This window comes from Chitinophaga sp. ARDCPP14 (genome assembly GCF_051362515.1).
Lineage (GTDB): Bacteria > Bacteroidota > Bacteroidia > Chitinophagales > Chitinophagaceae > Chitinophaga.
Window position 1 is genome coordinate 1 of the sequence record NZ_JBKIXB010000001.1, and the last position, 57,671, is coordinate 57,671.

Here is a 57,671-nt window from a genome sequence, read left to right on the forward strand (position 1 = left end):
TTGCTAAAGCAAGCTGACATTAACTATTTATTCTCTTAAAAAACACCTGATCATCATAATGATTATTAGGCCATCTTTTGGCTAAAACAAAGAAGCTGTCTCAATTAATTATGAGACAGCTTCTTTTAATATAAAGTCAATATTATGCTAACCAGTTATTTTTTCTGCTGCGCAAGATAGCTAACGAGCGATGCAAGTTCCTCGTATGATAATGCGTTGGCAAGGCCGGTTGGCATCATCGATGTTTTCATTTCCTTACGGGTCAGGATATCGGCCGTTTTAACGGTGAATACCTGGCCGGTGATATCTCTCATGACTACCCTGGCGGAAGTTTCTTCCGTAACAAATCCCATATAAGACTTGTTGCCTTTCGCCGTGATCATCACCGTGGCAAATCCCTGTGAAATAGATGCGTTAGGTTTGAGAATGGATTCCGTGATCTGCTCCCGGTTCATGATGGATCCGATCTGTCCCATAAAAGGACCTTTCATTGTTTCTCCTTTATTGATACTGTGGCAGGCCACACAACCCTGGATGGTAAACAATTGCTTTCCCCTGGCCGGATCTCCTTTTAATTTATTGATGGCCAGCAACACATCTTCGATAGATGACTTACCTACCTGACCTTTTTTACTTTTTATCTTTTCCAGGTCTACTTTAGGTTCTTTCACCGGAGCCGCTATCACTTTTTTCTCTGCTGCGAAAGCAGGAATATCCATCCTGTTGCGCGCATCGAGATCCCTGAAAAACGCTTTGCCGGTGGGGCTTGTTTTCAGCGATTCTTTTTTAAGGAATTTTTCGATAGCCGGTGATGCTTCCCAGGTTACTGCTTTGTAGTAGGGGCCATGCGAGTCGGGCCTGGTTCCCCACCACCATGATGCATCATAGGTATCTTCTTTTTTGTAGAGGCGTGCTAAGGTGGTGATGATCTGCCGTTTTAGTTTCGCATCTTTCGACAGCTCGTAAGCATTTATCAGGCCGTCCACTGCCTTCGGATCATGCATGTATCGTAGCGCCCACAAGGCAAGCGTGGCATTTTCGGTGTTGATGGCTGCTACGGTGGCATCTACGGCGTGCAGATTTACAAGGGCCCGAACTGCCAGGTGAGGCAGTACGATAGCTGCATTAGGCGTAGCATGCGGTCCTTCGATATCTTTAACAGGTGCAACAAATGAGGCAGGCACTTTGGTTTGCAGCAAAGCGCTGGCAGTTTCAATGCGACCTAAACGTCCAAGTCCTATTATTGCAGCAGCCTGTACGCGCGGAGACGGATCTTTAAGTCCTTCCAGGAAAGGTTCAGTGGCAACATCTTTCAGGAGACCTTTCCGGTCGGCCAAAGCGCGCAATGCATGTTCCCTCATGGTGGCATCTTTTGTTAAGGCTGTTAAAGCGGGGATGCCTTCTGCGCCGGCAATTTGTGCGTATGTATAAAGACCGGCCACACGTGCAAATAACGGCAACTGCACATCTGAAGCGATTCCCAGCGCTGCGGCAATGGCGTCTTTACCGGCGCGTGCGATTAATTCCTGGGAGGCATTCAAACGGGCTACCGCGCTGGCCGATTTAAGCAACCGGGCCAATTCTTCAACAGAGGCTTTGGCCACGTCAGGGAATGGCTGGTAAGTCCAGTTGTTTGGTACCGCGCGGATTACATAACCTTTCTCCGGACTGCCGGAATAGCCTGCGCCATCCCATGCGGAAAGGTAAAGCCGGCCGGAGCCGTCAACATCCAGATCTGTAATCTGAGGCAATCCTATAAACTCCTCTTCTTTTTGGGTGAAGGTCGGGCCATCGGGCGTTACGCGGTGAATATACAGCATGCTCCGGCCCCAATCTGCCATCATGGGAACGTTATTGTATTTCTCCGGCCAGCTTGGTTCCGCCATGTATAAAGCGCCTGTGCCTGAGCCACCGCCAAGGTCTGCAAGCGCTGGTAATATTTCGTCTGTAAAATGCTGAAACAATACCGGGTATCCATATTCCCCGGATTGGATATGGTGGGAAAACCGCACATTCCATCCACCGCCGTCATTGGTATTTTCTCTTGTAAAAATATTCATGTAGGGGTCAATGGCCACGTCATACACATTGCGTGTACCATGGGTAAATATCTCCATTTCCGTACCGTCGGGGCGTACCCGTACGATACCACCACCAAGCATGGTCAGTTTCTTACCGGAACGGTCTGTTGCATCATGAAATCCAAAATCACCTACCGCAATATAGATCCAGCCATCAATACCCATCCGGATACCGTTAGTGGCATGATCCGTTCCCCGCTCCTGGATGTATTTGGTATTACTGAGGTTTTCGATCAGTGGCTGGGGAGGTCCGTCTGCTTTTCCGTCCCCGTCTTTATCTTCAAAAACAACCAGCGCCATTCCTGACGCTTTACCGGTTTCTTTGGAAAATGTGGTATGCAATACAAAAACCCGGCTGCCCTGCACAATGATGCCACGCGGGTTATCCACCGTTGCAAATTCAATATGCTGGTCCATTTTACCGTCGTTGTCCTTATCAATAAGCTTAAGAATCCGGCCTTTGCCCGGGTCCTTTCCTAATGAACCGATCATATCCACTCCTACAAACACTTCGCCTGTTGGCGCCACTGCAAGGCAGGCGGGGCTGGGCGTTATATCCGGACCGGAAAATCTTGTAATAGTTAATTCAGGTGGATTGGGAGCAGTGGTTTGAGCGTCTCCAATAAATTGATTTGAGCCAATAAATACTGCAAGAGAATAGATCAGGCCGAGAGAAATTTTCGTCATTTGTGTTCGCTGTATTAATAAGATAGTATTGTTCAGTGCTTTGCCAAAAGCAAAGGTCAATATAGAAAAAATAAACTTTCAGGCCGGAATTATTTGGCGAACGGCACCAGGTGCTGTTGAATGCGATGCTATTTCCCCTCTGTCAGCTTCAATACATATTCCATCTGTGTATCGCGGTTTTGCATAAAATCGCTGAAGGAAGGCCACACGGTATAATCGGGAATAATCCCTCTACCTTCCGGCTGATCCGGTTTTACAGGTGCGTCCTGCTCCACATAAACAATAGAGAATTTCGTTTTTATTTTTGAGTGCGGCAGTTCGTATATCATGGATGCATGGCCGTTGTGGACATAATAACCACCAACAGTTTCCACCCCCACAATGGTCACATTGCGGGCATAGGCTTTTACGAGAGAAGCCAGGTGGGAGGCCGCCGATGCCACGTTTTCATCAATCAGTAAATATAACTTTCCTTTGAAACCAGGACTCTTAGGGTGGTATACCGGGTTGTACTTCGGGTTTTGCATATTCCTGCCGTTGTGCAGTGCCGGGAAATAATCTTTCAGAAACGCTTTTCCGGCAACTTTGCCCGCCGAATCCAGTCTTTCCGCGGTGGACACGCCCCAAAAGTATTCTTCATACGGAATTCCATTATCAAAGATGGTATATGCCAATGTATTCTCTTTGAAGCTTGTATCCGTGAGGTACATCATCGGTTGTTCAAAAGTAGGATCACTGCCGCCGGGATTACCGCGGATATCCAGGATGAGGTGCGGGATACTGTTGTGGCTAAGCGCCTGGAATACGCTGTCGAGAAACGCCACATATACCGGGAAAGCCGGATCAGCCGCGTCGCTGGCCATGGAGAATATCCGCAGGCTCAGTAAACCTGTTGAAGGGTTTACCATCTTAAAACTATATTTGGGCTGCACATTATAATCGATCAGGCTGTCGACCGGCGCGCTATGACGCCGTATTAAGTTTGCTTTTTGTTCTTCCAGCGATACCGCCGGTACTGTAACGGTTTGCTGCCGGGTAGTGCCCGGAGCTGTAAACCGGATGGCGAAGCTATCATTAATGCCATACTCATACAGGTAACGCAAACCATAGCTCCTGTTCACGCTGCCCGATTGCTTTTGTGTCTGGATAAATCCATCGGAGGTCATGTACTTGTAAAAGGATTGCATCAGGTCTTTGTCTGCAACGCCGTTGATACTCATTATCCTTGATCCTACCGGAATATCGGGCGTTTCGCTATTGAAGATCATATTGCCGTCAATATACTTCAGGGCAAAAGGAAAGAAGCCACGCTGCCGGTTGAAATACCCGACCAGGGCGGCATCCGGCTCTGTATAATTATGACAGCTTCCTTCAAAATCGGTGAGCTGCAAAATGATCTTATAAAAAGCCACAGTGGACATAGGTTGACGCACCTGGCGGAAGGCCCATTGGTAGATGCTGTCGACTTGCTTCGGGGTGCGGTAGCGATACAAACCAGAGTTGGCTTTTTTACGGATATCGAGAAACACCTGCAGGTCCTGCTTCATTTCACCGGGATTGAGCTGCCGGTTGTAGATGGAGAGGCTGTCGATAGATTGGTTGGCCCTGGATAGATGTTTGGTTGATTGTGCCCATCCCTGGTGCACCAGCAGTAGCAAAAACAGTACTTTTCTCATTTGGTTTTTAAGATATCAGGGGCGAATCTACAAAAACCTGTTCCATTTCGCGCGGACAGCCTGGCCTATTACTGGAAAAATCCACTGTACAAAAACAACCGTGATCCAAGGCTGACAGCCAGCGTTCTTTTCCCGGGGCAAACATTTGTAAACCGTTTGCTGGACCCATTCACGGCGGGATCGGCAGACCAGATCGGGGCTGCGCAATCCACGCAAACCGGCTTCTGGGTGAGGAAATATCTCGATGCCAAAGATGTGTCCCGCAATATGCCGGCACCTTAAATTTTATGATCATCCGTTACGCAGAGATCTTACTGAGTTATGTAGAAGCCTTAGTAGAATCGGGCGACTGGCAAAACCCGGATGTATTGCTGTATCTCAACAAGATCCGCAACCGCGCAGGAATGCCAAATGTAAATACGGCGGTGTATAACACCGCTGAAAAAATGCGTGAATTATACCGCCGGGAAAGAAAAGTGGAGCTGGCATTTGAAGGTACCCGCCTGTTTGACATACGCCGCTGGAAGATAGGAGAAGAAAGTTCTGAAAGGGCCCGCGATGGGTGCTATCAATCCTAATACAAGTCAGCCGGTAATTGTAGAGAACAGGATATTTGACCGGGAGCGTGATTACCTGTGGCCGATTCCCCTGGTGGAGATTAATGGGAATCCGGCGATGAAGCAGAATCCGAAGTGGTAATTTGATTAGACCGACCTTTCTACCAGGTTGTTTTTTATCCCGATGCCAAAGGCGCTCTACTAACTGAGCGCCTTTCTTATAATAATTATAGTCAAAATTCGAATTTTTCTCATTTTTATGCTATACAATGAATTTATTTTACTATATTTGAGATAATTTCTCATAAATAGACAATTCTATGTTATTAGAGTTTTCCGTTACTAATTATCTTTCCTTTAAAGAAAAGACTACATTAAACCTTTCAGCTACAGCTATTAAGGAACATGTTGCGTCAAATATTTTCACCTCCGGACGCCATAACTTGCTTAAAGGGGCTGTTATCTATGGTGCTAATGCCAGTGGCAAAAGTAATTTTGTAAAAGCCATGTCTACTATGAGGCGACTTGTATTACAATCATTTGAACAATCTTCTACAGATGAGTTGGATATTACGCCTTTCCTGTTAAACACTGAAACAGAAAATGCTCCCTCCTCTTTTGAAGTTGTATTTCTTATTGGCGAAAGTAAATATCGTTATGGCTTTGAGGTGGATAACCGCAGTGTATTATCTGAATGGCTTTTTGATGCCCCGAAACAAGCCGAAAGGCCTTTGTTTATCAGGGAAAAAGATGGTATTGAAGTAATGCCAAGGGTTTTCCCGGAAGGGAGAGATCTGGAAGAAAGAACAAGGGACAATGCACTATTCCTATCAGTGGTAGATCAGTTTAATGGCAAGATTGCCAAGCAAATAATGCGTTGGTTTCATGATTTTATCACCATTTCCGGATTAAGTCATGAGCGATATAAAGGCGTAACATTTGATTTGCTTGAAAACAAACACACCCAGCATCTTTTACTTGATTTCTATAAAAAAGTTGACCTGGGATTTGATGACATTACCATTTCCAAAGCCCCTTTTGATCCGAGAGAACTGCCCAATGACCTGCCTGAAAACCTTCTGAAACAGTTAATTACCGATCTTGAAGAGTCTTACAGAATAGATATTAAAACCGTTCACAAAAAATACAATGCAAAAAATAAGGTGGTCGGCAATGTTGAATTTGATATGCGTAGCCAGGAGTCTTCTGGTAGCAATAAACTGTTCAATATCTCAGGCCCCATCTTTGATGTACTAAATGATGGTGGAACACTTGTAGTGGACGAGTTAGATGCCAGCTTGCACCCTTTATTAACGCTGGCAATTACCAGACTTTTTAACTCCGCCGAATTTAACAAGAACAACGCACAGCTGATATTTGCTACACATGATACCAATCTGCTGAATTATGGTAACTACCGTAGAGATCAGATTTATTTTGTAGAAAAAAATAAATACGGAGCTTCTGAAATGTATTCACTCGTGGAATATAAAGAAGAAGGAAAAACCATTCGTAAAGACCGCTCTTTTGAGAAGGATTATATAGAGGGCCGGTATGGTGCTATTCCGTTTATTGGCAACCTTTCAAATGTAATTACGGAATGGCAAGAAAAATAAAGATTCCAAATGAACATTTAAAGCGTTTCAAAAGAGAGGAACAAAAGCGCAAAATTAATGTAAGAAATAAACGCAGATATTACCTGATAGTTTGCGAAGGTGAAAAAACTGAACCTAATTATTTTCAGGGCCTTAAAGAGGATTTGCCTAAAGGTGTACTAACCTGGTGTCAAATAGATATTGAAGGTACTGGCAGAAATACCCAGTCGCTCGTTGATGAAGCACTGCGCCTAAAAAAGTGGTATGAGCAGGAGTATAACAGACCTATTGATAAACTTTGGGTTGTTTTTGACAGGGACAGCTTTTCTGCAAATGATTTCAATAATGCTGTTCAACGATGTCAGAACACAAAACCTGTAATAGGATGTGCCTGGACTAACGAGGCTTTTGAACTATGGTATCTGCTGCATTTTCATTACTATAATCACAGTATGAGCAGAAAAGACTACCAGAATGCTATTGAAGATAATTTAAAACCTATACTGGGAGGAGGATATAGTTATCAAAAGAATAGCAGGGATATGTATGATCTCTTGAAAGAACATGGAAGTTTAGAAGCCGCAACAAGGAACGCTAAACGGTTGACAGAAAGTTATGCAAAACGAGAAGATTATGCGAATCATAATCCTTGTACAATGGTATGGCAGCTGGTAGAGGAATTATTGAATCTGTAGCCGACCTGCGAATCCTGTATCCTATACCTGACTTTGCTCTCAAATACAGCGCATTCCCTCTGAAACCGGATAGAACTGCAATAGCAACAGGCGTTTACCTACAGAAGCCGTGCAGGAAAGGTGGACTTGATCAGGAGATGTGATTGGGATGAATTTGATCTTCGCGAAAGGTATTTTAGGAAAGAGGATGATGTGATTTTTACTGATACGATGACCTTCTTACTCCCCCAAAGCGGCCGGACGCACACTTACGGGCATAACAACGCACAGAAAGGCAGTTTCCTTTGCAGGGAAATATATGCTGATGGAAGTGGTGATGATAATTACCGCGCTGCGTAGTCTACAGCATAGTTAATGCCATGACTATGGCGTAACTCATTCCCGTTGCCGCGCAGATACCGGCAACGTTGTTTTTTTTGTGGCAGGCAGCGGGTGATAAGGCAGCACTCTTTTTACATGAGGTATCTTGTTTACTTTAACGGGTTGCTTCTTTCTGGCAGCAGGCGCCATTACCGCAATGATGTCAGCGGCCTTGCTCCGGCGGTTTTCAATAGCAGCGCCATGTTCATATGCTTTTACCTGTAAAGTGACCAGCAATGTACCTTTCCCGGGAACGGTGGCGGCCAGTTCAGCGCCGTTGAAAGGCCGGCTCAAATCAATTATGATGGCCGAATCAATACACCCTGTTACCTGCCGTTGCGCGAAGTTAATACGAACAGCCACCACCGTAATTTCCAGGTGCGTTGCTTTGGCGGGCGGCCACAACTGCTGTGCTGGTATATGCAGCATTCCGCCGGATGTGATAACTGGTTGGTGCGAAAAGAACTGGTCCACGCCGGTATACGGGTTAAACCGGAAGCCTTTCAGCTCCGTGAGGCAATCCTTTGTTGCGGTGATCAGCGCTTTGTTTAAGCGGTTCACCAGCGTGCCGCAGGGATTTATTTCCAGGCGAGGAACGATGGCCTGCCGGATCAGTTTCCCTTTCCTGCTGGCAACACCAAAGTCACGTGATGCTCTCCGTGTAGCGGTAGTTTGCCGTACTGCATCCGGCATGCTGCGGAGGAAGTAGGTTCCATTTCTCCGGTATCCTATGACGTTGCCCAATTTACCGGTGAATTGGAGCAACCCTGTTTGTTTTGCCATAAGGGGTTAACATTTTTACTGAAAATACGAAATTATTTTCAATGAAATCAGCAGCAAAATCATCACTTTTTTAACTTCTCAATGGTCAATCCCATTTCAGCCAGCCTGTGGCCAAGGTTGGACAGGATATGGTCTTGCTCCGTTGGAAATCTCTCTGCTATCTTTTTATACACTGGCAATAATCTTTTATCCTTCACTCCGGATAGTGCCTGCAATGCAGCATGCACCACATTATTTGAAGGATCATTTAACCCATTGATAAAAACATCCAGGTAGGCAGCCTTCTTTTTAACTTTCCCTAAAGTATAAAAAGCTGTTTTCCGGATATCTTCATTGCTGTGGGTTGTCATCGGAACAATTAAATGCGCGTAGTCCACTTTCATTTCTTCCAACAGGTAGGTGCAAAACCGGAATATTTCCTCATCATGGATGTTCAGGATATTTTTTTCGATGACTTCCTGCCATTCCCTACTTTTATCTTTTGCGTACCACCAGATAAATTTAGCAACGGATAAGAGATCAATATCGCTGTAGGCCACCAGGTGAGGCTTTGCCAGCGGGTAGCTGAACTTTGTGAGCGCCTGCAGCCAGTCGCGTTTGTACTCTTCTTCTGCCTCCCGGTATTCCTTTTCCAGTATTGCAGCAACCGCCGGTTCAACGCTTCGTTTGCACACTATGCCGGTGATGCAGTTCAGCCGGGTTGTTTTATCTGAAGCAGCATGGTATTTTTCCAGCAGAGAAGTTACACTTCCTCCCATGGCATAGCCAAACCACGAAACACCATCTGCCAGCAGGTCTTCAGAAATTATTTCATCCAGCCAGCGTTCATACCAATCGAGGAAATTATTTTCAAAAGTGAATCTTGGTTTTTGCCTGTCTATATCAATGTTTACTACCTTACCGGCATGTTCCCCGTTTAACACCAGGCCATGAATAAAGGCGCATCCCTGTGATCCGATGGGTAGAATACCAGTGTAAATATTTTGTATGGCGGCATCGTATGCTTCATCTGAAAGATCCTCCCTTTCGGTTTCCTTTATGAGATTATTCCATTCGTCGTCTGATATACCGGGGTAAATTTTTACGGGTTCACTTAAATATTCTTCAGGATTACTTGTCAGGTCATCCGCACCTTTCTTCAGCGGGTAAATGCCATAGTACGGACCTGCAGCTGAGCCGGCCTGGGATACTCCTCCATGTCCCACATAAAGCAGGAATGCCCTGAAACTTCCGGGTAAAGAAATGTTGTGTTCTTTTTCAAAACCCGAAAGTTGAGCTTCCTCCAGCGGTGGATGGATGGTGTATTTATGGTAGCTGGCGCCGAATACTTTCAGCTGTTTATCTTTTTGCTTTGCTGCTTTTAATTTGGTGCTGATCCGTTCTATTTGTTCCTTAAACTGATGCATGGGGGTTATTTTAAATTAATTAAAATTAATTTTTTTTCCCCACAAACTTTTACTTCTTCTCCCGCTGATAAGTAAGCACTACTACCCCGCCATCCAGTATTTTTGTATCAGAAAGATGCAGGCCACCGGGAAGTTTTCCGTCTTTAAAGAAACGTTTCCCACTTCCCATGATGACGGGATGTACAAAGAATTTGTATTCATCAATCAGATCGGCTTTGATAAGCGCGTCTACCAGGATGGCGCTTCCTTCTACCTGGATTTCCTTGCCGGGTTGTTGTTTCAGCCGGGTGATTTCTTCTATGACATTGTTTTTTATGATCGTGGTATTTTCCCACGCGGCTGTTTCCAGCGTTTCAGATACTACGTATTTGGCTACACTGTTTAGTTTTGCGGAGATGCCCATTTCGTTGTTTTTCATCTGCGACCAATAAGGCGCCAGCATTTCATATGTTTTACGGCCAAAGAGGATGGCATCGCAGGCGTGAATACCTTCGCTGATCAGCTCCTGCCGGGCGGGGCTGTCGTAGGGCATAAACCATTCTCCCATTGTTTCTGCATCGAAGATACCGTCGAGTGTGATCCATTCGGAAATGACTAACTTTCTCATGTTATTTTGTTTTTGTTTTTTGATGATGATTGTTTACAGGTACAAAATAACAGCACCTTTCCCCCTTATGATAGAAGAAACCCGACAAAATGAAAAAGATGGATTAACCGGGGAAGTTGTTCGCCTGTTTTACATACTCCAGGGGAGAGTAATGGGTAAAGTCTTTAAACGCGCGGATCAGGTGACTTTGATCTGCATAGCCGTTTTCCAGTGCCACGTCGATCATGTCTGAAAAGTTATTCTGACTAAGCTGGCGGAAGGCGGCGTTGAACTGGCAGATCCTGCTGTACATTTTTGGCGTAAGACCAATATGTTGTTCAAACAACCGTTGCAGTGTGCGTTCTGTGGTATATACTTCTTTCTGAAGATCGTTCATTAACAGGGTACCCTTATTTTTCTGAATAAGGCGGGTGGCAAAAGAAATGGTTTCATTTACCCGGATCTTTTTTGACCGCACCAATGTGAGTACATAATTATTCATCAGTTCCAGGCGGCCGTTTAAAGAGGGCGTATTGAGCAGCTGTTCTTTCAGGCTCATTTCCCTGGCGGGATCATCATAGCTCAGGTCTATACCCTGATCTGTGAGTTCTTTGGCATTGTATCCAAAAAGGGAGGGCAACATAAAGGGATACAGGAAATAGGCAATCACGGTTATTTCACCTGCCGTGTAAAGCCGGATGGGGCGGGTATTCTGACCGTACAATACCAGGTGATGACTTTTTTTTGTGGTGCTCAGCATCCTTGCCGGGTCTGTTAACTGGAAAGTAATACTGGGATACCCGTTGGCGATGAGGGGAAGAACCGCTTCATAGAACATACTGTTATTTTCAAGCACCACGATGTTGCTTACATAATCAGCTATAGCAGGAGGAGGCGTAAGTGTTTGTACTTTCATTCCCGGGAAAGATATAGGCTAATTTAGGAAAAAACAATGGTTGTTATTCGACCTTTTCTCTCCGGAGCCTGAATTCCAGTCCGTCTACCACGTCTCCTTCCATGCGCAGCCTGATGGTAAGCGGCAGCTTCGCAGGAGTGGCGGTCATGCCGAGTTTTTGCAACTGCAGCGGGTCTATTCTTACCGTATAGGTTCCGGGCGGCAATCCCATATAATTGAAATAGCCATCTGCTTCCGTTTGGGTACGGGCCACCAGTGTGGAATCATTTCTGTAAAAACCGATGGACAGGCGGCCTATTCCCTTTGTTACATTTTGTTCTTCCAGGATCACTTTACCGGATACTTCGCCCATAATCACCACCGGCACTTCCACCAGTTTCATCTGGTTGGGATCTATTGCTACACTGATAGCGGGTTTCTTTATCTGCCAGGCAACATTCTCAAAACTGTTCTTTCCCAGTTCGATAAAATAGTATTCGTAGGGCTCCATATTTACGATGCGGATGGTGGTGTCGTGTTGATTCTGGAGAATCCGGCCGCCGTTACAATTTGTTTTGAGGCCGTAGGCTTTGGGCTCACCGGGATCGCGGCGGTCATTGGCGTTGAGATCCAGGAAGGGCAGCAGTACTACGCCTCCTGTTCCCACGCTGGTGCGGTTGCTGAATCCTGCGAATTTGGCTTTATCATCGTATACCAGGCTGCCGCGTGCAGATTCTACCAGGGTAGTCATGTTAGTTCCTTTCCAGGCAGAAAACCCGATTTGTGAGAAAGCGAAATCATAACGCAAACCGATGCCCACATTTGTGATATTACTTTTATAGTTACGTTCATAGGATACGTTCATGTAACCATGTCTGAAAAGATATTTACCCAGCTCGCATCTTACCGCCATCAGGCTGTTGCTGTTGTATTCATATTGTACCTGGGGAGTAATTAAAATTTCTCCCGGCAACCGGTAGGTGAGCGCGAGGTTGGTATATACAAACGGCGGTTCAGGTTTTATAAAGATGGCATAGGTATTCACGTTAACGCCTACACGGAAAACTGCCCCGGACACCAGCCATTCAGCGGTCGTATATTTTGTTTCCGGTAAGATGATCTGGTTGAGTGTGACGCGGTTGAAGAAAGAGAATTTTTTTGCCAGGAAGGGCTTTGAGATAATCAGCTTTCTTTCTTCCACAAAATTATAAATAATGGCCTGCTGACCTTTCTTATACCTCGTATAAAACAGTTCGAACTGTAAGTTGGAGGGCATTCGATACGTGAGTATACCGCGTCCCCGTACTCCGTAGGTATAATCGCCCGCCAGCAAAAGATTGGACGCCACACGGGCAGAAGCCATCACAAAAGGCATGGCCTTTCCGGTGGGTATAGACGACAGGTACTCCATGCCTCCGCCCACTGTTACATTCCGGCTGAGGCCATAGTTCATTTGCACCCTTGAAAAGATACTCCGGTGTCCATCTTCCACCATACCGGCGCTGGCAGTATATTCAAATTCATGCAATGGCAGGAAGTTAAAAGGGATGCTGATATTTTCCTCTCTCGACCGTTCCTCTCCCCAGGGGCCATAAAAGCGGAGCCGCACCACAGAGTTACCATATACAAGTGGCACCTGGAAAGTAAAGAAGCCGGCTGCATCTGCAGTTGTATAATCCACCAGGGCGTTGTTCACATATAACTCCACGGTCCATCCGGGATCTGTAAAATCGCTCAGGGTATAGGAACCATAAGAGCGCCTGTAGGAAGTGGGGGTATTTGTAAACTGCACGCCTACCACCGGATCAAAGATAGATGCCGTGGATGGCGTGAATATTTTACCTGCAATGATCTGCCGAAGGGCGCTGTGATCATTATTCACATAGCGCCACCGGTAGTATTGCTGCCGTTGATCAAACGGCTTGATCAGGGCGCTGTCGTGGCTATAAGGCAGCTGCTGCTCTGCGTAGTTATTGTAATTAAGTGATACGCTGGTTTCACCGCCCAGAACAACGCCCCCCATAGCAAGGTTTAACCAGGTATTACCGGCGCCGCCTTCAGGGCGTTGTGTAGCTACCACCGACCAATCGGCCATCCCGATACTGAACATCTGCCTGCGGGGGCCGATGATGGTATCTGCTTTCAGTTCTCCTTTTAACCGGCTGATATTCCGGCGCATCATTTCCTGCCGCATTTCCCTGATAGCAGGCAGCTCCTGCCTGGTTTCCAGTTTAACAGAGAGCGAGCGGAAACTAAATTTACACTGTAGTCCGAACACGCTTGCAAACATACCGGTTTTCAGGTAAAGCGCGGTTTCTGTGCTCACCATATCATCTTTATTCAACGGCACGATTTTATCCTGGTAGTGAATCACATTGTTTTTTTTATCTACCAGGAACGGGGCGTTTTCATTGATAAAGAAACCATATATAGAATCCATATGGGGTGAGGCCGTGTTTCTTATCTTCAGAAAATTAAAAATATCGGTGATAGATAAGTAGGCAGAATCATTGTTGATAACGGCGGGAATTTCGGCCCCTCCTATTCCCTGCACTACCACGAAAACAGAAGTTTCATAAAAAACAGGTTCCGGCTCTATGGCTATGGCTTTCAACGGAGCTGCAAACAGTATAGCGCAAAAGATCATCCACACCGGCGTTACCCGGAATATGCTGCGCAGGCAGCGGAGGATGATATTTTTGCTTCCTGTTGTCATATCCGTTATTCCTGGATAAACGTGACGTTAAATACGCCGCTGTACGAGCCCGATGGATTGGATGGCGGGCTGCCCACGGTGAGCGTTCCGCCGATCCTCACCAGGTTTCTTGCCGGTGGTGTAGCAGTTGTAATAAATGAGCTTCCTGTGCTGGCGGCGCCCACATGTAAAGTGATGGTACCACCGTTGCTCCCGGTGAGGATGACATCGGGTCCGTTTAATATGGAAATGAGTGTACCCCTGTTTGCTTCTATTTCAAAAATGGCGGGTGAAAACGGATACCCCAGGTTGGCCTGCACTACGCTGCCAGTTACGGCGCGCGAGCCATCGGGATAGATGATCACTGTTCCGCCGGATAATCCCTGGAAGAAGGCGCCGAAGATGAGACCCTGCGCGGGGTTTACATATACCGCAATAGGGCGCGGAGGCGGCTCCTGCGCAGATGCGGCCGCATATCCCAACAGCACCAGGATACCTGCTACTAATAACCGGTAGCCGAACTGCCTGAGAAGATCCATATCTTTTATCATCCTGGTGAAAAACATCTCAAAAAAATTATTACTGATTACTTATAAATACTTTTTTAGACACTACTTTATCATCTGTATAAAATGAAACAATGTACATTCCGCTGCTATACTGCTTCCCTATTACATGTTGCCCGTTGCCAGTAACATCCTGCCGCCACAATACCTGCCCGAGCAGATTAGAGATGGTGATGCGGCATTTTTCACCGGGTACTTTATCGAAGTAGCCATACAGTACCCTGCCAATGCTATAAGCCCTGAACACGGGTTCTGATGAAGGCGAGGTGGTAGTTCCGTTGTGCCGGAATACGAGCGAAAAGCGGTTTTCATAAGTACCTGCATCCAGGTATACCCTGTACTTTGCGTACTGCTGCAATTCCTCGGTTTTGCCGGTTACGGCATCCTGCAGGTAAATATGCAAGCGCTGCGGCATGCGTGCAATTTCCGCTGTATTGAATGTTATCCATCCTGCCCTTTCTGTTTTGAGGCCCAGTGGTATTACATCGGTACTGTCGGGGAACTGCGGCCATGCGTTAATAGAGAGCCGGGCGCTGTCGGCCGACAATGCGTAAATGTTAGGCACTGCCGGATCGGTATTCATCAGTTTTAATGCATCCATTGTTTTTTCGAAAGATGCAGATGCATCGGCATCAAAATAAACCACTACGGGATCAGCTGTCAGCCCATCGTCGGCGAAGGCTGCGCCCAACCTGAGTATTGGTGTTGTAAGTGAAACCCGGTGATACACCGGTGAGAGGTTATTGGTTCTTGCATTATTGTTTACCGACAAGGTACCTGTTACCGGAAAAGCCCCATTGGTCACATGCACAAAAAATCCCTGCATGGAAGCGATCATGTTGGTGGCGATGCCATCGCTGGATACGCCGTTGATGTAAGAGCTGTAGGTACCGGTATACTGATCGGCTGTACCTCCGTTAAAATAGTACACGGCATTGTCAATATTGGTGCGGCTCCATCCCGCGGCAATGTCCCAATCGACCGGAGAAGGATACGGATTTCCTACCAGGTTGAACCCCTGCGTATAGGGTTGATTGTTATTGGTCAGCATGGGCGCGGTAACGGTTTGGTTATTCACTACGCCGGTGATATCCAGGGTTGCCGGCGTATTGGAAGTCCCCATTTGCGCGGTATATCCCTGCATAGGTGTAAGCACACCGGCGGGGCTGGTATACGCCACCCATCCGGAGGAGGTACGGTTTTCCACATAGCGGTAAAACGATGGGAAGGCAGCGTTAAGATTAATATCATCTGCCAGTTCATTTACGGTGGCCGCCTGGAAAGGAGAGCTGATGTATTTATATCCGAATGCGGTGGGCAGGTATCTTTGGATGGTAACATTACCGGTTACCTGTCCGGCGCCGCTGCCATCGATCAGCGCTGTTTGCGTGGCGGTAGACAGCAGTGTAAGAAAGCCGCCGGTGTTCAGTTGTCCGCTGGTTACTTTGAGGATGCCGCTGATATTCAGTGTACCATTCAGCGTTACACCGGGTGTGTTATTGATGGTCAGGTGCAGCAATGTATTCGAAGTAAAGGCAGCTGCAGGAATTACCTGTGCAGCGGCCCCATTTAATTCTATGGTACCGGCAGTAGCCGTGAAGGCGCCGCTGTTAGAAATAACACCTCCTATCTGGAGTGTGGCGCCGCTTACGGTTACCGAGGCGCCCGTTTGTATCGTTACATTATTGGCCACGGCTACACCGGAGTTGATAAGCGGATAGTTCACCAGGCCGGTTGGAATAGTAACATTAGTAGTGCTCACCGGTATGGCGGCGGAGGACCAGTTGCCGGTAATATACCAGTTGGTGCTCACTGCGCCGGTCCATATAGCGCCGGTGGCCAGCTCTCCTACTACCAGGTCGCCCAATGCGGTTAACCCGGTTGCCTGTATGGAAGCCGGTTGCGGGGAACTCACGGCGGCCAGCGACCAGGAAGTTCCGTTATACCTTGCTACTTTAAAATTGGTGGTAACAGCACCTGCGTCTACATCCGCCGCTACCCAGTTGAGTGTTACAGAAACGGTGGTAAAGGTGGCGCCGCTGTTGGTAAAAGCCCAGTACCTGTTTACTTTCCGGCTTACATTTAAGCCGGAGGTCAGCAGGTTTGGATGGCTGGCAGCGAATACACCCGCCAGTACATCGCCGGCGGCGCTTACGTTGGCGTATAACGTTGTTGCCGGTGTATAGTTAAGGCTGTCGCCCAGTTCATAAGTGCGGGTAATATTGGTACCGGCAGCAACATTTTTTTGCAGGCGGCCGTATACCCATCCGGTATTTTGTGCGGCGCCGCTGACCGTTCCGGTAGCGGTAACAATTACGGCGTTGGTGGCGCCGGTACGGATCTTTCCTGCCATAAATGTAAGCGCACCGTTTATGGTAGCATTTGTGGACAGGGTCACCAGCCCGGTGGCTTTATTTACTTTAACATGATTAAAAGCACCGGTAGAAGAAATGTTCTGGTTAGCGGCGCCATTAAAATAAATAGTAGAACCGGTGTTGGTAAATGTTCCGCCGGTCATGCTCCAGTTTCCCCTGAGTGTATCCGTAAAACTTCCCGGCACAAACGTGCCGTTGCTGAGTGTAAAATCATTCAGGATGGTTAATGGTGCAGTAGCGGTTTTGGTACCTGTGGCCGAGATGGTGAGGTTACCATATGGTGTAACCGCAGCAACAGTTTGCGTGCTGCCTGCATATTCCACGGTGCTGAGTGTATCCAGCTGGTAAATATCAAAAGCCGGGAGGCTGTAAATGCCTCTTACGATGAGGCGTGCGCTGTCATCGATCGACATTTTGCCGCCGTTGGTGGCATCCTGGGTAATGGTGGAGTCGCCGGTATCGAGGGTGCCGCCGGTGATGTCCAGTGTGGTCATATTCCTGAGACTTCTGGCAAGTGTGGTGGTGGCGGCAGCATCTTTATGTACCTGCAACTGTGCGAGGTCAAAGGGGCTGCCGGTACCGCCGATAACAGATGGTCCAGTGCCGGTCATGGCGGGCATGCCTGTGGATGCATCCAGCGATCCGTTGATGGTAAAGTTGTGCTCTATATTAAAATCGGCATCCGAGGTAACGGCGCCATTGATCACGAGGTTATAAAAGGTAGTTCCTTCGCTGCCGGTTAATACGCCGGCGGGGGAAGTCATGGTAAAAGTAGAAGTGCCACCGTTCAGGGTGCCATTACTTTCGAGATCGCCTGCAACCGTGAAGTTGTTACTGCCCGCATTAAAAATGGCGTTGCCATTAATGTGAAGGTCCCCGCTGATATTCCAGCTGGTAGCAGGCGTAACACCGGCTGTATTGGCGATGGTCACATCTGTAAGTGTGGTGGGCGAGCCTGAAACGGTGAGCGCTGCGCTGCCGCCGAATATTACGGAGCCGGTACTGGAAAATGCAGTACCTCTGAGGGTAATGTTCTGTGCTGCAAAAGGATTAAAATAAAGCGTACCGGTGCTGGTTACCGTACCGTTGTTGGTAAAGCTGCCACGGATAGTATGCGTGGAAATTCCGCCGTTGAAAGTGGCGCCGTTGCTGATATTAAAGGCCACCAGTACGGTCCATCCCACGCTTGGATTGATGCCGGCGGTGTTGTTCACATTCAGGGTGGCGAAGGTAGGGGCACTGGTAGAATTTAATACCGGTGAAACGTTACCATTAAAGTTGATCACGCCGCTTGAATTGGAAACAATGGCATTTAAGAAGCGGATGGTTTGCAGGGAGGTGCCGGTAAAGGTGGTCACGCCGTTGCTGATCAGTGATCCGCTGTTGGTGAGGTCGCCGTTTATGGTGGCAGAGCCACTGCCACCGTCGTACGAACCGCCGGCAACTATCTGCAATAAATCATTGTAAGTGATATCGCTGCCGGCTACTGCGTAGCTGCCATAAACGGTAAGCCTGCTGAACGTAGTATTTCCGGTAATTGTTTTGCCGCTGCCGTTAAGTGTTACGGTCCCTGTACCGCCATTAAAAGTGCCGCTGTTGGTCCAGTTGCCATAGAGGTTGACAGTAAATGTGCCGGCGCTGAAGGTGGCGCCGCTGCCGATCAGCAAATCGCCGTTTATGGTGGTATTGGCGGCGAGGGTTTTAGTGCCGCTGCCGCTGAGGGTAAGATGTCCGTAGGCAATATTTCCTGCCACAGTTTGCGCTCCTGCCCTGTAGTAGTTAACGGTGCTGGTGATGCCGGGCAGGTACTGAGAGTAGTTTGCCGGAAAATTACCTGCGCCGCCGACATTCACGGTGGCGCCGTTTGCGATGGTTAACGATCCTCCCGGAGAACTACGGTTAGCCGTAAACGTTGCCAGATCCAGTGTACCGCCGGTCACCGACAGGTTGCCGTTGGTAGTTACATTACCGGTGAGCGTGGCAGTTCCTCCTGATTTATTAATCACAAAGTTATTAAAGGCCGTAGCAGAAATATTTTGTGCGTTGCCACCGGTGAAATTAACGGTGCCGGTTCCGGGAGTAAACGTGCCGCTGTTACTCCAGTTGCCGTTTAAGGTGACTGTGGCAGCTCCTCCGTTCATAGTAGCGCCGGCACTGATGGCCACATTTCCTGTGATGGTGGTGGCTGCGTTGATGCTCAGGTCACCGCTGGTAACGGTGAGGTTGCCGTTTACCGTGGCGGCGCTGTTGATTTGCGCACTACCGGCCGTTTTTGCTATACTGAGATGATTATAGGTTAGTCCGGCTACCGACTGAATGGAGGAGCCATTATAAACTACAGTACCGCTGCCGGCAGTAAACGTACCACTGCTGTAGTTAAAGCTGTTGCCTATATTCAATGCGCCGGTACCGGAGAAGGCAATGCCCGCACCACCCGACTGGGTAACAGACCCGGTAGTGGTAACGTTACCATTTCCGATGTTTAATTGTATGTTATGACCGGCAGTGCCATCGCTCAGGATAATGTTCCCATTTACCGTGAGATTTTGATCATTCACATTAATAGTGTGGGTAGCATTAGCCGACCATAAGCCAGTGATATTACCCTGTGTTACCAGCGATCCACCGGCGGCCAATGTAATCGTGGCTGCCTGTGCGCTGCCGAAGGAAATGCTTTTCACACTGGCGCTGTTGCTGATGACTGGTTGGTTAGTGAAAGCGATGGTGCCTATTTCAGCGATATCATTCACGCCGGGTGGCCGGGAAGGGCTGCCCTGTGCTATAGTCCAGTTGGCGGCAGTGTTCCAGTCGCTGCTCACCGAGCCGTTCCATCTCACCACATTAGATGCCGCCGCCAACGTGTATCGGCCCGTAAATGCAGCCAGCAGGCCTGTTTGCTCCACATAATTGCTGGTGGTGTTGCTGCCTGAATTTCCGTATAAAGACCAGCCCGAGCCAGTGTTGCGCCAGATGCTGAGACTGGCTTCCGCGTTACCGTTCAGTTCTGCATCTTCATAGTGAAAACGCAGGAGCGTAGCTGCCAGCGTGATGCCGCTGGCGGTAACGTTATACTCCCGGTTTATGGCCGCGCCGGAAGGGAAATCGGCTACTCCCTGCGGGGTGACGGTCATCGTAACAGACGCGGATGTAGTAACACCCGTAAGTGTGAATGTATTATTAGGGCTTTCAAAAGCATAGGCGGTACCCAATACAAAAGTGTGGGAATGCTGGATGCTGCCCAGTATGATACCGTTGCCTGTTCTGTTGCCTGTAATGGTAACTGTATTGGCGCCGGTGATCATTGTTCCGCTGGTCATGTTCAGCGTGGTTACTGAAATATTATTTAACAGGGTTACCTGGTTAACGGCGCTGGTTTTATTGAGGGTAAGGATATTAAAAGTAGTGGCGCCGCTCACGGAAGTATTGGCAGCGCCGCTCAGTGTTACGGTACTGGTGGCAGGCGTGAAAGTACCGTTGTTGATCCAGTTTCCCAGGACAGTGATGGATTGACTGGAGGCATTGAAGGTTGTAGCCGATGCGATGGTAAAATCGCTGTTGACCACCACAGCGCCACCCAGTGTTTTGGTGTTGCCATTACTTACGATGAGCTTATTATAAGTACCGGCAGCCAGTGTTTGGGCGCCGGTTCCATTAAAGTTTACCGTATTGGGAACAGTGGAGGTTACGTTGAGCGTTCCTGCCGTAATGGTGTATACATTGGCTATTCCCAGCACCGCGTTGGCCGATAGCTGCAATGCTGTTCCGTTGAGGGTAACGTTGAACAGGTTGGCGGTACCATTCAGGGAGCTGCTGCCTGTAAAAGTAGCGGTGCCGGCACTGGCGGTGAAAGTGCCGGAAACATCCAGGACGTTGCCGATGGAAAAACTGGAGGAGGAGGTGATACTTCCTGTTATTGCCAATGTTCCCAAAGTGATGGTACCTGCGCCTGACAATGTTTTCCCTGCACCACTCATGGCTACGCTGCCGGTAGTGTTATTCAGGCTGCCGCTTACAGACAGGTTACCGGTGATAGTGATCGCATCTGCTGAGCTTACGGAACCGGAGACGGTAAGGTTTTCAAACGTAAGGCCCGTACCACTGATTGTTTTGGTTGCGCCGGTCATTGTAACGGTACCACCTGTAAGATGCGTGAAGGTGCCCGGGGCTGTGCTGCTAAAATTTCCGGAGACTGTAATGGCAGTACCGGCAGCCGCGGTAATATTGGTGGCAGCGACGGTGAGGTTATTGAAATTATGTGTGCCTGTTCCGCTGATAGAAGCACCTCCTCCCGCCAATACCACTGTTCCTGTACCGCCGCTGAAAACACCATTATTTACCCAATTGGAAGAGGTGGCGGTGGTGAAGCTTCCTCCGTTGAAGGTAGTAGCTGCGCCAATATTTACATTACCGCTCACCGTGATGTTGGAAGCAGCGGTAAAGCTCACGGAGGTACCGCTGCCAATGGTCGAGGTAAGGTTTCCTGATATGGGAAGTGCCGTAGCAGGCATGGTTTTAATAGCTGCCCCGCTGCCGGCAGACAGGGTAAGATTTCCATAGGGCTGTACCGCTACCGACTGATTGGTACCATTGTATTCCACCGTACTGGTAAGGCCAAGTGAAACGGTAGCATAGTTAACCGGGAAGGTGTTCACACCACCGATCTTCAGGATAGCATTGTTGACTACGGTTAAACCGCCACCGGCCACTGTAGTGCCCCTGTTGGCGGTAAAGGTGGACAGGTCGAGTGTGCCGGCAAGCACTTCTATTTTCCCGGCTGTTGCAGTAGTCGCATTCAGTGCGTTTAGATTTCCTCCCAGTGTTTTTATGCCGGTGCCGCTGATGCGGAGGGTGGAATAGGTAAGGGTGTTCCTGACGGTTTGATTTACCAGCGTACCGCTATAATCCACAATACTGCCGGCGGCAAGGGTTACTGTACCTGTGAGGCCATAGTTCCCTCCGATAGCTGCCGCTTTTACGTGTAAGATGCCACCGGCGGCTACGGAGGTGGTGGCGGCCCCGGAAATAAGCACGGGAGTGGCCACATCTGCCGGAACGAATGTGCCGTTCACCGCAAAGGTACCGGAGACGGTCATGTTCACATTTTGCGTAGTGGTACTACCCACGCCGATGGTGAGTTTCCTGAAAGTGGTAACCGAGGCGCCGCCTATAGACTGTGTGGTTCCTGCAAAGGTTACTTTGGCATTGGTACTCGAAGTGCTGTAAGTGCCTGAGTTGGTCCAGTTACCTTTTAAAGTAAGGGTAACGCCGCGCTGGGAAATAGTGCTGCCGGAACCAATTACCAGGTCGCCCGCCACGGTGAGGCTTTGGGAAATGGTTAATACCGCATTAGTGCCTGCGCCTACGGTAAGTGATTTACAACTGGCGCTGTAGCTGATCACGGGGTAAAATATCCCGGTAAACGCGGCATCGCCAATGATAGCGTCCACATTGGCATTGGGTACACCGGCGGTCCAGTTGGCGCTGTTAGACCAGGAGCTGCTGAATGTTCCTTTCCATCTTGTTTGCGCCGATAACATAACCGGGAAGAGCAGTAACAGTATCAGCAGGCCTCTGCCGCAGGCGGACATGGGTATACGGGGGACGCCGGAAAGAAGAGCCCTGATTATCCTGATGTAAAACTGATGAACGAACCAATGTACAATCACTTCCATAGGAGCGTTATTTGATGGAGACTTTCTCCCGGCTACCGTAACTGCAACTCGGCCTGGGCCAGTTGTTCTGTTGAAGCTTTTGATTTGGTGATATATGCTACCCGTAATTTGCCGGTATGGTAATTAATACCGGGTTTGTTTTCAAGTGGAAGATGAAGATAACGCTGTGTGTTTGGTGTGTATACAGCCAGCCCCCTGGCGACTCCTACCTGTGTTATTTTTCCCTGTGGCGACACATAATCCACTGTGAGATCACCGTACACGGAAGAGTTACCCAGCCGGTTGAATAATACATTCAGGCCCGGGTCTTTTGCGAGGTCAACAGAGAGGTCTGACAACTGCACGCTGGCGGCGGTTTCCCCCACCCGTATAATTACCGGGATGGTGATACCAAAAACGGGGGTGAGCTTTACATTGATGCCGGTGCTGTCTTTAGGCGGATCATCTTCACCGATGGGTTTTTCATCCGGTACCGCCCGGAAATAAAGATGCGAACGGTATTCACCGGGTTCCAGCTGACTGGCCCCGGTTAACTGCAGTTTTATTGCCTGTGCTTCATTGGGGCCTAGTACCACGCTCCGGGGAAAGAAGCGCAGGTATTTACTGGCGAACTGTTGCCCTGAATCAGGTTCGTTGATCTGTTGAAAGGTGCCGTTCTTATTCATCCTGATTTCAACAAATGAAATAAGATACCTGGCGGTATCTTTTCCTGAGTTCGCAAGATTCAGTTCTTCTGCACGTTTCGTGCCTTCAAAAACGACCCGTACAGGGGTTACGAGCAGGTTGCCCTGTGCGCATGTTTCCTGTATTGCCATGCAAAAACATATCATACATATGATTACAAAATAGTAAGGATATCTAACGACGGAATTATTCGGTGGCACCGATACATTCATGGGTTCATGCTTTGGAATAAGCGTGTAGCTGCGCGCTTCGCAGCTACACAGGATATGATTAAGGTTGTTGTAAAGCGTGGGCGGTTATGTGTTATAACCGGTTGATCAGTTGTAATTAACAGTTACATCAAAGGGGGTAGCTGAAACATATGTTCCGGCAGCCTGTGCGGCACTTACATTCAGGGTAGCGCCCACATTAAGTGTTTGTGTACCGGCAGTAAGTGTACCAACTCCTGAAGGGTCACTGGTGAAATTTGTAACCGTCATCGTATTGGATCCACTGGTGATAGTAAGCGCAGTAGAAGGCAATGTAATGCTGTAGGAATAACTGCCGGTACCTGTTACAGTAAAGGAAGCGGCTGTAATAGTTCCTGTAGCAGTGGTGGGCAGTGTAACACCGCCCGTAGCGCTGCGAACGCCTGCGGGAGTAAGCACAACCGTTCCTCCAGTGGTTGACTGTACTGCAACGTTACCAAAATTCATATCCACATCTTTCACAATGCTGATGGGGGTCACAATAGTAGCGGTAGCAGTAGCGGAAGCGGTTTCCTGCGCGAATGCGTTGGTTGTAAGGGCTGCAAATACGAGCGTAACGGCGGAAATAAGACTAGTTCTTTTCATTCTCGGCTGTTTTAATGATGAGGGAATGTATTTGAAGATTGTTTTAGGATACAGAACAGTAAAATGACTAACGTACCGATCACAAGCTACAGATGTCAAACAGGGCTAAGGCTTTCATAATCCAGTCATTATAATCACGACAATTTCTACTATGAAGATAATACAAAATATTTAGAACCGTTTACTCCGAGCTGATTCTTTATCCAATATTTACGTATTAATTTTTCATGTGGTTTGCTCAGTCCGTCATTCAGCGGCTTCCTTATTACGATTTTCATATAACGCCGATCTGTATCTCTTCGCCAGCAAACCTGTGGCCAGCGCCGGATCGATTGCAGCTACTATTACGCCCGGTTTACCATATTCCCCGTGTGCTATGCAGGTACCATCGGGGCCAATAATGGAGCTGGCCGAGTCGGGGTATGTAAATGCATAATTAGCGCTGGCGAAGTAGATGGTATTTTCCAATGCGCGCATCATCATGGCTTTCTCGTAGTAGGGGTTATTGATATGGCCCCATTCGGTGAGTAGTTCACCGGTAGTATTGCTGCCGGTGCAATGCGGGTGAAATACTATTTTAGCATCTTGCCGCGCTGCCCACCGGACGGATTCGGGATAACGGAATCCTTCATGACAGATCGTGATACCAAACTTTACACCATTCACTTCAAAGATACTGCGTGCGGTACCGGGTATCCAGATATTATCTTCTGTGGGATCTAACTGGTTTTTGGTCTGGTATCCCAATACTTCACCGGTGGCTGCAATCACAAAGGCCACATTCAGCAATGCTTCTCCCTGATGCCAGTCCATGGGCATAATAACGGCGATGGAATTTTCAGCGGCGAGTTTACCCACTTTTTCCAGCGCCTCCTGCAGGTTCCGGGGAGAACGTTCTTCTTCCGGAAAACCCATACCCGGATAGCCGGGAATATAGGACTCCGGGAAACAGATAATTTCCGCCTGTTGTTTTGCTGCCTCTCCTATCAGTTTTTCAGCCCATAACAAACCGTCGCTGATAGATGTTGGAGGTGGTGGAGCAGCCAATGCTATTTTCATAAGATGCAGATTATGACAACAAAGTTATTCAGAATTATTAAAGAAGAGGCTGACTTTAAATGACCGGTACCCGATAAAATTCCGGATTTGTAAAAAGTAATTCCGGATTCCGTAAACGAAAATTAAGGGAAGCGATCAATCTTTGGGGTTGAATTATACCTGTTAAATAATGAATATAAGAACCGCAAAGCGTTGGTTTCTGTGGCATAAATGGACCAGCCTCGTTTGCACTGTTTTTTTACTGATGCTGTGTTTAACTGGTCTCCCGCTGATCTTTCATGAGGAGCTGGATGGACTGCTGGAGAAACAGGTAGCAGCTGAAATACCGGAGGGCACGCGTAAACTAAGCCTGGACTCCCTTGCCGTACTTGCCGGCCAGCAATACCCCGCAGAAAAAATACGGTATATTTTCTGGGACGAGAAAGATGAAAACAAGATCTTATTTGACCTCGCTGCCAAACCCGATGCTCCTCCTGAAGGAAGCAGGTATGTAGCGCTCAACATGTATACCGGCGCCGTGCTGGGCAAGCCAACTACTGATGGATTAATGGACGTTATATTGAAGATCCACATCAATATGTTTCTTGGTATTGGCGGGAAATTATTTCTGGGACTGATGGGCATCTTATTCATTATTGCCATTGTTTCCGGCGTAGTACTTTATGGGCGTATCATGAAAAAGTACGACTTCGGGATGGTGCGGAAATATAAATCGAACCGCCTGAAATGGCTGGATACCCATAACCTGATTGGAATTGTTACGCTCACCTGGGCCAGCGTGGTAGGGCTTACCGGTGTGATCAACACGTTGTCGGATGTAATCCTTGGCCTGTGGCAACAGGGGCAGTTAAAAGAGATGGTGGCGCCCTACGCCCAACAGCAACCGCTTACCGGCAAGCTGAGTTCACTGGACGGTGCAATGGCGGTAGCGCGAAAAGCAGCGCCGCATATGGAGCCGCGCATCGTCACTTATCCCGGTACCTTGTTTTCCAGCAAACATCACTACGCTGTATTTATGCGGGGCAATACCGCCCTCACCTCAAGGTTACTGATGCCTGCACTGATAGATGCCAAAACCGGCGCGCTTACCGATGCCCGGCGCATGCCCTGGTTTGTAAACACCCTGTTTTTATCGGAGCCCCTGCATTTCGGCGATTATGGCGGGATGCCTTTAAAGGTCATCTGGGCATTATTTGACCTGGCTACCATCATTGTATTAATTACCGGCCTTTACCTGTGGTTTGCACGCAGAAAGGCTGCCAACCTGCAATGGAGCAGGCTAACCGAAAAAACTGTATACCAGGATGAAGAATAGCGCTTTTTTCAGATTATGGGGAAAACCGCTGCTGATGGCATTGCTGTCGATAGCCGGATTAATTACAGCGCTGATGGGCGACGGTTACTGGGATGTATTTTCCTGGATAGCGCTGGCCATACCTGTTATCATCATTGTGCGCAACTATTATTTTACGGGGAAGCAGGGTTAAGCACCTGATACCTTCGTTATTACGATAAAAAAAAATCGGCCAACCAGATTGACTGGTTGGCCGATTTTTTCAATGCTATTTTGATGATTACTTCAATGTGATCGTGCTTACGGTAGATACTTCCCCTGTTTTTACTGCTACGGCAGCAACGGTAGTATCTTTTAAGATACCATTACCGGCAATAGCCACATTATAGGTACCTGCGCTTAAGCCTGAAATTACATAGGCGCCGGTTAATGCGTCCGGTAATGCGGAAGCCACGGTATCAGTGTTCTGAATAGCATATACGCCTTTCACCTGCAGTAATGGTAACGCAATTCCTTTGATAGTACCGCTGGTTGCTGCTGTATAAGTACGGATCACTGGTTTCAGGATGTACTTATTGCTTCCGGTGGTAACGATAGAGCGACCGGCATCAAAATCGATCCAGAGGCGGTATTCGATGTCGGCTACCAGGTCGGCATGCACATTCAGTTTTAAACCTGATTGCTGAGCAGAAGGCGTTTCCAGCGGGTGGGATACCCCATTCAATACCACGCTGTTGTTGGCGCCCAATATCAACCGGATCTGTGAAATTTTACCGGCGGGTAATTCTTTTGATGCCAGTAAGGTGTCTAATCCATTTCTGAAATCAAGCAGGTTATACACGCCGGGACGTGCCAGGGGAACAGATACCCAACCTGCACCCGTTTCTGCTGCATCAGCTGATGCATTTACCTGGATATCCTGGATATCGATGTTCACTTCATCGTAAATAGCCGGATCATCTGTCAGGTACACTGTGAGCTTCGACTTTCCGCTGTTGGAAGTAGATTCGTCTTTGCTGCACGCACTAAAGAATAGCATGGATGCGGAAACCACCATTAACGTGGCGAAGAATTGGTTTTTCATGATTCAAGAATTGAATAACAGTTTTCGGTTAAAATTTGAATTTGAGTTGATAAAGTTGACAACAGATAGTGACAGATTTCGCGTTTGAGTTGTAAGTATAATCCCGGGAAGACAAAAACTGTACCGGAAACAGCCATACCGGTGGATGAGCGTTTTCCTGTCAACAGAACGGCCAGGCAAATTGCCTGGCCGTTCTGTTGATATATGCATAAACAGTATTTCTTATCCCTTCTTTCTCACCAGCTTTGCTTCTTTGGTGTCCATTCCATAGAGGTCATTGAACAACAATTTGAAGGTGCCTAACGACTGGGCGCGGAAAGTAATTTCAGGGCCAAAGGCATAGAGCATGCCGGCGCCCACGGGGGCAGAAAATGCGGCCACGCCATCTTTCAGGTATGTTTGTCCCCATGCCCAGCCGCTATGCAGCGGTTTATCTGTGGAAAACCAGGCAATGGGTTTAATTCCTTTATCAGCGGCATCTGTATCCAGGCGGAACACGGGACTGTTATCGAAGTTCACATCTCCAACAGCGGGAAGGCCCCATGCGGCGGGGTGTGTGCTATCGAAAGACACCTGCAGGATGCTTCCGGGTACAAAATACTTTGTACCGGGTAATGGTTTTTCCTTGCCGGCTTTATCTGTTTCGACCAAGGCATTGTGCACCGGCAGGCCGAGATGATAGGCCAGGTTGGTGCTGCTGCCGATCGTGATCACGGTTCCGCCTTCTTCCAGGAATGTTTTTATCTGCGGAATAGATTTCTCTTTCGTGATCTTCCCTAACAAATGCCGGTATTGTTCCGGGATATCTGCGGGCGAAGGATCTTTGGGGGCATAGCCATACCTGTTGGGCTCTGCTCCTGATACCGGTGGAATAGCACGGGTAGCGAAGATGATGGCATCGTATTTACTGCGGAGATTACCGGTATCGATATCCTGCGGGTATATTACCTCGAAAGGGAAATGATACTGCTCCATGATCCACCGCATCCAGCCGGAGGGCATAGAGCCGCCGTAAGTGTCCCATAATGCAATGCGCATGGGCGCCATACTCACTGTTCCGGCCGGGCGTTTGCTGATACCGGTGGTTTTAAGTCCGAGGGTATTGGCGGATTGTTGCAGGATCTCTTTTGCTTTGCCATCTGCAGGCACATAAAAGCTACCCGCAACGGCTTTATCGTTGCCGGCTACTCCTTTGGTAAGACGGTATACTTTCACGCCTGCTTTCATAAGGTCATTTACCGCGATGAAGGCGTTGTTTTCCCGCGCACTCAGGAGGTAGCCGCCGGCAGTAGCCAGCGCTGCTTTGGGAGGTGATTGTAAAGCGCCATAGGGCAACTTTATAAAGGGTCCGTCGAAGCTATCCAGGATCCTGTCGAACTGCACGCCCATTTGAAACGCCAGTGTCCATCCGGCAGCATCATAAGGCCGGATGGGAGGACCACCAGGATACTGAAAATCGTTTGGGTGGTCCTGTGGTTCAAACATATCCAATACATGCGGGCGGAAGGCCTGGTTTGTTTTTACGATGTAGGAGCCGGCAGGGTATTGTTTACCGGCTACTGTGAACGGTGCATCTGCCTTCTGTACCTGTATGCCGGCTTTAATGAGGGCATTGATAAATTTCACAGCGGTGGGGAAATCGGCCTGGTCGGCGGGGAGGATGTATCCGCGGGGATCCCTTCCGGCAGGATCTTTAAACACCGCATCATAATACTTCATCGGGATATTGCTTCCCCTGCGCATCCATCCATACGGATCGCTGCCATCGTTTTTGTCGGTGGAGTCCACGTTATCCTTTTTAAAAGCAGCGGTAATGGCTTCGGAGCGTTTGGGTGATAATGTCCACGAATCCTGGTTGCCTTTATCGATAGCATTCTTCCCCATTTTGTAAATATTGAAAAGCACTTCATCACGTTGTCTTGCTGCGTAATCGAGCACCGCGTAGTTGAGCGATACCGAGTAATCAATCGAGCGTTTGAAGCGCCAGTCGTTTTGCGGTGTTACCGGGTTCGGGGTAGCGCCGTTAGGGATCAGTCGTTGCGGCACTACCGGAATTTTTTCCGGTGTAGGGTTGCCGATAATTTCCGTAAGCAGCCCGATCATGTTATGATACTGCGTGGTTGTGCGTAAGCCGCCATTGTACCAGGTAGAGAAGCTGGAGCCATTGAGGCGGGTGTAGCCGGGTTTATCTTCCGCATTGAGGCGGTTATACATCGCTGCGCCGAGTGCATCGATGCCAGTGATCATCAGCGGGTCAAAGAAATAATTGAAAGGGTCGCGGTAAGGAGGGCCTGCGAGTACGGATCCTTCCGGCCCGCGTTGGTGGTGATTGTACATAATTTGCGGCATCCATTCCAGGAACAACTGGCGTCCCATGTTCACGCTTTCCTTCATATTCATGATGTAGAAATCGCGGTTATTATCGTGCCCGATGTACTTCTGGTATAGTACGGGCAGTTGATCAACCGTACGTTTCAGTGTATCGGGATTCCGCATGTACCAGTTGGACACCAGCTCCTGGCCGTCGGGGTTGGCGTGTGTCATGAGGATGATCACATTGTCGAGAATGCGCATGGTTTCCGGGTCTTTCCGGCTACTCAGTTCCCAGGTGGTTTCAATGAGCTGGTGAGTGCCTACTACTTCCGTGGCGTGCAAGCCGCCATCTATCCATACCACTGCTTTTCCTTCCGCGGCCAGTTCCCGTGCCTGTTCAGTGGAGATGCCTTCTGCGCGTGCGAGCTGTTGTGATATCTTTTTATATTTTTCCAGCAGTTTAAGGTTTGCGGGAGAAGAGATGATCAGCATGTACTGATCGCGGCCTTCTTCTGTTTTACCGATGTCCACCAGCTGTACGCGGTTCGACGTGGCAGCCAGTTTCTTAAAATACGCGGCTGTTTGCGTGTAGTTAGCCAGCTGATAATCGTCCCCGATGTTAAAACCAAAATGATCTTTCGGGGAAGGAATATTTTGTGCCATCGCGGTTGTGCAATACAATCCAACAGCGGTGAGCGTGACAAGCAGTTTATTTCTCATAACATTTACTGATTGAGTTATTTACGATAATCCAGTGCGGGTTTTCTGTCGCCCAGCATTGCTTCATATTTGAACCCGGTTCCCTGTCTTTTATCCAGTTCTTCTTTTGCCACTTTCAGGGTTTCCGGGCTTTTGAATAAATCGTATGCGGTGAGCGCCATGGTTTTGGCGGCCACCATCATGCCTTTTATGCCGATGCTGCTGCCGGCGGCGGCTACGTTCTGCCAGCTGTGACCAGAAGATCCGGGCACAAAGGTGGCCGTTACAATGCCGGCTGTAGGAGCTACCCAGCTTACATCCGCCACATCGGAAGAGGCGCTGCCGCCTTCGCGGATCATTGCAAAAGGACTCACGCGGGAAGTGACCGTATCAGGATTGGGAGTGTTATCTTTTTCCACGAAGCTGGCCTGAATCTTTTTTGCAAACTCCTTTTCTTCCGGGGTATAGCTGAAACCGCCCACCTGGTGGAGATTTTTATCCATTATTTGCGACAGGGTAATATTGGGCAACATGTTATACACCCCTCCTATTACCTCATAATCCATGCGGGTACCGGTTCCCAGCGCAGCGCCTTCCGCGCACTTTACCAGCCGTTCCCACACGCTTTTCACCACTTTCATTTCCGGGTGCCTTACATAGTAATATACTTCTGCAAATGCAGGTACTACGTTGGGAGCGTCGCCACCTTTGGTGATCACATAGTGAATGCGGGTGGTAGAAGGAATATGCTCCCGCATCATGTTCACCATATAATCCATTGCTTCCACGCCATCGAGGGCGGAACGGCCTTTTTCAGGAGAGGCCGCCGCATGAGCCGCCGTGCCATAAAACCTGAACTTTGCGTTCTTATTGGCCAGCCAGGGCGACACTGCAGCAGAATTCTGGTTACCAGGATGCCAATGCAGCACTGCATTTACATCTTTAAATAACCCCTCCCTTACCATGTACACTTTCCCGGAGCCGCCTTCTTCCGCAGGACAACCATATAACCGGATCGTTCCTTTTGCACCGCTGGATTGCAGCCAGTTTTTCACACTGATGGCCGCCGCCACGGAGGCGGTTCCAAAAAGATTATGACCGCAACCATGTCCGGGGCCGCCGTCTTTCACCGGGTGTTTTTCAGGAACGGCTTCCTGTGACAGACCGGGTAACGCGTCGTATTCCGCCAGTATGGCGATTATTGGTTCGCCGCTGCCATAGCTGGCTTCAAAAGCGGTGGGAATACCGGCGATACCCGCTTTTACGGTGAAGCCCTGTTGCTGTAAAGTTGTTTGCAGCAGTGCCGCACTTTTTTCTTCCAGGTAACCCGGTTCCGCATAGCTCCAGATCTTTTTTGCAATGGAATCGTAACTGGCGGTATGCTGATCAAGATACGTGATCATGGCTGCTTTATCTTTCTGTTGTTGCGCTGCCGCGGAAAAAGCGAAACCGCACATTATGCTGCTCAAAATGATTTGCTGCCTCATAAAATTATTTATACAATTGGTTAAACAGTAATTTGAAGGTACTGTGAGATTGGCCCCGGAACGTGATTTCCGGACCAAAGGCATACAGTTTGCCTTTGCCTACCGGCGCCACAAATGCTGCAATGCCATTTTTGAGGTACTGCTGACCCCAGGCCCATCCGCTGTGTAATGGTTTATCGTCTGAAAACCACATCAGTTTTTTAATGCTGGCGGTATCCCCGGTGGCACTCAGTTTAAAAACGGGGCTGCGCTCAAAATACACATCATTTCTTGCCGCCATGCCGAAGGTTTCCGCAACGGTAGTATCTATATCCGCCAGCAGGAGACTGCCCGGAATATAGTATTTGGTACCGCTGAGTGGTTTCCATTCATTTTTGCTGTTCTTTTCCACCAGTGCATTCTGTACCGGCAGTTGCAGGTGATAGGCCAGGTTGGTACTGCTGCCAATGGTAACAATACGGCCGCCGTCTTCCAGGAATTTCTTCAGCCGGGGAATGGAGGTATCCGCGGTAATTTTCCCCAGCCAGCCGCGGTATTGCGTTGGCAGTTCAGCTGGTTTAGGTGGTTTGGTTTCAAATCCGTTGCGTGTCTTTTTAGGTTTGCCGGTATCGGGTATGGCGCCGGTAGCAAAAATGATCATGTCGTATTTGCTGCGGAGCTTTCCACTGTCAATAGCGGAGGTATAAACGGATTCATAAGAGAAGTGATACTGTTCCATCAGCCAGCTGATCCAGCCGGCGGGAATAGATCCGCCGTAGTTGTTCCAGATGCCGATGCGCATGGGCGCTACTGCTTTCAAGCCGGCAGGTTTGCTTTCACTAACGGTAACGGGTATACCAAATGAGGCCGCATCTCTTGCGAGCAGTTCATGCGCTTTAGCAGAGGAAGGGATGTAGAAGCTACCTGCCTCTTTAACGCCAACGGGCACACGAAATACTTTCACGCCTGCTTTCAGCAGATCGTTCACTACGATGAAAGCATTGTTGATGCGGGCATCAATGAGGTAACCTTTGCCCATGGCCACTTCCTGCTTTGGCGGGGATTGCAGGCTGCCGTATGGCAGTTTTTCAAACGGACCACTGAAGGCTTCGGGAATACGATCAAACTGTACACCCATCTGGAAGGCCAGCGTCCATCCGGCGGCATCGTAGGGCCGGATAGGCGGACCACCTTCATATTGAAAATCGTTCGGATGGTCCTGTGGTTCGAACATGTCTATTACATGCGGGCGAAAAGCCTGGCTGGTTTTTACAATGTATGAGCCGGCAGGATATTGTTTTCCTGCCACTGTAAAACCAGCCGTGGCTTTCTGCACCGCTATGCCTGATTGAATGAGGGCATTGATAAACTTCACGGCGGTGGGGAAATCCGGCTGATCTGCCGGGATGATGTAGCCGCGGGCATCCCGGCGTCCGGGGTCTTTCAGCACAGCATCGTAGTATTTCACCGCCACGGTATCCTCCCGGCCGAAGGAGAATTCGCCACCACCTTCTCCTTCTGTACCGGGTTCGGATTTTTTATTGTTCTTATTGGCAATTTTTATGCTGTCGATATAGCTCGGGTAGAACGTCCAGTTGTCACGGTTTCCTCTCGCAATAGCGTTGGCGCCCATGCGGTAGATATTGAACAGCAGTTCGCTGCGATAGCGGGAGGCGTAGTCGAGTACGGCATAGTTGAGCGATACGGAATAATCGATCGATTGCCGGAAGTGCCACCGCTGCGGTGTTACCGGGTTGGGGGTAGCACCATTGGGGATGAGCCGTTCCGGTACCAGGGGTACATTTTCCGGTGTGGGGCTGCCTATTATTTCCGTCAGGATTCCTACGATATTATGAAAGTAGGGCGTAGTGCGCAAGCCGCCGTTCCACCAGGTGGAGAACTGTGAGCCGGCGCGCTGGGTATAGCCGGGTTTTCCTTCCACGTTGAGCCGGTTGTTCATAGCAGCGCCTACAGCGTCTATACTCGTTACGATCAGCGGATCGAACACATGGTTGAAGGGATCGCGGTATGGCGGGCCGGCCAGCACGGAGCCCGCGGGGCCGCGCTGGTGGTGATTGTACATGATTTGCGGGAGCCACTCTACAAACAGCTGGCGGCTGATGTTCTGGCTCTCTTTTATGTTCATCATGTAGAAGTCGCGGTTATTATCGTGTCCTACATACTTTTCGTATAGCCGTGGTATGTTAGTAGCTCTTTTGCTGGTATCGGGTTCGCGCATGTACCAGTCAGACACCAGTTCCTGCCCGTCGGGGTTGGCATGTGTTAAGAGGATGATATCGTTGTCCAGGATATTCATGGTTTCCGGATCTGTACGGCTTACCAGCTGCCACATGGTTTCTATAAGCTGGTGGGTGCCTACTACTTCGGTAGCATGCAATCCGCCGTCGATCCAGATGATGGACTTCCCCTCTGCGGCCAGTTCGCGGGCTTGCTGGTCGGTAAGACCTTCCGCGTGTGCCAGTTGCTGTGAGATGGTTTTATACCGTTCCAGCCGCTTTATATTTTCCGGGGAAGAAACGATGAGCATATACTGGTGACGGCCTTCTTCTGTAAGCCCGATATCCACCAGTTTTGTACGGGGAGAAGCCGACAGCTTTTTAAAGTAGGCGGCCGTTTGTGTATAGTTGGCCAGTTTATAATCATCTCCTATATTAAAACCAAAGTGTTCTTTGGGAGATGGTACCTGCTGTGCCCATGCGCCGGCTGCGGCAGTCAGCAACAGGAGTAGCAGGCCGTAAAATTTCCTATTCATACGGGTTATCAGTTTCAGTTGATCAAAACGGGTTCTCTATTGTTTTTTAAACCTCACACCTACGCGGCAGTCGCCGGGTTCGCCTCTTGCTTCATCGCAGATATTGTTGAAGAAGGTGACGATCCTGCGGCCATCGGCCAGGTTGAGGATAAATTTGAACAAAAAGTAATCGTTTACGCCCACATTTGAAAGACTTACATGATTCAGTGTTGCCAATTGCGCTGCTGTAAAGGAATACGTTTTCGGGAAGGTGGTCACGGTTTCATATAAATGATCGTTGGTGCCTACTATGCTGGGCAACGGAAACTGTGCGATGTTCGTATATTGGTTACCGGGAGAAGAGATCACTAACGGATAAGCAGGTACGCTGGTTTCGGCTTTATTATAGCTGGTATACACTTCAATAGAAGTAACGGTTTCTTTCCCGAATCCTTCCCAGCTGAGGGCAAAGGCAAACTGCTGACTGGCCACGTCCGGATCTTTCAGGTTAAAGAAAGCTACTTTGCCTGCCTGCCGCGTTGGCAGGGCTGTTTTGGTAGTATCTATCGTAACTACCGGCACGGCGGTATAGGTATATCCCTCCCATTCGTACTTCACCTTTTTACAGGAAAATGCAACCGATGAAATAAGCAGTATGGCAACTATAAAATGTTTCATAATTATAATTTTAGTCCCGTAAAATTTTTTACTTATTTATCCCAGAAAACCGGTGTTGTTTGTTGCGCTACCTGCAAGCGGCCGGCGTCATCCCCTAAACTGGTATTGGCGGTAAGCTCTGTTTCTGAATAATATAGGCGCAACGGGAAGGTATTGAGCGGCGACAGCGGCGTGCGCAGCGTTGGTAAACCGGTACGGCGATAGTCGTTATACGCTTCCATGCCATTGCCGTATTCCGCGATGTATTTCTGTGTCATCACCAGTTCCAGTTTACCGGCATTGCTGGCGGCGTCATATTTCACCAGCAGGCCTGCGGCAAAGTCGGCGATGGTGGTGGTGGTTAATGCAACGCCGCCATTCGCGGCGGCATAGGTGCTCACGCTGTTGAGATGTGCGGTGATACCGTCTTTAAACGCCTGCCGGGCATCGTCGCCGGTGTTGAGCGTAAGGGCTGCTTCTGCACGGATGAACTTCACCATGGCGTTGGTGATCATAGGCATGATGCCTGCGCCGGTGCCATCTGTAGGGCCTACTACTTTGAGGGCGCCGGTGGCATTGGTATTGGTAAGGAATTGATTGGTGACGGGCATATTATTTACCGGTGCATTGTCGTACAAACCGCCGGCGGGATAGATACCGAAGGTAGAGCGCCGGTTCAGATCGGCCGGTGCGGCGGTACCATCGCCGGGGTTGCGGCCATAGTAGCCGTTGCTGTTGGCCGAATTATTTAATCCTGCCGTGGCGTTCTGGCGAATGATGTAGTAGCGCAACCGGGGATCGTCGTTGTTAAAGAGCAGGTCGATCAGCGACTGGCTCATATAAAACGTTTTGCTGCCCTGGTATTCCGACCGGTGCCAGGGATGCCTGTTGTTGGGATTTTGCCCGGGCCCGAAGCGGAAGGTAAAGTCCGATGCGTTGGTATTGGTGGCGCCACCAATCAGCGTGGCCGGATCGGCGATCAGCGCCTGTATAGCGGTAGCGGATCGTGCAGGATTCACCAAGCGGATCTGGTTATACAGCTTTAGCTTGAGCGAGTTGGCCATCATGAGCCAGGAGCTTTTAAGCCCGCTGTACAGGAGATCGGATGTAGCGGGAACCAGTGTGGTGGCAGAAATTTTCCCGGCATCAACAGCTGCTTCGTCGATCATCTTCAAAAGATCTTCATAAATATCCGCACCTTTTTCAAACGGCGGGCTCACCGTTTCCTGGCCTTTTTGTGATTGTGAATAAGGAATATCTCCCCACATATCCACCATCAGGCTTACGAGGTATGCCTTCTCCAGTTTGGCGATGGCCACGTAGCCCCATTGTTCCTGTGCCGTGCCCGTTTTTATAATAGCCTCCAGGTCGTTCAGCGTTTGTGTGTAAAACCCGTCCCATGAGTCGTTGAAGCTGGTGCCCTGTTGCTGCAGCCTGCTCAGGCCGGAGGAGAAAACGGTGTACTGCATAAAAGTGGCGGTGCCGCTGTTCAGCTGGTACATGTTGGCTGCCATTGATACTTCTGTAGCCGGCAGCAATAACGATAACTGGGCAGTGGTGGGATTGTTTGGATCTGTATTGATATCTACAAATTTTTTACAACCGGTAACTGTGAAAACACCTGCCAGTGCTATTGTATATGCAATATATTTAAGTGCCATCATCATATCAGGTTTTATGATCAGAAAGAACATTTCAGGTTTACACCAAAGCGACGGGTGGTGGGTACTGCCAGGTTATCGTATCCCTGCGAGTTACCAACGCCGAGCGAACTGACTTCCGGGTCGAAGTTGGTATACTTCGGGAAGTTGGGAGCGCTGTACCAGAGGTTTCTGCCGGTAACAGAAATGAAGGCAGACCCGAAAGGTGTTTTACCTAAAAAGCTTTTGGGAAGTTCATATCCCAGCGCCACTTCCCGCAGGCGGAATACCGTGGCATCGAATACCGATCCTTCATTGATACCGCCGTTGCCTGGGCCCATACTGCTGCTGAAGAAGTGATCTTCAAAAGACAGCGCCACGTTATTCGGGATCTTATTGCCTTTGTCGTCCAGCAGTGGCGTTTGTGTATTGATATCACCCAGCACGCCCGGCGACACGATAGTGAATTCGCGGTTTTCCATGTCGCGGGTAACGCCGCGCGACAGCATCTCCGCTACGGTGCGGGAGTACAGTTGTCCGCCTTGTTTCCAATCGAACAGGATATTCAGTGAGAAGCTGCGGAAGCGGAAAGTATTGGTAATGCCTACCATGAAATCGGGATTGGGATTACCGATTGCTTTGAGTGCGCCGGAGATCAGTGGTTTGCCTGTGTTGGGATCTATGAGCACATTGCCTTCCTCGTCGCGTGCATAGGCTGTTCCCTGGATAAGGCCGTATGGTTGGCCTACAACGTGCACGCTGCTGGTACCGTTGGTGCCGCCATAGCTGAAGCGTTCATATCCTCCCAGGTCGCGGATGATGTTCCTGTTGCGGGTAAAGTTGGCCGAGATATCCCAGTTGAGGCCATTATTGGATTGCAAGGGCACTACCGTTAAACCTAGCTCCACGCCTTTGTTGGTGGCTTCACCCAGGTTAAGGATCTGGGTAGTATAGCCGGAAGAGGGTGCAGCAGTAACCTCGAAGATCTGCGAGGTACTTTTCTTATTGTACCAGGTAAAGTCGACGCCTATACGATTATGAAAGAACTGCAGTTCTGTTCCCAGTTCCAGTTCCGTAATAAACTCCGGTTTCAGGTTAGCGTTGGTGAGCAGGTTGGCCTGAGTAACCACGTTATATACGCTGCCACCTGCCGGCGTAAAGGGCAGTCCTACGTTTGCGGGCGTAGTGCTGGCGCCGAGGATCGGGTTGATCTGGTAAAAGTTTTGTGTCTGATAAGGAGAGGCTTCGTTACCTACCTTGGTGTAACCTGCTCTTACTTTACCGAAGTTCAGTACTCCTTTTGGGAGGTGCAGCGCTTCTGTGAATACCAGTGATCCGTTTACACCGCCGTAGAAATAGCTTTTGTTATTGGCGGGCAGTGTAGAGGAAATATCGTTGCGTCCAACAAAGTTGAGGGAGGCAAAGTTTTTATAATCAAAGGTGATGTCTGTAAAGAAGGCGTAGTAGCGTTGTTTCAGGATGTTCCTGTTATTGATCAGCTGTATCGGTGTTACTGAGCTGGTGTTGTTCATGTCTATCAGGTCGGCCACGATGATATTATCCCCGTAAAATGCTTTCCTGTCTGTAAGCCGCTGGTTCACATTGTTACCAACGATTGCCCGCAGCGATATATCTGATGTAAGAGGTTTGGTGGCGGTTACCAGCAGGGTGTTATCCAGTTCCTGGCGGTAAATATTATCTGATGTGATGCTTCCGTTGGGATAGGAAGAGCTGCCTTTACCGCGTACGCTCATTCGCCTGTCGGTGTATGCGTTAAAGCCGATGGTATTCTGCACATTCAGCCAGGGCAGCGGATCGAAACCCAGTACGAGGTTACCGTAGTACCTGTCCACGTCGCTGGTAGAAGGACTGTGTTTCACTGACCAGTAGGGATTATCAATTCCCGTATAGTCGTATACGTTACTACCATCCAGCGGGTTCTCGTAAGGGTAGTTAGTGAGATCGTAGCTGGTTGGTACGTACATGAGGGTAGACATGATAGAGCCTGTGAGGCCGCCTACCGGTGGTGTTTTTTGCCGGGTGGTGACGTAGTTGATAGCGCCGCTGGCATAGAATTTATTTTCCAGCCGGATGTTTCCGCCGATGTTGACAGAGGTACGGGTTATTTCATTGCCGGGTACTACGCCTTTATTTTTTGTGTTGGAGAAGCCTGCGTTGAAGTTTCCTTTTTCGCTACCGGAAGAGATGGTGATGGCATTTTCGTATACGCTACCCTGGCGGAAGAAATTTTTCGCATTGTCCTTCGCATACGATTTGTAGGGCACCTGGATGGGCGTTACGCCATCTGCTTCGTAGAACTGCGGGAACACGGCGGAAGAGAACTGCCGCGTGAGCTGATGCGGAACGGTAGCGCGTGTGGGCAGGATGCTTTCCACTCCTTCAAAGGGCTGGCCCCAGGAAGCGTATACCCCTTGCCGGTAGTCGTTGTTGGTACCTTGTCCGTATTTGGTTTGATAATCGGGCAGGCCGGACACCTGTTCCACGGAATAGCCGGTGTTGTAAGTAATTTCTGTGCCTTTCCTGCTTTTCTTTTTACCTGCTTTCGTGGTGATGATGATAGCGCCGTTAGCGGCTCTTGATCCATACAATGCGGCGGCGGCGGCGCCTTTCAGCACCGTCATGGTCTGGATATTATTCGGATCGAGGTCGAATGCGCGGTTGGTAACGCCTGCGCCGCCTACGGTGGTCGCGCCTACGTTGGCGAAGCTGGAGTTATCGAAGGGAACGCCGTCTACCACAAACAGCGGCTGGTTGTTGCCATTGAGTGAGGAGTTACCGCGGATGGTGATATTGGTACCACCTCCGGCTACGCCGCCGGCAGATTGTACATTCACACCGGCTACTTTCCCGGTAAGGGCTCTTACGGGGTCCGGTTCTGATTTCTGTGCCAGTTTATCCGAGGTGATGGTGCTTACGGAGTAGCCTAGACTGTTTTTCTGGCGGGCAATTCCGGCAGCTGTTACTACGAAGTCCTGCAATTGTTTTACGGCGGCTTTCAGTCGTACGATACCGGCGTCAGCGGCTTTTACTTCGGTGATGCTGTATCCGATGGCGGTAACTACTAGCGTGGCGCCTTCTTTGACTTTCAGGGTGAAGGTGCCGTCGCCTGCCGAGGTAACGCCATTGCCGGTACCTTTTTCCATGACGGTAGCGCCGGGGAAGGGATCGCCTGTTTCATTCAGTATTTTTCCTTTCACTACAATATCCGCCAGTGCGATGGAGGTCATCATATCCGGGCTGGCGGTACGTTTAGCGGCGGCGTCATTATCTGTAAGAATGATATAGTCGTCGTTCACTACAAAACCTATTTCGAGGCGGCCGAGGAGCCGGTCGAGCACCTTACCGAGTGCTTCCTGGTCGGCCCTTGCGGATACTTTCCTGTCGAGCGCGATGTGGCTGGAGCTATATACAAATTTCACTTCTGCTTTGCTGTGGATCTGGTTCAGCACACCTTTCAGGCTCATATCATCTGCCTGCAGCGATATTTTCCTGTCGAGAACTCCCTGGGCGTGTGCCGCAGCGGGATGCGTAATACCATAGAGTAATACGCCTGCCATCAGGTTGGCCGCCGTTACTTTCTTGCATTTGGACAGGAAGGCATTTGTCTTTAAATTTATGAGCATAGACCTTGTACTTTGTTAGATTTCGGAAAGAATTTGACAAAGGAATTCCCTTACCGCGCTGTCACGCGGTGATAAACAGGGCTATTTATCATAAGCTGGCGGGGCTGTCACCCCTCCGGCTTTTTTAGTTGGAAATGATGTTAGCCATGATGTTAGATTTTTGTGTTTGACTCGGTTTGATTGTGGTTGATAACAGGTTCATTTTTCACTTTTTTTGTTTGAGTAAAATAGTTTTGCCGTTGATCCCGAAGTCCAGGTTGAGTGCCTGGCTGATCATCTCCATTGTCTGTTGTAAAGACTGGTCAGTAAAATCTGCCGTGATTAGATTTGTGTTGATTACTGCGTCCTGCAGTTGTATGTTTATCTCAAATTTATTTTCTATCCGTTGTAAAACCTGTTGCATGGTGGCATCGTTGAATGCCATGTTATATTCTGTGCCTTTTGTGATATCGCTGATGGGCGGCGTTCCTTCTTCCTCTTTCCGTATAGCCGTTCCTGTTGTGGCATATATTGCCTGTTGTTCCGGGTACAATACGACGGGAGCCGATTGCGGCGCGCTGAGTGCAATTTTTCCCGTAAGCAGGGTCACCTGTGTTTCTTTGCCTGTTTCCCGGATATTGAAACTGGTACCCAGCACGGTGGTGGTGAGTGTGCCGCACTTCACCAGGAACGGATGCCGCGGGTCTTTCGCAATTTCAAAGAGGGCTTCGCCCTGCAATGTTACTTCGCGGTTACCGGCGCCAAAACCTGCCGGGTAAATTAATTTACTGTTTCCTTTGAGCCAAACGATAGAGCCATCGGACAGGATATGTTTTTTAGTTTTGCCGGGAGTACTTTGCAGCGACACCAGGCGATGCGGCGCTACTATGTTCAACATTTCCTTTTTGAATATAGCGCCGGCGATAATGATACCCGCGATGCAGGCAGCCGCTTTCCAGTAGCGGAACAGCGGTGTTATTATGCCTGGTTGCCGGTATTGATTGATGCGCTTTACCAGGTGATGGTATCCTGCTATTCTGGCTGCTTCCTTTTCTGCTTCGGGCATCGCATCAAATGCGTGTTCGTCGCCTATTGCATCCAGCCACTGCTCCAGCTGTTGCGCTTCCGCAGCTTCCAGCGTGCCATTTAGATATTTCTCGATTAAATTTTTAAGATCCTGGTTGTTCATCAGTTTTTCACACTTGTATTTAATCAGGCAGTTAATAGTGTCACCTATAGATAAGTACACTTTGAAAAGCGTAACACCTACGTCTTTTAAAAAAAATTTAAAAATAAAAGACCGGGTAGGCCATATTACTGTTGCAGGGCTGTATTCAGCACCAGGATGATGAGGCACAGGTGATGCCCCAGCACCATTCTAAGCTGCCGGAGCGCTTTGGTAAGATGGTTTTCCACTGTTTTGTGAGAGATGTTCAGTGTATTAGCGATGTCGGTAACAGAAAGGTGTTGATGGCGGCTCATCCTGAATACCTGCTGGCATTTTTCCGGGAGCCGTGATACTTCTTTCTCCATGGTATTTTTCAGATCGGTAGCCGCGATACTTTCCTCGTTGGAATTATCGGATCGCTGTTCAGGTAATTGCGCAAACTGGTGGATATAGGTTTTGCGGATACGGTCTGATTTGAGATAGTTGAGTAGCTGGTACTTTACCGCGGTAAATAGATACGCGGAGAGCGTGTGTGTGAGTTGCAGTTCTTCATGTTTTTTCCAGAGGGAAAAAAATACTTCCTGGATAATTTCTTCTGCTATTTCTTTACTTTTCAGCCTGTTGTAAACATATCCGTATAAACGGGGCCAGTATTCGTTGTAGATAGCCTCATATGCACCCATATCACCTTCCTTCAGTAAGGCTAATATGTGAGATTCATCTGATTGATTATATTTTTTTATAATGTTCAATATTTCCGTTTATTCAGATGTTATAAACATAAACAAACGAAAAAAATACCAATTATCATAATAATAGGATGATAATTTATGTTGGAACACTTAAATAAATTGATTTTTTATAGGTAACGTGTTAAGTAACATGATAAAATGGCCTGGAATAAAAAAGAAAAGGCCGCCTTGTTACGGGACGACCTTTCCTGCCTATGAGTGGTTGGTTAAATATTATCTTCTCTTCCTGTAAAGCAGCAGTGTAGTAGCAAAAATCAGCAGTGATACGGGTATTACGCCAAAGAAAAATATCCGCATGGTCAGGATCCCCTGATCATCGCTGTCGATTACATCTTTTGATCTGATGGCGCCGGTATTTACGGGGAAATCGCCGTAGGTAAACCAGCGGAATAATTCTGTGATCAGCGACTGGTTCCATACGGAGGGTTTGCGCCGCGCCAGCTCGCCGGTGCTCATAAAATCGGCATCGCCGGTAACAATGATGCGTTGGGTTTTGCCCGCCACTTCTCTTTCGGCGGCAATGGCCAGTGCCTGGTTATTTTTTGCCAGCAGCAGCGGTACCGAGTGGAAACCGTGCTGTTGTGCATACTGAAGATTCACAGCGCCCGGCATGGATACCACCGCACTATCACCCTTGAATGCGGCGAGCTTTGGAGAGATCTTCCCGGCATCGTCTGAAAAACGGGCGAGGATAAAGTCGGGTGCATAGTCCCTGCTTTCCTCCTGTACCGGCGCTGCGCCGGGTTGCACGCCCAGTTGTTGCAGTAAGGGTTGCAATATTTCCTGTGATCCTGGTTCTGTGATCACGAACAGGTTTCTGCCGCTGGCAATATATTGGTCCAGTTTTGCCTGTGCTGCCGGCGGGAGGGCTGTTTTCGGATCAGCAATTACCAGCACTGAAGTGGCGGCAGGAATTTCTTCACTGGTAAGATTTACGGTATCTACATTAAATCCCTGGTTAATCAACGCCCCCCTGAAGGTGAGTTCATTTACAAACATCCTGAATGCGGCATCACCTGCTTTTGTGATGCTTCTTTCGCCGTTGCCTGCAACAAACGTAACCACGGGTATTTCAGCAGGTGTTACGATACGTTTCAGCGCAGCGGTAAATTCCTGTTCGCCGGGATATATCATGATATCGTTGTAATACCGGAGAAAAGTTTTCTTATCGCCATATTGCAGGAGCCTTACCAGCCGGTTTTCTTCAGGCCCGAGATCCACCATTTTCCGGATCTGTGCAGGTGGAATTACTTTCTTGTAATCCAGGTCCTGGATATCTGCTACTTTTTTTGCGATGGCGGCATCGCTTTCTCCGGGGTAATTTTTATAGAGATTTTTGTTGTTGGCGAAGTCGTAGTAATACACATATTCCATTTGCAGGTTGGGCATAAACCGGCGGTAGGGTGTGAGTATTCTTTCATCCGCGCTTTTCTTCTCCGGTGCGCCGAGGTAGTAATTATCGTCGAGGATATTCACATAGGTGGTAATTTTCAGCGACTTGTCCATCGCCTTTACCAATTCGCGGCTTTGCAGGCCGAGTGTATGGGTTTTGGTAGCCGTCATATCCACATACCCGGTGAAGGACGGGCGGGAGCTGATATACCCGGTAAGGAAGCAAAGCGCTATCAGTCCGAGGTACCTTACGGTACGTATCCACGGCGACTTTGCCTCCCGCTGGTCTTGCAGCCGCATGCCGGTAATGGCCAGGAAAAAGCCGATTACAAGGAAGAAGTAAAAGGCGTCTTCTGTGCTGATCAGTCCATAAATAAATTGTTCGGTTCTACCTGAAATAGACATAAAATAGGTGATATGCCGCACTGCATCATTGCCCTGGAACAGGCCACCGATAAAGTTGAGACCGGCCAGCACTGCCAATGTGCTGATAGCTGCCACCACCTGGTAGGTAGTAAGCGAGGACATGAACAGCCCGATAGCTGCATAGGCGCAGATGAGCAGGTACAATCCCAGTGCGCCGGAGGCCAGCAGTTTCCAGTCGATATGCTCAATAAAAAACGAACCGGAGATTCCATACAGGCAAATGATAACCAGCAATAGTGCGCCGTATCCCATCATGGCTACATACTTTCCCAGTACGATGTCCCTTACTTTAATGGGAGACGACAATAATAATTTAATGGAACCGCTGTGTGTTTCCCGGCTGATGAGGCCCATCGTTAACAGTGGAATATAGAAGTACAGGGTATTTTTCACGCCGGGGTAAAATCCTTCCTGCTGACCGGTGAAGATCATGGAAGTAACATCGGTGAAGTGATGTCCCATACGTTGTGCGCGTCCTATCATCTGGATATAGTGAAGGAAGTCGATTCCTATTTGTACCGGGAATACAATTAAGATAAGCCAGGCTACCGGCGAGTGAAACAGGAGGCTCAGCTCCTGGCGGGCTATTCTGATAATTATTTTCATTACTGTATGGCAGGTTTAGATTTTTTATTGGATAACTGTGCGAAAATGGCGTCCAGGGAGCTTTTCTCCAGTGTTATTTCTTTGAGGCGCCATTTTTTCTGCACACTCATTTCCACGATATTTTCAGCGATATCGGTGGCGGGCTCAAATCTTACGCGAATCGTTTTTTCTGTCAGGAACTCCACGTCTTTAATGCCTTTGATGGCTCTCAGTTCCTTTTCTTCCGGAGGGTTTTCGAGGGTGGTGATGAGGCTGTCCGGTTCTATATAATTGTTGAAAGATTCCATGGTGTCTTTAAACACCATTCTGCCGCCCTCTATCATAATAATATCCTGGCAGGTAGCCTGTATTTCCGAGAGAATATGTGAAGAGAAGATCACGGCGCGATCTGTGGCTATTTCTTTGATCAGCTGGCGTACTTCCAGGATCTGGTTGGGATCCAGGCCATTGGTGGGTTCATCCAGCACTACCAGCAGTGGCGTGTGAATGAGGGCCTGCGCGATGCCTACCCGCTGGCGGTAGCCACCGGAGAGGTTGCCGATGAGCCTTTTGCTGAAATGCGCCACACCGCATCTTTCCTTCACGGTATCTACCGCTGCTTTTATACGGCGTTTATCTATCAGGCGGAGGTGGGCGCAAAAGGTTAGGTATTCATCCACTGTTTGTTCGAGGTAGAGCGGTGCATTTTGCGGCAGGAAGCCAATCCTTTTCTTTGCTTCTTCCGGGTCGGCCCTCATATCGATGCCTTCAATGAGCACCTGGCCGCGGGTTTGACTTAACACTCCGCAAAGAATGTTCATAGTAGTGGATTTGCCGGCGCCATTGGAGCCAAGCAACCCTACAATGCCTTTCTTGTTGATTTCGAAACTGACATCTTTCACTGCCCAGTCTTTACTGTAACGGTGTGATAGTCCTTCAATTTTAACGATGTTGTCTTGCATGTGTGATTTAATTAGTCAATAGGAGGTTAATGACGCCGGCAGGTTACCGGCGTCACAAATGGAACAGGGAGGACAGGAATGACTTATGGATTCAGCGGCCAGTCCGGGTTGAATACAGTAGCATTGGGCCACAGCTGGCGCAGGTAATTATTACTGCCGGGCAGCAACTCATACGTTTTGCCTTCTGCGGTATGCTTTATTATTTTCTGAAAACGGGTTTCTTTGTTCAGGCGTTTCAGGTCGATGACCCGCATCCCGGTGAATGCCATTTCCCTTCTTCTTTCTTCCAAAACAAACCGTAATACTTTCTCACCATCATTACTGAAGTCTGCCGGTGTAAAGGCTTTATAGGCGGCCGGTGTAATCCGGTTGAGTCTTAATTTATTGATATCTGCGAGGGCAGCAGTTAAATTGTTTTCACGGGCAAAGCATTCTGCGCGGGTCAGGTACATTTCCGGCACATTGAGATAGTTGCTATAGAAATCTCCGCGGAGGAAGATCTTCACCTGGTACCTGGACATGTAATTAAACGGTGGCGCGGGAGGCCAGCCATCAGCATAGTATAATGTCCAGCGTTTATCGTCGTTGGTAAAGAGTGCACTTAATTCCGGGGAGGCGCAAACATCCATGCCCAATCCGAATGGCCGCAGGAAGTGCCGTGCCACGATGGTTTCCGGGTTAAGCTGCGCGTCGGGGATGTTGGTCCATCCGAGCGGCGCACCGGGAACATTTGGAAACGGCCCGGGGATCGTGATCTTATAATCATTCATGTTGGCCAGCTCACTTTGCAGCGACAACGCCAGGTCAGCATTTTTGCGGGCATTGGCGTAATCGCCCATAAAGAGATAGGTTCTGGCCAGTAAGGCGTATCCGCCTGCTTTACCTGCCCTGAACTTTGTGAGCTTATGATTTAGCGGCAGGTCGGCGATGGCGGCGTTGGCATCGCTGAGTACCTGGTCGTATACTTCTTTTACCGTGTTCCTTTTGAATTTTGCGTTGATGTCTGCAATCAGTGCAATGGGAATACCGTTCTGCGTGGCGGCGGTGGCTGCATCATAATGCTGTGCGTATACATTTACCAGCTGCAGGTGCTCCATTGCGCGGCCCAGCAAGGCTTCCGCGCGAACACTTTTTTTGTTGGCGTCTGTACCTTCCGTTGCATCCATGATATTGTTGATGATGCTGTTGTAGTAGAAGATCCTTTTATAGCCTTCACTCCACATGAAATCGTTGGCACCTTGTTCAAATGGAGCTGGGTTGAATGTATAAATTTTCCGGCCATGTAGCTGTTGCTTCGTGAACAGGTTGCCAGGTTCTCCTTCCGGCAGGAAAGCATCGTCTGAGAGCAGGTCCCAGAAGTAATCACCGAAGTTCACTACGGTGCCGGAGTTCAGCATATTTTCGTAATCGGCTACTGTTACCGGGATAAATTTATCCTTTGGTTTTATATCCAGGAACTTTGTGCAACCGGATAAGATCAGTATGCCGGAGATGATATAAAGATGTAATTTTTTCATGTTTCCTGGTTTTAAAAGGTGATATCTATTCCTGCCATGTAAGTGGACATTACCGGTAATGTTCTGTTTGCGTACTGGCTGGCGATTTCATAAGCTTCAGGATCAATTCCAACGGAGTTGTTGTACCAGTGGAAAGGATTTTGTACCTGCAGTGTTAATTTGGCGGAAGATAATTTTTTGACACGGGACAATGCGGACGCAAAATTATAAGAGAGCGCGATATCCCTTACTTTGATATAATCTGCCTTGAGCACATTTTGATCGGAGGCATACCAGATGAGCGTATAATAGTTGCCGCCATTACCTTTGAGATCGGGTGCCGGTAACATGCCGGGTTTATTTTCATCGCCCGGTTTGCGCCAGAAGTTCATCACCCTGCTGTCTACGTTGCTGCGGGGGAAACCATAGTCGATAACAGGCACCACATCTCTCATCACATTTCCTCCGTTGGCAATGATCATGATACTTAGTGTGAGTTGCTGATAAGTGAAGGTGTTGGTAAAACCAGTCGTGTATTTCGGTCTTAATGTGCCGCTGTATACAAGGCCGTTTATATCCGTCATGTTGGCCACAATGGTGCCGGACTGATCATAATTCTTTACCACTTTTCCTGCGGCATCGTATACCGTCATGGAACCGTTGGCCGGATCAAGCCCTGCCGATCTGAAACTGAAAACGGCATCCATCGGGTAGCCAATGCGATTTACGCCGTAGCCACCGGTAAGGCCGTATACATTTTCATCCCTGGTATTTATTTCTGTCATCTTGTTTTTGTTGAAACTCAGTGCCAGGGTGCTGCTCCAGGTGAAATGTTTCTTGTTTATATTGAGGGTGTTGAGTGCCAGCTCAATACCTTTATTATTTAAGCTGCCGTAGTTAATCAATGCGCTGGGAAATGCGTTGGTGGGATCGATGGCCTTTTCTCCCAGCAGGTCGGTGGTTTTACGGATGTAGTAATCTATTGATCCCGACACCCGGTTATTTAATACGGCGAAGTCGACACCGATATTGGTAGTAGCTGTTTTCTCCCATCTTAATGATTTATTTGGCGGATAGATGATATCCGTTGCGGTGGCATTGGCTTCAGAAAAGAAGGTAGATCTTGCCTGGAGGTAGGGGCCTACCGTTCTGGCTACGTTTCCGCCGAGGCCGTAAGTAGAGCGGATGCTCAGGCTGTTTAACCAGCTGATATCTTTCATGAAATCTTCTTCAGACATTCTCCAGCTGGCGCCAACAGACCAGAGCGGCAGGTAGCGGTAGCGGGGGTCGGTACCAAAGAGGTTGGAGTTATCTACCCGTACGCTTCCGGTAACGTTATACTTCCCGTTGTACGTATAGCCGGCATTACCATAGGCCGAGATGTACCTGTCTTCTCCATAATAAAAGTTATTATTTTCGTTATACTTCATGGAGAAGGTGCTGCCCAGGGATTCTGTTCCTTTCAGATTACCGAGAGCAATTTCATTTACCGGCAGGTATTGCAGGTTATTATCGTTATAGCCCATTTTAAACACGGAGGTCGACGTTTGTGATACTGCCCTGCGTTCCACACCGGCTAAGGCCGACACGTGATGTTTTGTGCTGATATTTTTGTCGAAGTTCAGTTGCGCGCGGGCGGTATAGGATTTTGAATTGCCACGTGTTTCGTATAGTTGTCCGCCATCAGGTACATTCTTCACCAACTCCCCGTCGATGACCTGCGCAGCGTCGTTGATCATATTTTTGGTGTAGTAAGAGTCGGGAGAATAATATGATTTATTGTAGCTGCTACCGCGTTCTGTCTGGTATTTCAGATCCAGTGTAAGGCCGCTGATAATTTTAACGGTGAATCCGCCCTGCAGCCTGAAGTAATTTGACCAATAGGAAAGATCTGATTTATACAGTTCATCCAGCGGATTGAATGTTTCATCATACAGCCCGAGGTTTTTCAGGCGGTCTATTTCATAGGGTGACTTTAATTTAGTGAACGGGGCGGAGCTGCCATCGGGATTTTTCAGTACTTCATAAGGCATATTCCGGTAAAAGGATTCGGGGCTTTCGCGGAGATACTTCCCGTTGCGGATATTGGTATTGGCGCCTACTTCTGCGTCCAGCCATTTAAACACTTTCACTTTATCTTTCATGCCCACGTTAATATCTTCATTGCCGGTACGGAAACCGTAGTCCCTGTTACCTGTATAATTCATCATGATATTATACTGGTGGATTTCGTTTCCGCCGCTGGCGGAGAAGCTGTGGCGTTGTTTGACACGGTTACGCATGAACAGGTTTTCCAGCTGGCTTTGCCCGTTGGCGTTCCTTAAATTATTGAGGGTATTGTCGAGATCAGTTTTGCTGATGAGATTTTGCTCGTAATTATAGAGTGCTTCCATTGCTTTTGGCTGGCCTGCACGTTTGATGACATCGTTATAACCAGGATGCCAGCTATTGAACAGTTCCTGTTGCAGATCCACCATCTGGGAGGAATTGAGCAGGTGCATATAACCTGCGTCAGGGATGCCTGTTATAAACACGGTGCTGTTGAAGTTGACCGTGAGTTTCCTGTTGCTGCCATACCTTGTGGTAATGGAGATCACGCCATTGGCTGCCCTGGTTCCGTAGATCGAAGCGGCGGCGGCATCTTTCATTACTGTTACGTTCACTACATCAGCGGGGTTGATATAGTTAAGGTCTCCTTCGAATGGAAAACCGTCCACCACATATAACGGGTTTTGGTTGCCGTATAAGGTGGAAAGTCCGCGGATATTAACGGCGCCGTTCTGCATAAAGAGGCCGGGCACAGTGCCTTCCAGGCGGTCCATAATATTGGTTTCCATCCTGGCGCCGAGTGTTTTTTCTGTAATCACGCTGAATGATCCGGTGGCGCGTTCTTTTGGGATTGATTGATAGCCGGTGTTGGCCGTAACATTTAATGCTGACAAGGTAGCCGAGATGACAGACAAAACGATGTTACCGATATTCCCGGTTCGCAGCATACCGGGAGTTACTGTCACCTCTTTGGTTTTATATCCTATAAAGCTGATGCGAAGTACATCCCCGGCAGATACCGGCAAGGTGAAGTTGCCTTCTGAGTTGGTAATAGCGGGTTGACTGGCGCCAGGCACCTGCACCGTAGCCCCGATGAGGGGAATGCCGGTGCTGTCGGTAACATGCCCTGTTACCGGTGATTCTTTCTCCAGCATGGCGATATTCGAGGCAGCAGGAAGCTTGCTGTACAGCATGATGGTGTTGCCTGCTATTTTATAGTTGAATGGTTGGTCCTTCATCACCAGTTCCAGGAAGCTGATCAGGGGCATATTCTGCACTGATACTGATACGGCGCCGGCCTGTTTCAGCAGTTCAGATTTACCCCACACCACGAAACCCGTTTGTTTTTTGATGGCGGCAAAAAGTTTTTCCATTGGGACGGCTCGTCCGGAAAAGGTGACAGATTGCGAAAATGTGTTGGCTGATACATGTAAGCAAATGGTAAGAAGGAGAACACTGGTAAATCTCATAATCCGGAGCATTTTGGTTGGGAGCCGGCACGGCAAGTCCCAACGGCTCCAATAAGCAGTTTTTTGCATAGATTTGCAACGTTTGGTTGTTAAAAATGGAGGTCTCGAAACCTGATTTAAGTCAGCCAGCAACTTTCCGGAAGTGTTGGTCGCACTTCCGGCTTTTTTTGCCGGTCAACCTGTTTTAGTTGATATTCATTACTGGCATAGTGTTTCAGTTTTATGGTATCCGGGATAAATAATATACGTTAAGGCATTACGATCAGCCGGCGGCCCTCTTCCAGCCGGAAATGCACATCCGACCGTTCCAGCCCCGCGAGCACATCAGAGAGTTGCAGGGTTCTGCTCATCTCACCAAAAAAGTGAACATCGGGCACATTTCCTTCATACACTACTTCCAGGTTGTACCAGCGTTCCAGCTGGCGCATCATTTCCCGCAGGCCCACTCCTTCGAGGTTAAACAGGCCGTTTTTCCAGGCGATGGCCTTTTCCACATTTGCGTTCCGCGTTACTTTTATACCAGCATCGCCTGTCTGTAGCTGATCTCCTGGTTTTAACACCACGCTGCCAGCGGTTTGATTGGTAAGGGATATACTGACTGCTCCTTCCACCAGCGTAGTATAGCTATTCTTTTCATTCGTGTATGCGTTTACGTTAAAACCGGTACCGAGTACCTGGATGTCCATTTTCCGGAGCACATTCACCCTGAAGGGTTGTGCTGCGTTGCCGGCAACTTCGAAATAGGCTTCCCCGGAGAGTTCCACTCTCCTTTCCTTTCCTTTGAAGGCTACAGGAAACTGCAGGGAGCTGGCGGCATTGAGCCATACTTTGGTGCCATCCGGCAGTACCACCTGGAATTGCCGTCCTTTGGGTGTGGTGATGGTATTGTATTCCATTTCGCCTGCACCCGGGGCTTCCTGCGTGTATTGGAGGCCGTTACTTTTCAGGACTATGGTAGTTCCGTTCTGATGGGTGATGATACCGTTTCCCATGCTGTCGAGCACCATCTGTGAGCCATCCGCCAGCGTAAGGATGGCGCCATTTTTCCCGGGAGCTATGTCCGGCAGCGTGTTTCCGGCGATAACAGCAACCGGTTGCCGGCGATGATAGTGGCTGATAAACCAGGCAGCTGCCCCAAACAGTAACACTACAGCGGCCGCCCATCCCCATTTGTGGAGGAAATGTACACGGTGAAGCGGTTTGGTAACCGGGTCGTTTGATAGTTTATCCGATGACAGGATCTGGTCAGCCACCTGCATCCAGTGTTGCTGGTTGTAGGCCGGCAAGGCGGTTGAATGATGTTCCTTCAGCCAGCCTTCCACGTCGTCGATGGAAGCGCCGGTTTCGTCCCGGTCAACCCAACCGGTTAATTCGTCCAGTTCTTCCTCTGTGGCAGTGTGTGTTGCCAGACGATCGAGTAAATATGCCAGTCGGTGGTGATGTTCCATTTATGAAGGTGATACAGGTAAATGAAAGTGATGTATGTCCCCTTATCTATACCAGACAATTGAGCGGGGAATTGGTACCGAAAAAAAGTGAAGTTTTTTTTCAGAGGGACTGTTTATTCAGATGAGTATATCTATCAATATGGCGAGGAGCAGCGGGTAGCCGGCCTTTTGCAGGGAGGAGCGGATATTTTTCAACGCCATTACCAGCAGGTTTTTCACCGTGCTGATGGCGAGATCCATATGTTGTGCGATTTCACTGCTGGAGAGTCCCTGTTCACGGCTAAGGCGGTAGATTTGTTGCTGCTTCTCCGGTAATTGCTGCACAGCCTTGTTCACCAGGCCCAGCAACTGCCGGAATTCAATCATGTCTGCCACCGGCAGGTCCTTACCCGAGCTGTCTTTTTCATAGCCAACGGTATGCATTACTTTATCGCGGATGGTTTGGCGACGGACATAGTTCACGGCCAGGAAAAAACAGATTTTTTTAATCCAGGCGCCTGGTTGTGCCACTTCCGTGAGTTGGTCGCGGGCTACCCATATTTTGAGAAAGGTATCCTGTACCAGGTCGTCTGCCACTGTCACTGATCCGGTAATACGTGCTGCCATCGCCTGCAGGCGTGGTGCATAAATTTCAAAAAGACTCCTGAACGCAGATTCGTCGCCGGCCGCTATCCGCTTATAAAGGTCAGGAGCATCAATAGAATGGCCCTCGCTCATTGACAACCTTGCTTGCGTGAAATAACAAATGTGACGGCAAGGTAGAATAATAATGTAAAATTCCATAGCACCCGGGGAAATGTGCTGATGGACGTATTTTATTAACGGGAAAGCATATAAGCTACCAGCGCCATGGCAGTGATACCTGCTACATCATTCCAACGGAAAGGGGATGTCTGGCGATAGTTGTTTAAATGATGGTGAGATGGATAGGCCTCGTATATCAGGCTCCTGCTGTTGCTGCTGTCTTTGACAGCGGGCAGGTATTGCTGCCATGACCACTGTTTATGGTTGGCAGTCTGCCCAAAGGAATTGGTTTTCGGGGCCGGCAGCAGCAACATTTCTTTCTTGCCGGTGATCGCGCTGCTGTCCTGCGCAGGTGCGGTTAAAGTAACGCCCACGGCCAAACCGGCGGTGAGCATGATTGCCCGGAAATAACTTTTCAATTGATCTGGTAGTAGCATGGTAATAGTCCTCCTGTATTCAGGACGCATGGAATTCGCCGTTCCCCTATGCGCGGGGTATTTTTTTTCCGGCAAAATAAAGAGCCTTCGTATTGCAGGGCAATACAAAGGCTCTTTATTTTTATAGAGATAAATTACGCCTGGTTGTTTTGCACCGGAAAAAGCGTGCGCAGCGCGGGAATACGTAAAAAGAGGCTTACCCATACCAGGATACCGAACACCACCGGGAAATAATAGGGTTCGTTGATCCTGGACATGATGGCTACAGCGCCGCCGAGGTAAGCGGTGACCAGTATCGCACCCAGTATAGCCGTACGGGGAATGGCATACAAAATAGTGGCGATGAGCAATATAATGCCGATACCCTGTACCTGTTCTGCCGGCCAGCCCAGCTTTACGCTGCCTTCCATGGAAGTGATGTTCTTAATTACTTTCATGATGGCGTCTACCAGGAGAAAGAGTACACAAAGAACGGTGATTACCCAACCGGTAATATTAGCTGCTTTAGAAGGAGCTTTCTTATTCAGATAAATTGTTTGCGCTTCCATATAAGTTGTTTTTTTGTTTTTGTTTGATTTGATTGACAATACAAACTTACCGGCATTTGTGCGCATTCCTGCTGGGGAAATACGACATTCTTACTGGTTGATTGCGACAATTCAGGAACATCTTACCTTTGCGTCATGGATTATTTCAAAAAGCAGCTTGATTTATTAAAAACAGAGCGGGAAGAAGACAGGAAATCATACAAACAAATGACGGAATCCACGTCTGTAGCAGATCGCAGGGCAAACGGACTTACCTGGTACCCTATTGCTATCAGGGGATCAGAGATGAGCCGGGGAGATTATCTGACTGTGGAAGTGGAGCGCACCACTCACCAGGACCTGCCGCATCAGCTGCGTTTTGGCGCTTCTGCCGTATTATTTTCCAATCATGATCCAAAGCAGGATCATCTTGAAGGCACTATCACTTACCAGGGCGGGAACAGGCTGAAGATCACCCTGCGCACCGACGAGCTGCCGGAATGGGCCAGTGATGGTAAACTGGGCATCGACGTACTTTTTGATGATAACAGTTATGACGAAATGCAAAACGCCCTGAAACAGGCGGATGCATTGCAGGATAAAGTACCCGAAGGACGGCTGATAAAAATACTGACCGGGGAAAAGAAACCCGTGTTTCATCCGGATATTACTCCTTATGTAAATCCCGCGCTGAATGCCTCCCAGCAATCGGCCGTTAATAAAATACTTTCCGCCGGCGACCTGGCCATTGTACACGGTCCGCCCGGCACTGGCAAAACCACTACCCTGGTACAGGCCATTAAAGTGCTGATCAAACAGGAGCAACAACAGATACTTGTGGTGGCGCCTAGTAATACCGCAGTGGATCTGCTCAGCGAAAAGCTATCGGATGAAGGACTGAATGTGTTGCGGGTGGGCAACCCGGCGCGCGTATCAGAGCGGCTGATGTCGCTCACGCTCGACAGCAAAATATCTGAGCATGCCAGTATCAAAGAAATCAAGCGCCTGAAAAAGCAGGCGAATGAGTTCCGCGACATGGCCCACAAATACAAGCGTAACTTTGGCAAAGCAGAAAGGGATCAGCGGAAAGCCTTGTTTGACGAGGCCCGCAAGATCATGAAAGAAGTAGGCAATACAGAGCAATATATTATTGACGACCTGATCTCCAAGGCACAGGTGATTACGGCCACCCTGGTGGGCGCCAATCATTATACCGTGAAAAATTTAAAGTACCATACGGTTGTAATAGATGAAGCCGGGCAGGCACTGGAACCTGCCTGCTGGATCCCCATCCTGAAAGCGCAAAAGGTAATCCTTGCCGGAGACCATTGCCAGCTGTCGCCCACCGTAAAATCGGAGGAAGCCGCCCGTAAAGGTCTCAGCACTACCCTGCTGGAAAAATGCACCGCCCTGCACCCCGAAAGCGTAACGCTGCTGGAAGAACAGTACCGTATGCACGCCACTATCATGGGATACTCTTCCAGTATCTTTTATGAGGATAAATTAAGGGCCCATGCCTCTGTTGCCGGACACCTGCTGTTTTCCGAAGATAACCCGCTCAGCTTTGTAGACACTGCCGGTTGCGGTTTTGATGAAAAGCTGGATGGCACCAGTACCACCAACCCGGAAGAAGCTGTTTTTTTATTTAAACATCTTACCCGGCTGGTAACTGCGCTGGGGGAACATTACCAGCCGAAAGACTTTCCCACGGTGGCGGTTATATCTCCCTATAAACAACAAATACAATTATTAAAAGAGCAGCTGCATCACTCCCCGTTGTTGCAGCCCTATGCAGACAAAATATCTGTGAACACCATCGATAGTTTCCAGGGACAGGAGCGCGATATTGTGTATATCAGCATGACGCGCAGCAACACCGAAAATAAAATAGGCTTCTTATCAGACATCCGGCGGATGAATGTAGCGATGACCAGGGCCCGCAAGAAGCTGGTGGTGATAGGCGACAGCGGCACCCTTTCCCAGCTTGGGTTTTATGCGGATTTCATCACTTATGCGGAGCATAAAAACGCCTACCAGAGCGCATGGGAGTTTATGGATGTGTAACGCTGGTTGTCATTACCTTTTCCAATACCTCAAAAAAAGCCGGTTGCTGTTCAAACATCGGGAAGTGACCCGAAGCCTGGATCCAATGCAGTACGATATCCGGGCGGATGATCTTCAGTTCGTAGGTATAGAAAGCCAGGGGATCCTGGCGGCTGCCGATCACGGTGACCGGCCCTTTATATTGCGGCAGGTTTTTACTGAGATCAAAATGGGTCCTTTGCAGGTCTGATACCATTAACCCCTGCATACGGACATTGGGTTTTGCCACATAAATCTTCGCCATGAGGCTGTCGATGTCCGCTTTGTTGTAAATGTATGCCAACCGTATGGTGCGGTTATACAGCGCACTGTCTGCGCCAGTTGCCCTCCCTCCTTCTATCTTTTTGCTCAGGGAATCCATCAGCGCCAGGTCGGATACACCCAGGCGTGCCCGCAGGTTGTTCATATGCGTGGTCATGAAATCGGCGGAGAACTTATAGTAGCCAGGATTTGCCAGCACCAGGGCGCGCACCTTTTCCGGGTGGGCAGCTGCGTAACTCATGGCCAGCATAGCGCCCCAGGAGTGGCCGTAAATAACGGTTTTGCTGATCCCTTCTTTCTGCAGCAACCGCTGAATGTCTTCCACGGCGGCTTTGAGGTTAATAGTAGTAGAATCGAATGGTACGGGGATGGATAAGCCGGTGCCCCGTTGTTCCAGTAAGATGGCCTTGTAATGCTTCCCCAGCTCAATCGCCACTTCTTCCTGCTGCAAACAGGAGTTGCCAGGGCCGCCAGACAACACTATAACAGGGCTTCCCTTCCCATAAGTATGATAATAAAGCCAGCCGTTGGGGTATTTCAGTGAGTCCAGTTGCTGTGCATGGATGGGCAGGCAATACAGCAACGTGGTTAACAATAACAACAGTTTCATAAGACGGTTTTTCCCTATTAAAATAGGTGATTTCAGGCATATAATGTGCCTGTTCCCCTGAAAGCCGCTGCAGTAAAGGACAAATAATTCCTTGCCGGGAGCCTGAAAAAGCGTAACTTTGCCCGTTTTTCGGGATAAGATAAATGGTAGCCTGCTCATAATGATCAGCCTGTTTATTTTTTGAATAAATACATTATGAGTAAAATAGTTGATTACAGGAAGTTACTGGGTGTTACCAAAACTACTGAAGTAAAAGAATTGAAAACGATCTACAGGAATTTAATGAAGGAGTGGCATCCCGATAAATTTGAAGGCCTGGCAGAAGAACAGAAACTGGAAGCAGAAGCAAAGAGTAAAGAATTGATTGAGGCTTATCACTTTTTAGTAAGCATAGCACCTGAAACAATTGCTGCTGCTTTACCACAGTACACCGCCACCATTTCTGCTTCTACCCTGGTGGATTTCTCCTACCAGAAACAAACACTTCAGCTTCACTTTGAAGATGGCAG

At 48.8% G+C, this 57,671-nt stretch carries 39 protein-coding genes (1 of these 39 running past the window's edge); 9 read left to right on the plus strand and 30 right to left on the minus strand.

Going from position 1 to position 57,671, the window contains the following annotated elements:
• Positions 1–155 precede the first annotated feature (155 nt).
• Together ACLHR0_RS00005 and ACLHR0_RS00010 are read right to left on the minus strand one after the other, a co-directional pair.
• Positions 156–2,768 carry a DUF7133 domain-containing protein gene (locus ACLHR0_RS00005; protein ID WP_436484146.1) on the minus strand — a complete coding sequence of 871 codons (2,613 nt, stop codon included), beginning with the start codon at positions 2,766–2,768 and terminating at the stop codon, positions 156–158.
• 128 nt (positions 2,769–2,896) lie between these two features.
• Positions 2,897–4,444 (minus strand): S41 family peptidase, encoded by a 1,548-nt coding sequence (locus ACLHR0_RS00010; RefSeq protein ID WP_436484147.1) that lies wholly within the window; start codon positions 4,442–4,444, stop codon positions 2,897–2,899.
• Here ACLHR0_RS00010 and ACLHR0_RS00015 point away from each other — a divergent pair, their 5' ends adjacent.
• From ACLHR0_RS00015 to ACLHR0_RS00035, 5 genes are all read left to right on the plus strand, one after another.
• Positions 4,445–4,726, plus strand: coding sequence for a RagB/SusD family nutrient uptake outer membrane protein (locus ACLHR0_RS00015; protein WP_436484148.1), 282 nt, complete (start codon positions 4,445–4,447; stop codon positions 4,724–4,726).
• Between the two features lie 5 nt (positions 4,727–4,731).
• Positions 4,732–5,022, plus strand: a complete 291-nt coding sequence (locus tag ACLHR0_RS00020; RefSeq protein WP_436484149.1) for a RagB/SusD family nutrient uptake outer membrane protein — start codon at positions 4,732–4,734, stop codon at positions 5,020–5,022.
• Positions 5,003–5,143 carry a RagB/SusD family nutrient uptake outer membrane protein gene (locus tag ACLHR0_RS00025; RefSeq protein ID WP_436484150.1) on the plus strand — a complete coding sequence of 47 codons (141 nt, stop codon included), beginning with the start codon at positions 5,003–5,005 and terminating at the stop codon, positions 5,141–5,143. Before ACLHR0_RS00020 ends, ACLHR0_RS00025 begins: the two co-directional genes overlap by 20 nt.
• Positions 5,144–5,321: 178 nt before the next feature.
• Entirely contained in the window at positions 5,322–6,617 is a 1,296-nt protein-coding gene (locus ACLHR0_RS00030; RefSeq protein WP_429046019.1) for an AAA family ATPase, read from the plus strand.
• Positions 6,602–7,291: an RloB family protein gene (locus ACLHR0_RS00035; protein ID WP_436484151.1), complete on the plus strand. Its 690-nt coding sequence runs from the start codon at positions 6,602–6,604 to the stop codon at positions 7,289–7,291. Before ACLHR0_RS00030 ends, ACLHR0_RS00035 begins: the two co-directional genes overlap by 16 nt.
• A gap of 375 nt (positions 7,292–7,666) precedes the next feature.
• On the opposite strand, the gene ACLHR0_RS00040 is transcribed toward ACLHR0_RS00035, so the two are convergent.
• From ACLHR0_RS00040 to ACLHR0_RS00085, 10 genes are all read right to left on the minus strand, one after another.
• Positions 7,667–8,434 (minus strand): hypothetical protein, encoded by a 768-nt coding sequence (locus tag ACLHR0_RS00040; RefSeq protein ID WP_436484152.1) that lies wholly within the window; start codon positions 8,432–8,434, stop codon positions 7,667–7,669.
• A gap of 62 nt (positions 8,435–8,496) precedes the next feature.
• Positions 8,497–9,840, minus strand: a complete 1,344-nt coding sequence (locus ACLHR0_RS00045; protein ID WP_436484153.1) for an SMI1/KNR4 family protein — start codon at positions 9,838–9,840, stop codon at positions 8,497–8,499.
• A gap of 49 nt (positions 9,841–9,889) precedes the next feature.
• The gene (locus tag ACLHR0_RS00050; protein WP_429046009.1) at positions 9,890–10,447 is read right to left on the minus strand and encodes a dihydrofolate reductase family protein; all 558 of its coding nucleotides are present in this window, start codon (positions 10,445–10,447) and stop codon (positions 9,890–9,892) included.
• A gap of 103 nt (positions 10,448–10,550) precedes the next feature.
• Positions 10,551–11,342 (minus strand): helix-turn-helix domain-containing protein, encoded by a 792-nt coding sequence (locus tag ACLHR0_RS00055; RefSeq protein WP_436484154.1) that lies wholly within the window; start codon positions 11,340–11,342, stop codon positions 10,551–10,553.
• A 43-nt stretch (positions 11,343–11,385) separates the two neighbouring features.
• Positions 11,386–14,037, minus strand: a complete 2,652-nt coding sequence (locus ACLHR0_RS00060) for a hypothetical protein (protein WP_436484155.1) — start codon at positions 14,035–14,037, stop codon at positions 11,386–11,388.
• A gap of 5 nt (positions 14,038–14,042) precedes the next feature.
• A complete protein-coding gene (locus ACLHR0_RS00065; protein WP_436484156.1) occupies positions 14,043–14,582 on the minus strand; it encodes a DUF4402 domain-containing protein in 540 nt (179 codons plus the stop codon).
• 13 nt (positions 14,583–14,595) lie between these two features.
• Positions 14,596–22,629 (minus strand): T9SS type A sorting domain-containing protein, encoded by an 8,034-nt coding sequence (locus ACLHR0_RS00070; protein ID WP_436484157.1) that lies wholly within the window; start codon positions 22,627–22,629, stop codon positions 14,596–14,598.
• Between the two features lie 32 nt (positions 22,630–22,661).
• Positions 22,662–23,444 (minus strand): hypothetical protein, encoded by a 783-nt coding sequence (locus tag ACLHR0_RS00075; protein WP_436484158.1) that lies wholly within the window; start codon positions 23,442–23,444, stop codon positions 22,662–22,664.
• Between the two features lie 186 nt (positions 23,445–23,630).
• Entirely contained in the window at positions 23,631–24,146 is a 516-nt protein-coding gene (locus tag ACLHR0_RS00080) for a DUF4402 domain-containing protein (protein WP_429045992.1), read from the minus strand.
• A 246-nt stretch (positions 24,147–24,392) separates the two neighbouring features.
• The gene (locus tag ACLHR0_RS00085; protein ID WP_436484159.1) at positions 24,393–25,205 is read right to left on the minus strand and encodes a carbon-nitrogen hydrolase family protein; all 813 of its coding nucleotides are present in this window, start codon (positions 25,203–25,205) and stop codon (positions 24,393–24,395) included.
• A 169-nt stretch (positions 25,206–25,374) separates the two neighbouring features.
• Here ACLHR0_RS00085 and ACLHR0_RS00090 point away from each other — a divergent pair, with 169 nt between their 5' ends.
• Together ACLHR0_RS00090 and ACLHR0_RS00095 are read left to right on the plus strand one after the other, a co-directional pair.
• On the plus strand, positions 25,375–26,520 hold the full coding sequence (locus ACLHR0_RS00090) for a PepSY-associated TM helix domain-containing protein (protein ID WP_436484160.1): 1,146 nt from the start codon (positions 25,375–25,377) through the stop codon (positions 26,518–26,520).
• Positions 26,510–26,692 (plus strand): hypothetical protein, encoded by a 183-nt coding sequence (locus ACLHR0_RS00095; RefSeq protein ID WP_429045985.1) that lies wholly within the window; start codon positions 26,510–26,512, stop codon positions 26,690–26,692. Before ACLHR0_RS00090 ends, ACLHR0_RS00095 begins: the two co-directional genes overlap by 11 nt.
• A gap of 87 nt (positions 26,693–26,779) precedes the next feature.
• Here ACLHR0_RS00095 and ACLHR0_RS00100 read toward each other — a convergent pair whose 3' ends face one another.
• The 17 genes from ACLHR0_RS00100 to ACLHR0_RS00180 form a co-directional block, all read right to left on the minus strand.
• Positions 26,780–27,583, minus strand: a complete 804-nt coding sequence (locus ACLHR0_RS00100; protein WP_436484161.1) for a DUF4382 domain-containing protein — start codon at positions 27,581–27,583, stop codon at positions 26,780–26,782.
• A 222-nt stretch (positions 27,584–27,805) separates the two neighbouring features.
• Positions 27,806–30,616 (minus strand): M14 family metallopeptidase, encoded by a 2,811-nt coding sequence (locus ACLHR0_RS00105; RefSeq protein ID WP_436484162.1) that lies wholly within the window; start codon positions 30,614–30,616, stop codon positions 27,806–27,808.
• A 17-nt stretch (positions 30,617–30,633) separates the two neighbouring features.
• Positions 30,634–32,082, minus strand: coding sequence for an amidohydrolase (locus tag ACLHR0_RS00110; RefSeq protein ID WP_436484163.1), 1,449 nt, complete (start codon positions 32,080–32,082; stop codon positions 30,634–30,636).
• A gap of 4 nt (positions 32,083–32,086) precedes the next feature.
• Entirely contained in the window at positions 32,087–34,834 is a 2,748-nt protein-coding gene (locus ACLHR0_RS00115) for a M14 family metallopeptidase (RefSeq protein WP_436484164.1), read from the minus strand.
• Between the two features lie 36 nt (positions 34,835–34,870).
• Positions 34,871–35,491, minus strand: coding sequence for a hypothetical protein (locus tag ACLHR0_RS00120; RefSeq protein ID WP_436484165.1), 621 nt, complete (start codon positions 35,489–35,491; stop codon positions 34,871–34,873).
• Positions 35,492–35,523: 32 nt separating this feature from the next.
• A complete protein-coding gene (locus ACLHR0_RS00125) occupies positions 35,524–37,134 on the minus strand; it encodes a SusD/RagB family nutrient-binding outer membrane lipoprotein (protein WP_436484166.1) in 1,611 nt (536 codons plus the stop codon).
• 17 nt (positions 37,135–37,151) lie between these two features.
• Positions 37,152–40,754, minus strand: a complete 3,603-nt coding sequence (locus ACLHR0_RS00130) for a SusC/RagA family TonB-linked outer membrane protein (RefSeq protein WP_436484167.1) — start codon at positions 40,752–40,754, stop codon at positions 37,152–37,154.
• 205 nt (positions 40,755–40,959) lie between these two features.
• The gene (locus ACLHR0_RS00135; protein ID WP_436484168.1) at positions 40,960–41,922 is read right to left on the minus strand and encodes a FecR domain-containing protein; all 963 of its coding nucleotides are present in this window, start codon (positions 41,920–41,922) and stop codon (positions 40,960–40,962) included.
• 125 nt (positions 41,923–42,047) lie between these two features.
• A complete protein-coding gene (locus ACLHR0_RS00140; RefSeq protein WP_436484169.1) occupies positions 42,048–42,653 on the minus strand; it encodes an RNA polymerase sigma-70 factor in 606 nt (201 codons plus the stop codon).
• A 213-nt stretch (positions 42,654–42,866) separates the two neighbouring features.
• Entirely contained in the window at positions 42,867–45,077 is a 2,211-nt protein-coding gene (locus ACLHR0_RS00145; protein ID WP_436484170.1) for a Gldg family protein, read from the minus strand.
• The gene (locus ACLHR0_RS00150) at positions 45,077–46,018 is read right to left on the minus strand and encodes an ABC transporter ATP-binding protein (protein WP_429045966.1); all 942 of its coding nucleotides are present in this window, start codon (positions 46,016–46,018) and stop codon (positions 45,077–45,079) included. The genes ACLHR0_RS00145 and ACLHR0_RS00150 overlap by 1 nt, the downstream gene beginning before the upstream one ends.
• An 83-nt stretch (positions 46,019–46,101) precedes the next feature.
• Positions 46,102–47,535, minus strand: coding sequence for a RagB/SusD family nutrient uptake outer membrane protein (locus tag ACLHR0_RS00155; RefSeq protein ID WP_436484171.1), 1,434 nt, complete (start codon positions 47,533–47,535; stop codon positions 46,102–46,104).
• An 11-nt stretch (positions 47,536–47,546) separates the two neighbouring features.
• Positions 47,547–51,032, minus strand: a complete 3,486-nt coding sequence (locus ACLHR0_RS00160) for a SusC/RagA family TonB-linked outer membrane protein (RefSeq protein WP_436484172.1) — start codon at positions 51,030–51,032, stop codon at positions 47,547–47,549.
• A gap of 248 nt (positions 51,033–51,280) precedes the next feature.
• Complete coding sequence (locus tag ACLHR0_RS00165; RefSeq protein WP_436484173.1) at positions 51,281–52,480, minus strand: FecR family protein; 1,200 nt, start codon at positions 52,478–52,480, stop codon at positions 51,281–51,283.
• 117 nt (positions 52,481–52,597) lie between these two features.
• Positions 52,598–53,197, minus strand: a complete 600-nt coding sequence (locus ACLHR0_RS00170) for an RNA polymerase sigma factor (protein WP_429045958.1) — start codon at positions 53,195–53,197, stop codon at positions 52,598–52,600.
• A 101-nt stretch (positions 53,198–53,298) separates the two neighbouring features.
• Positions 53,299–53,661: a hypothetical protein gene (locus ACLHR0_RS00175; RefSeq protein WP_436484174.1), complete on the minus strand. Its 363-nt coding sequence runs from the start codon at positions 53,659–53,661 to the stop codon at positions 53,299–53,301.
• 134 nt (positions 53,662–53,795) lie between these two features.
• Positions 53,796–54,209: a DoxX family protein gene (locus ACLHR0_RS00180; protein ID WP_436484175.1), complete on the minus strand. Its 414-nt coding sequence runs from the start codon at positions 54,207–54,209 to the stop codon at positions 53,796–53,798.
• A gap of 135 nt (positions 54,210–54,344) precedes the next feature.
• On the opposite strand from ACLHR0_RS00180, the gene ACLHR0_RS00185 reads away from it, so the two are divergent.
• Positions 54,345–56,252, plus strand: a complete 1,908-nt coding sequence (locus tag ACLHR0_RS00185; RefSeq protein WP_436484176.1) for an AAA domain-containing protein — start codon at positions 54,345–54,347, stop codon at positions 56,250–56,252.
• Here the strand turns inward: ACLHR0_RS00185 and ACLHR0_RS00190 are convergent.
• Positions 56,239–57,162, minus strand: a complete 924-nt coding sequence (locus tag ACLHR0_RS00190; protein WP_436484177.1) for an alpha/beta fold hydrolase — start codon at positions 57,160–57,162, stop codon at positions 56,239–56,241. The genes ACLHR0_RS00185 and ACLHR0_RS00190 overlap by 14 nt on opposite strands.
• Positions 57,163–57,357: 195 nt before the next feature.
• On the opposite strand from ACLHR0_RS00190, the gene ACLHR0_RS00195 reads away from it, so the two are divergent.
• On the plus strand, positions 57,358–57,671 hold the 5' portion of the coding sequence (locus tag ACLHR0_RS00195; RefSeq protein ID WP_370912759.1) for a KTSC domain-containing protein. 136 nt of this gene lie beyond the right edge of the window; the window shows 314 of its 450 coding nt (coding positions 1–314); its start codon is at positions 57,358–57,360; its stop codon lies beyond the right edge, outside the window.

Coding starts and splice junctions, on each gene's coding strand:
- ACLHR0_RS00125 (WP_436484166.1), bottom strand. CDS start 37,134: ATGATGGCACTTAAATATATTGCATATACAATAGCACTGGCAGGTGTT.
- ACLHR0_RS00060 (WP_436484155.1), bottom strand. CDS start 14,037: ATGACAACAGGAAGCAAAAATATCATCCTCCGCTGCCTGCGCAGCATA.
- ACLHR0_RS00145 (WP_436484170.1), bottom strand. CDS start 45,077: ATGAAAATAATTATCAGAATAGCCCGCCAGGAGCTGAGCCTCCTGTTT.
- ACLHR0_RS00055 (WP_436484154.1), bottom strand. CDS start 11,342: ATGAAAGTACAAACACTTACGCCTCCTCCTGCTATAGCTGATTATGTA.
- ACLHR0_RS00180 (WP_436484175.1), bottom strand. CDS start 54,209: ATGGAAGCGCAAACAATTTATCTGAATAAGAAAGCTCCTTCTAAAGCA.
- ACLHR0_RS00155 (WP_436484171.1), bottom strand. CDS start 47,535: ATGAAAAAATTACATCTTTATATCATCTCCGGCATACTGATCTTATCC.
- ACLHR0_RS00170 (WP_429045958.1), bottom strand. CDS start 53,197: ATGAGCGAGGGCCATTCTATTGATGCTCCTGACCTTTATAAGCGGATA.
- ACLHR0_RS00165 (WP_436484173.1), bottom strand. CDS start 52,480: ATGGAACATCACCACCGACTGGCATATTTACTCGATCGTCTGGCAACA.
- ACLHR0_RS00185 (WP_436484176.1), top strand. CDS start 54,345: ATGGATTATTTCAAAAAGCAGCTTGATTTATTAAAAACAGAGCGGGAA.
- ACLHR0_RS00050 (WP_429046009.1), bottom strand. CDS start 10,447: ATGAGAAAGTTAGTCATTTCCGAATGGATCACACTCGACGGTATCTTC.
- ACLHR0_RS00010 (WP_436484147.1), bottom strand. CDS start 4,444: ATGAGAAAAGTACTGTTTTTGCTACTGCTGGTGCACCAGGGATGGGCA.
- ACLHR0_RS00120 (WP_436484165.1), bottom strand. CDS start 35,491: ATGAAACATTTTATAGTTGCCATACTGCTTATTTCATCGGTTGCATTT.
- ACLHR0_RS00040 (WP_436484152.1), bottom strand. CDS start 8,434: ATGGCAAAACAAACAGGGTTGCTCCAATTCACCGGTAAATTGGGCAAC.
- ACLHR0_RS00105 (WP_436484162.1), bottom strand. CDS start 30,616: ATGAGAAATAAACTGCTTGTCACGCTCACCGCTGTTGGATTGTATTGC.
- ACLHR0_RS00005 (WP_436484146.1), bottom strand. CDS start 2,768: ATGACGAAAATTTCTCTCGGCCTGATCTATTCTCTTGCAGTATTTATT.
- ACLHR0_RS00130 (WP_436484167.1), bottom strand. CDS start 40,754: ATGCTCATAAATTTAAAGACAAATGCCTTCCTGTCCAAATGCAAGAAA.
- ACLHR0_RS00030 (WP_429046019.1), top strand. CDS start 5,322: ATGTTATTAGAGTTTTCCGTTACTAATTATCTTTCCTTTAAAGAAAAG.
- ACLHR0_RS00160 (WP_436484172.1), bottom strand. CDS start 51,032: ATGAGATTTACCAGTGTTCTCCTTCTTACCATTTGCTTACATGTATCA.
- ACLHR0_RS00075 (WP_436484158.1), bottom strand. CDS start 23,444: ATGGCAATACAGGAAACATGCGCACAGGGCAACCTGCTCGTAACCCCT.
- ACLHR0_RS00045 (WP_436484153.1), bottom strand. CDS start 9,840: ATGCATCAGTTTAAGGAACAAATAGAACGGATCAGCACCAAATTAAAA.
- ACLHR0_RS00025 (WP_436484150.1), top strand. CDS start 5,003: ATGGGTGCTATCAATCCTAATACAAGTCAGCCGGTAATTGTAGAGAAC.
- ACLHR0_RS00065 (WP_436484156.1), bottom strand. CDS start 14,582: ATGTTTTTCACCAGGATGATAAAAGATATGGATCTTCTCAGGCAGTTC.
- ACLHR0_RS00035 (WP_436484151.1), top strand. CDS start 6,602: ATGGCAAGAAAAATAAAGATTCCAAATGAACATTTAAAGCGTTTCAAA.
- ACLHR0_RS00020 (WP_436484149.1), top strand. CDS start 4,732: ATGATCATCCGTTACGCAGAGATCTTACTGAGTTATGTAGAAGCCTTA.
- ACLHR0_RS00110 (WP_436484163.1), bottom strand. CDS start 32,082: ATGAGGCAGCAAATCATTTTGAGCAGCATAATGTGCGGTTTCGCTTTT.
- ACLHR0_RS00150 (WP_429045966.1), bottom strand. CDS start 46,018: ATGCAAGACAACATCGTTAAAATTGAAGGACTATCACACCGTTACAGT.
- ACLHR0_RS00095 (WP_429045985.1), top strand. CDS start 26,510: ATGAAGAATAGCGCTTTTTTCAGATTATGGGGAAAACCGCTGCTGATG.
- ACLHR0_RS00090 (WP_436484160.1), top strand. CDS start 25,375: ATGAATATAAGAACCGCAAAGCGTTGGTTTCTGTGGCATAAATGGACC.
- ACLHR0_RS00190 (WP_436484177.1), bottom strand. CDS start 57,162: ATGAAACTGTTGTTATTGTTAACCACGTTGCTGTATTGCCTGCCCATC.
- ACLHR0_RS00085 (WP_436484159.1), bottom strand. CDS start 25,205: ATGAAAATAGCATTGGCTGCTCCACCACCTCCAACATCTATCAGCGAC.
- ACLHR0_RS00135 (WP_436484168.1), bottom strand. CDS start 41,922: ATGAACAACCAGGATCTTAAAAATTTAATCGAGAAATATCTAAATGGC.
- ACLHR0_RS00175 (WP_436484174.1), bottom strand. CDS start 53,661: ATGCTACTACCAGATCAATTGAAAAGTTATTTCCGGGCAATCATGCTC.
- ACLHR0_RS00070 (WP_436484157.1), bottom strand. CDS start 22,629: ATGGAAGTGATTGTACATTGGTTCGTTCATCAGTTTTACATCAGGATA.
- ACLHR0_RS00080 (WP_429045992.1), bottom strand. CDS start 24,146: ATGAAAAGAACTAGTCTTATTTCCGCCGTTACGCTCGTATTTGCAGCC.
- ACLHR0_RS00100 (WP_436484161.1), bottom strand. CDS start 27,583: ATGAAAAACCAATTCTTCGCCACGTTAATGGTGGTTTCCGCATCCATG.
- ACLHR0_RS00115 (WP_436484164.1), bottom strand. CDS start 34,834: ATGAATAGGAAATTTTACGGCCTGCTACTCCTGTTGCTGACTGCCGCA.